Source organism: Streptacidiphilus sp. MAP12-16 (assembly GCF_041262165.1).
In the GTDB taxonomy this organism is placed as follows: domain Bacteria; phylum Actinomycetota; class Actinomycetes; order Streptomycetales; family Streptomycetaceae; genus Streptacidiphilus.
Genome location: NZ_JBGCBY010000022.1, coordinates 1 through 57,203 on the forward strand (window position 1 = coordinate 1; position 57,203 = coordinate 57,203).

Consider the following 57,203-nt stretch of genomic DNA (forward strand, 5'->3'; position numbering starts at 1 on the left):
GGCCTGGTCTCCGACCGCGCCGCCGAGAGGTGATCACCCACCGGACAACACGCCAGGCCAGCACGCCCGAGTCTCAATCGAGCACCACGCCGTTACCGGTAGAGGCGGGCGCAGATGGTCGCGGGCTCTGGCGATCATCGTGTTCCGAGCGATGGGAGGGCGGGCTGCATGCACCAGCCAACAGCACCACGAGCAGGACCGCCCCGGATTCGCGGCCTCTACCGAAGAGTCGACTCAAGGCTCCCCCAAGGTGAACTGTCCCCGCACAGCTGACCAGTTGCATCCTCCCACGGTCGGCGCCAACTGGCCGGGTCGGAAGCGTGGCGAATGGAGCCCACTGCACAGGAGGCCAAGGTCCGCGACTTTGGTCTGGTGAAACCAGGCCGGAGGAGCTCGTCGATGTCCTCCGGGGAAGTGGCGACCACGTCGGGCCGACCCCGGATACCGGGGGTGGCAACGGGGAAGTTCACGGCACAGGCCGATCGATCCCCGGAGGCGGGGCGCCTGGGGCGGGCCTAGCTTGAAAGCATGAACGATCAGTCCTCAACCGACGAATTGCGGGTCCTACGGGTCGTAGTCGAGTTCTTCCGCCGCGAAGGGCGCGGGTACTACCCGAACGTGGGGGACATAGCCCAGGCAACCGGAAGGTCGAATGAGGAAGTTGCGCGTCTCATCACCTCCCTGGAGGCCCAAAATCTGATCACTGCGCACCACCTGAAGCCGGGCAGATACATGATCACTGGGGTGACCCCAGAAGGTCTGGAGTCCGTGAACTCCTGACCCGCTCACCTGCGACCGGTCGGCGGGCCTGGGCGGCGATGGCGGTGGGGGTGATGCCGTTGGGTTCCAGGAGGTGGCGATGGGCTCCGGTGCCGGTCGCGACCAGGGTGACGTCACGGCCCCGGCGCAGGTCTGCGCCCCGGCCGATGCGCAGCGGCGGCAGATCGGGAAGCGGCGGCAGAGCGGGCGAGGTCGGCAACACGTCTGCCAGGTCGGGTGTGGCGCCGCGACCGAGCCGCAGTACACCGGGCCCGGCAGGTCGACGTCACCGGCGCCGCCGTGATCGGCTCGCTGCTCGGCGGCGCCATCGGCCTGCGGGCCACGCCCGTGATGGGCGACCTCGGCACACTCCTCACCCTGTGCTGCTTCATCGGCTCCCCCATTTCGCGGCTGCGGGATCTCCGCCGTGGAGCCGGGGGTCCGGGTCAGCGTGCCGCGGTGACCACGACGGTGACGGTGAAAGTCGCCTGGGCTGGGGTGCAGGCCATGGCCTCGCCGCAGCTGGTGCGGGACGAGGTGAGCCGGGCGGTCCCGGCTGTGCGGGCGACGAAGCGCGCGGTGACGGTGCCGCAGCCGCTGCCCGGGTGGCAGCCGGGTCCGCTCCCCGTGGCCGTCATGGGTCTCCCGACAGGCGAGAGGACGTTCGGCGCTGAGCTGATCGGCGGGGCCCAGTAGGTGCTGTTGAGCACCAGTCTGACCGTGTCGCCCACAGGGATGCTGACGGTGGTGCCGGTGGCGTGCTCGGTCAGGGTCAGCGTGGAGTACGGGCTCGGCGCGGGGCCGGTGGCTGGGCTGGTTGCGGCGGCGCTGGTGGGCGCGACCCCGGTGGATGTGGCTGGGCTCGCTGTGGCTGTGTTGGGCGTGGCTGTGCCGGCCGTGGTGTTGCCCGATGCGACGCCGGTGGCCGCCTGCGACGCGGGCGTGCCCTGCGCCCGGGCCGCGGTGGACGAGCAGGCCGCGAGCGACAGCAGTCCGGCCAGACCCAGAGCGCCGACGGCGGTGGCCATGCCGGCGGGGCGGCGGGAGGCGCGGGGGTGCGGCACCCCGGTCGTGCTGTGCGAGGTCATGCTCATCACTATCCTCCGGCGGCCAGGTCTCGTTGCCCGTATCCGGACCCGAGCCGATGGAACATCGGACCGGACAGGGAATCGCGAACGTATCCTCCTGCGAATGCGGAACTGGGCTTCGAGGGCGGAAAGCAATGCCAAATGCCGAGTTACTGACGATATCTGTCGAAGTGTAACCACGTCGCGTGGTGCCGGCTGTTGACGGTGGCGCTGCGTCCGTTTCGGTGACGCGAAATCCGAATGTCACGATTCGACCAATCCGCTGACATGGCCTCAACACAGCAGGTGACATGGAGACACCAACCGTCGAGGACGGGCCCTCCACACTCAAGGAGTCCCATGCGACGCACTCCCGCCACCCCGCGCGCACGTCGCGCAGGAACCGCGCGGATCCTGGCCGCAGCTCTGACCGCCGGGGCCACCGCCCTGGCCCTGGGCGCGGCCGTCACCCCATCCACCGTCGCGGCCGCCCCGGCGCCCGCCTCGATCAGGGCGAACGTCCACCCCGCGATAGCCGGGCCGCGCCTGGCGCGGACGCTCAGCGCGCCGATCTCCACGACCCAGTGCGTGGCGAAGTACGGGATCCACTGCTACTCCCCGGTCCAGTACCGGGCCGCCTACAACCTCAACTCGCTCTATTCGCACGGGATCACCGGGCGGGGGCGGACGATCGTGATCGTCGACTCCTACGGTTCCCCCACGATCCAGAACGACCTGCAGGTGTTTGACAAGCAGTGGGGCCTGCCCGACACCAAGGTCGACGTGGTGAAGTGGGGCAACGTTCCGCCCTTCAACCCGGGCAACCCGGACATGAGCGGCTGGGCCGGGGAGACCACCCTGGACGTGGAGTACGCCCACTCCATAGCCCCCGGCGCGAAGATCGTCCTGGTCGAGACCGCGGTCTCGGAGACCGAGGGCACGACCGGGCTTCCGGAGATGATGGACGCCGAGCGGGCCCTGATCAACCACGGTGTCGGAGACGTCATCTCGCAGAGCTTCGGCGCGACCGAGAACACCTTCCCCGGGTTTGACCAGGGGAACTACTCCTCGCTCACCAACCTGCGTTACGCCTTCCAGGACGCCGCCCGGCACGGCGTCACCGTCCTCGCGGCCTCCGGCGACAACGGCGCCACCGACGCCGAGACGAACGGCTCCGCCCTGTATCCGTACAAGGTCAACTCCTGGCCCTCCTCCGACCCATTGGTCACCTCGGTCGGCGGCAGCCAGTTGCTGCTGGACGACCAGGGCAAGCGGCTGGCCCCCGACGTGGTCTGGAACGACGGCTACGGCGCGGGCGGCGGCGGGGTCTCGGCCGTCTTCCCGCGGCCCTGGTACCAGGGCGGCGTACGCGGTGTGGTGGGTGCGCAGCGTGGAACGCCCGACATCAGCATGAGTGCGGCGGTGGACGGCGCGGCCTGGACCTACTCGTCCTACGACCCCAACCGGACCGGATGGGGTCTGGTCGGTGGTACGAGTGAGGCCACCCCGATCTTCTCCGGCGTGGTCGCGCTGGCCGACCAGGTGGCCGGGCACCGGCTCGGTCTGATCAACCCGGCCCTGTACGGACTGTCCCACCTGCCCTCGCGGTTCAGCGGCATCGTGGACATCAAGACCGGCGACAACTCCTTCGGTGGCGTCACCGGCTACTCCGCCGGGTCCGGCTACGACCTGGCCTCCGGGCTCGGTACGGTCGACGGCGCGGCGTTCGTCAGGGCGCTCGCCTACGCCGGCTGACGCACCCTCACAGCACGGGGCCACACGGCGCAGTACGGCACGGGTTCCCCGCTCCGCAGGTCGGGAGCGGGGAACCCGTCGTGCGTCCCGGTCCCGGCTTCAGCCGGTGGCGATCGCCGGGTCGCTGGTGCTGGGGCGGCCGGTCTCGACATGGCCGGCCAGGCGGCGCAGGAAGGCGCCGTCCCGGTCGGACACCACGCTCAGGTCGTACCAGCCGTGGTTGTCCTCGACGTGCGCCACGTGGGTGAGCTGCGCACCGGGGCGGAGCAGGTGCGTGACCGGGTGCTTCGCGTCGTAGGCGTCGGTGATGGTGAAACGGACGGACGTGCTGCCGTGGTTGCTGAGCACCAGCCGGACCTCCTCGCTGGTCCGGTCGTGGCGTGCGGCCACCTCGGCGCCGGCGCTGCCGACGGTCCCGCGGAACTGTCGCAGGAAGCCGTTCGGCCCGTACGCGGTGAAGTCGTAGGCGCCCCGGCTGTCCGAGCCGGCGGACCAGCTGCCGGACAGCTGCCGTCCCGCCTCGACGGTGTAGGTCCAGGGTCCGGCCGGGTGCGTCGAGGACGTCACGTAGAAGTTGGCGCCGACCCTGGCGTGGCTGGCGAAGTCGATCGTCAGGCTGCCGGCTGCGGTGTCGGTGCGGGCGTCGGCGGAGAGGTCGTAGGGGAGCGGGCGGGCCGGGCGAAGTCCGGGCTCCTGCTTGGGCAGCGCGGGGTTCGCCGGCGGGGTCGGCACGAAGTCGGGGTGCCGGTCGCGGTCGGGCGGGAAGTAGCCGGTGACGCCCGGCAGCGCCGGGACCTTGGGGTCGCTCCTGGAGAAGTCGAACGCGGCGGTCAGGTCGCCGGTGACGGCGCGGCGCCAGGGCGAGATGTTGGGCTCGTGGACGCCGAAGCGCTTCTCGATGAACTGGATGATCGAGGTGTGGTCGAAGACCTGGGAGCAGGTGTAGCCGCCCTTGCTCCAGGGCGACACGACGATCATGGGGACGCGCTGCCCCAGACCGTAGGGGCCTGCGGCGAACCCGCTGGAGGCCGGCGGGTTGAGGATCTCGCCGGTGACGTCCACGGTCGACCCGCCCTGGGCGGGCGAGGACGGTGCGAAGGGCGGAACGACGTGGTCGAAGAAGCCGTCGTTCTCGTCGTAGGTGATGAGCAGTGCGGTCCTGCTCCACACCTCGGGGTTCGCCGTCAGCGCGTCCAGGACCTGGGAGATGTACCAGGCGCCGTAGTTGACGGGCCAGTTGGGGTGCTCGGTGAACGCCTCGGGGGCGACGATCCAGGAGACCTGGGGGAGCTCGCCGGCCAGCACGTCGGCCTTGAGGATGTCGAAGTATCCCTGGCCGGCCTTGTTGTCGGTGCCGGTGCGGGCCTTGTCGTAGAGCGGGTCGCCGGGCTTGGCGTTGCGGTAGTTGTCGAAGTACAGAAGCGAGTTGTCGCCGTAGTTGCCGATGTAGGCGTCGTTGGTCCAGCCCCAGGAGCCGTTGGCGTCGAGGCCGTCGCCGACGTCCTGGTAGATCTTCCAGGACACCTTCGCCTGCTCCAGGCGCTCCGGGTAGGTGGTCCAGGAGTAGCCGGCCTCGGCGTTGGTGATGACCGGGCCGCCGCCGGTGCCGTCGTTGCCGGTGTAACCGGTCCACATGTAGTAGCGGTTGGGGTCCGTGGGCCCGATCAGCGAGCAGTGGTACGCGTCGCAGATGGTGAAGGTGTCGGCCAGGGCGTAGTGGAACGGTATGTCGTCGCGGGTGAGGTAGGCCATCGTGGTGCTGGACTTGGCCGGTACCCACTTGTCGTACGTGCCCTGGTTCCATGCGGCGTGGCTGCTGTTCCAGTCGTGCGGGAGGTCCTCGATGAACTGCAGGCCGAGGTTGTTCGCCTCCGGCCGGAACGGCAGCACGTCCTTGGCGCCGTCGGACTGGTACCAGACCGGCTTGCCGTTGGGGAGGACCACGGGGCGCGGGTCGCCGAAGCCGCGCACACCCCGCAGGGTCCCGAAGTAGTGGTCGAACGACCGGTTCTCCTGCATGAGGACGACGATGTGGTCCACGTCCCGCAGGCTGCCGGTACGGCGGTTCGCCGGGATCTCCGCGGCGCGGGCGATGCTGGTCGACAGTGCGGACATGGCGGCTGTGCCGCCGGCAAGTTGCATGAACCGTCGACGGTTGATGGCGCTCATGACAGGCATGTCTCCTGAGTCGTCAGGGTGGAGCGGGGTGCGCGGGACAGTGTCGTCAGCCGAGGGGGAACGTGCTGCGGCGGCCAGGGAAAGCGGCGGAGAAGCCTGCGCCAACCTTGGGGGCCGCCTGCTTCTCCTTGCGTGTCGTTCCCGCCTCGGCGGCCGTCTGGGCCGCTGGATCCACGAGGGAGGAGTGGTTGGGCGCTGACGGGTGATCGGCGTGGTGCTCAGGCCGATGAACCATCAGTTCTTCGGCGACGTCATCGAGTTCGTCGCGGTGGGCACGGCGGTGCGCGGCGCGCACCGACGCACGTGCCGCAAACCGGACGGCTGGTGCTGGGCACCTGCGTCTACCAAGTCGCCCACCAGAGCCTGCGTCAGACCCTGTCCCAATGACCCTACCGCTGAGCGGCTGACCCGGGGACAGGACTCCCCGGGCTCGGGCACACTGTGCGGTGCGCGTCGGGTGCCGACGACGGTCAGGACGATGTCCACCTGGGGGAATGCCGTGTTCTGGTTCGGGCTGCTGCTGTGCACCCTGGTGGGGGTGGAGATCGGCGGGACGGTCGCGGGAGGGCTGCACCTGGTGGACCCCGGCGCCGCCGGGGTGGGGCTCTTCGTGGTCGGGATCAACCTGATCCCGTGGACCGCGATCGCCGGCTTCGCGCTGCTGTTCGGCAGCGGGCGGAAGGCTGCCGGGATCGCAGAGGTGCGGACGATGCACCCTGCGCTCGCCAGGATCGAGTCCTCGCGGGCGGTCGGCGAGGGCCCGGACTTCGCGGTCCGGCTCGACCTGACGGTGGCTCCGGACGGTCGCCCCGGCTACCGGGTCTGGTCCACCACCACGGTCAACCTGATGGACATGGACGACTACCGGGCCGGGCGGATCGTCGTGGTGGACCATGATCCCGAGCAGCCCTGGCGAGTCCAGGTCCGTAAGCGCCCCACCAGCGAGTGGGCCGCCCGGGCGGCCCTGGCGAAGATCGACTCCGCTCCGGTGGAGACGATGGAGGTCGAGCCGAAGAAGGTCGCCACGGCTCGCCGGCGACGTGCCCGACCCGGCCTGCTGGCCATGGACGTAGGGCTGCTGCTCTCGGTGCTGCTGTTCTGGAGCCAGTTCAGCAGCGCCTTCTAGGGCCGGTCCGGCTACCCGGCCGGGACCGGCTTCAGCGGCCGATGCCCGCGAGCAGGGTGCGGGCCAGGGCGGTGGCGAAGGCGTCGGCAGGCTCGGGAGCCTCGCCGAGGAAGTGGCGCAGGAAGGCGCGCTGGAAGCAGGCACCAAGGAGTAGCGCGGCGGCGGCGTCCGGGTTGGCGTCGGGGTGGATCCGGCCGTGGGCGCGCTCCGTGCGCAGGTAGGCGGCCAGCTCGCGGAGCGGCTGGTGCGGGCCCGCGCCCATCGGGCGCAGCCCGTCGCGGTGGCGCCGGAGCAGCGCCGGATCGGCGAACAGCGAGGCGCCGATCGGCGTGCTGGCGTCGTAGAACAGTGCCGCGCTGCGGGCGATCTCGGTCAGGCACTCCTCGATACCCCGGTCGCCCGGGTCCGCCATCAAATCGCGGAGCAGCGGGCCCAGCGCGGGCAGGCGCTCCTGCAGGACGGCGACGAACAGCTCCTCCTTGCTGGAGAAGTGCTTGTAGAGGGCGGCCTCCGAGCAGCCCGCGGCGCGGGCGATCTCCTTGGTCGTCGCCCGCACCAGCCCGATGCTGCCCATCAGCTCCTCGGCGGCGTCGAGGATCCGCGTACGGGTGGGGGCGGCGGGACTGGACGGCGTCACATTGGTCCGATCGGTCGGCGTCAGGGCTTGACGCAAGGGTAAGTGAATACTCACTCTAGTAGGTGAGTGAACACTTACCCACCAAGGGAGACGCCATGGAACTCACCGTTCTCGGAGCCACGGGCGGGATCGGCGGGCAGATCGTCCGCCAGGCTCTGGAGGCCGGGCACACGGTCACCGCTGTGGTGCGCGACCCGTCCCGGCTGCAGGTCGAACATCCCGCGCTACAGGTCGTCACCGCCGACGTCACCGATGCCGAGGCGCTGGCTCCCGCCGTCGCCGGAAGGGACGCGGTGCTGTCCGGTCTCGGCCCGCGCGGCCGCAAGCTCGCCGGCGTCGCCACCGCCGGAACCCGGGCGGTTCTGAAGGCCATGGACGCGGGGGAGGTGCGCCGGCTGCTCGTGGTGAGCGCGGCCCCGCTGGGCGAGATTCCGGAGGGTGAGAACCTGCTCATGCGCGCCGTCGCCACCCCGATGATCCGGGTGCTGCTCCGTGACGTGTACGCGGATCTGGCAGGTATGGAGGAGAGCATGCGCCGCAGCGCCACCGAGTGGACCTCGGTGCGCCCGCCCCGGCTCACCGACAAGCCGCTCACCGGCGAGTACCGCAGGGCCGTCGGCGGCATCGTGCCCCGCGGCTGGTCCATCTCCCGCGCCGACGTCGCCCACGCCATGCTCGCGATGATCGACGACCCGGCGACGCTGAAGCAGACAGTAGGGCTCGCCTACTAACGACCTGGGGAGCGACGCGGCAAGCGGAGGTGCCGGGCGGTGGGCGCCCGAGCCCTGTCGCTCCCCACGTAAGCCAGCGGGTACACAGCAAGGGGCCCCACCGTACGGATACGGTGGGGCCCCTTGGCGCGCTTACGCGGGCGACGCTGTCGCGTCGGAGTCGCGTCAGACCGGGCGGATGTTCTCCGCCTGCGGGCCCTTGGGGCCCTGCGTGACGTCGAACTCGACCTTCTGGCCCTCAAGGAGCTCGCGGAAGCCCTGCGCGTTGATGTTCGAGTAGTGGGCGAAGACGTCAGCGCCGCCGCCGTCCTGCTCGATGAAGCCGAAACCCTTTTCGGCGTTGAACCACTTCACGGTGCCACTAGCCATGTCAATCTCCTTCAGGGGCTGAGATCGGGACCCGCACTGTGCGGGAACCCGAGTCGCCGCGATGATCGCCCCGCTCCGGACAAAGACCGGAAAAACAAAAGTGCGCCTGGGGTTACAACCCGGCAGGCGCACACAACGTTCATGGGAACCAAAACTGCAACAACACCCAAGCTAGCACACGCCGCGCCGGACGAGCTGTTCTTTCCGTCCGGGTCAGCCTGTGCGAGGCTGGCCGTACGGACGTCTCCCGTCCCTCTCCGCACTTCTCCCCGACTGCGAGGCACGATGCGCTTCACCATCGCCGGCTGCTCCTTCTACCTGCAGGCGAGCGAGGTAGTGGCCCTCATGAAGGACGTCAAGGCCGAGCCCGTCACTGGGGAGTCCGTCCGCATCGGGCGCCGTACCTACCCGATCAAGCAAGTCGGGGCCATCATCACCAAGCAGGACCGTCGCGACTTCTCCGCCGCCGACGTCATCCGTGCGATGCAGAACCTCGGCTTCACCTGCAACCCGGCTCCCGCGCCCGCTGCGCCGGAGTCCGCGCCGGTGCTGGAGGCGACGGACGCCGAGATCTGGCCCGCCACCACGCCCGAGCAGCAGTAGCCCGAGCAGCAGTAACTCGAGCAGCAGTCAGGGCGCGACGTCAGGTCGGAAGCGCGTCCAGGTAGACCCACGCGCCCCGCTCGCGGACGAACCGGCTGTTCTCGTGCAGCGCGTCCTGCCTTCCGTCCTCGCTGTAGTGCGCCCGGAACTCGACCGTCCCCTCGGGGTGGAACGGGCCGCCCTCGGTCGCGCCGAGGATCTCCAGGCGCAGCCACCGCTGGGCCGGGTCGAGGTCGAGCCGGGACGGCCGGGTGCTCGAGTGCCAGGTTCGCAGCAGGTAGCCGGCGTCGCGGACGGCGAAGGCGCTGAACCTGGAACGCATCAGCAGCTCAGCGGTCGGCGGCGTCGGCGAGGCGGCAGTTCCGCGAAGGAAGGTGCCGCGGTGGAAGGCGCCGCAGCATTCGCCGTAGGGCTTTCCGAGACCGCAGGGGCACGGGCTGTCGGAGCGGGGGCTGTCGGGGCGGGGACCGGGGGAGGTCGCCGCCCTGCGCGGACCCGTCTTGCGTCTGGACATCCTCTGATTGTGCCCGTTCAGGTGAAGCGGGTGAGCCTGCGCCGCCGGGCCTTCTTCCAGACGGCGGGCAGTTCCCGGTCGGCCTGGGCAATGGCGGCGCGTTCGCCCGCGTAGAGGACGCCGTAGCCGAAGCCGGGCTCGCCCGCCGAGTGCGCGGCGGCTGCCAGACCGGGCAGCTCCTGGCAGGCGAGCAGCGCGTCCTGGCGGGTGCCGAGCAGCTGCTGCACCGCCTTCATCCGCACTGCCAGGCGCGTGGCCGGCTTGCCCGCGGACGGAGCCGCGCCTTCTGCCGCGTACCTGGCCCGCTTGGCCGCCTTGCGGGCGCCGTGCAACGCCTGGTCCCGCGGCGGTCCGGCAGGGGCGGCCACTGCCTCGGCGAGGCGGCGGGCGACGCGACGTTGCTCGCGCCGCGCCGTGCGTTCGAACGCGGGGACGGCCTCACGGCGGGCCCGGGGGTGGGTCGGCCGGGCCGCCAGCGCCTCGGCTGCGTCCAGCAGGGCGAAGTAGCGCTCGCCGTCGAGGGTGGCGACGGCCCGCTTCCAGGACGACCGGTACTGCGCCGTCGCCCAGGCGTCCACGCGCTCCCGTACCGGCCCCGGGCACTCCTCGGCGGGCAGCCGCCCGATCTCCGCGCCGAGCCGGGCGCCCAGCACCTCGCGGTCGCGGGCCTCGCCCAGAACCGCGCCGAGCCAGCGCAGTTCCTCGGCGACGGCGTCGACGGAGTCACCGCTCAGCAGCCGCCGGTGGACCTTCAGTGTGCTCCGCAGCCGCCGCACCGCGACGCGCATCTGGTGGACTGCGTCCGGCTCGTCCGTCCGCACGGCGGGGTCGAGCGCGAGCAGATCCCCGGACTGCTCGCGCAGCAGCGCGGTGACGGCCGCCCCGATGGAGCCCGGGGGCGCGTCGGCCGAAGCTCCGGCCCTGCCCGCGCTCTTGCCGGCAGCCTTCCCCCCGCCTTTCGCCGCTGCCTTCCCCGCCTCCGCCGCGGGCTTTCCCGCGTCGAGCGCGCGGGCCAGTTTGGACGGGCTGGCGGAGCGCCGCAGCCCGGCCCGGCGCAGCAACTGCTCCACGGCGTCCAGCAGCTCCGGGCGGCCCTCGACGAGTTCGGCCTCGACCTCGGTCCAGGCCGACGCGCCCGCCCCGCTGTCCCTGCCGCCCGGGCCCGTGCCGAGGACCTGGGCGGACACCGCGTCCTGGGCGACCTCGGCCAGGGACCGCCGCTTGCCGTCCAGCAGCAGCGTCCGGCGGCGGTGGGTGCGCAGATGGACCAGCGGAGCGAGTTCCTCACCGCGCGTGTACGCCCTGGTGCGCAGCTTCAGTTCGCGCGGCACCTTCCCCGGCGCGCCGGCGCTCAGCGGAAGCTGTAGCTCGCGGCGCTCGTCGGGCCCGACCGGGAGTTTGAGGTGCCAGCCGGAGTCGTGGCCCCCGGTCCGGCGGCGCAGGGTGACGCCGTGGGCGAGCAGCCGCAGGTCGGCTGTGTCGTAGTAGACGGCGTCCAGTTCTTCGGTGTCCGCCGTGGAGACCTCGGCGACGCCGGGCAGCCCGTCGAGGGCCGGGAGGTCGGTCCCGGTCAGCCCGTCGAACTTGCGTTCCTTCTCCACGTGGATAGTCCTCATGAGGCATCTCCTGCCCAGGTGTGCGCACACCATGCCGTGTGTACCGGTTCCGTATCGACGGAAGATCACCGCGTTGGTGCAGTTTCAGCATGCCGCGAGTGGAGGAGAAGAACACCATGAACAAACTCGCGGAACGCCTGGAGGTACGGCGGGGCCTCCGTTACGGCCCGAGCGGGCAGCTGCTCGACGTGTACCGGCCCGCCGGGCCGCCGGACGAGCTGCTGCCCACCGTGCTGCTGTGGCACGGCCGCCCCGCCGACAACCGGGCCGTTCTGGCCTCGCTGGCCCGCTCGGCCGCCGGACGCGGCCTGCTCGTCCTGGTCCCCGACTGGCGCACGGACGCGCCGGACGGCGGCTGGACGCAGCTGCGCGAATCGCTCGCGTACGCGCGCACCCGGGGCGCCCACCACGGTGGTGACACCGGCCGCTTCGTCCTGGCCGGCTGGTCGCTGGGCGGGCGCGCGGCGCTGGCGACCGCGCTGCGGCCGTCCGCGGCGAGCGACGACGGCTGGCGTCCGTCGGCGGTGGTGGGACTCGGCAGCAACTACCGCTCCTCGGACGAGCTGATGCACCCGACGGTGATGGAGGACCTGGCCTGCTCCGTCGCCTCGCCGATCCCGGTCCGGCTGCACCACGGCACCGCCGACGCGGTCGTCGACGTCGCGCGCTCGCGGGAGTTCGCGATGGCGCTGAGGCGGCGCGGCTGGCCGGTGACGCTGACCGAGTCCGACTCGGACCACGCCGGTGTGGTCATGGCCGAGTACGACCGGGGGCTCCGGCGCTGCCGCGGCGCGACGGCGGAACACGCGCTGCGGGCAGGCGAGGTGACGGTCGGTCTGCTCGCCGAGGCGGCGGGACTCTCCGACTGATCCCGATCACCCCGGCGCGCCCGCGGCCTCCGCCGGCGGCCGGCCCCCGGCGTCGGGCGTTGCCGCGCCGCCGCCGGGCCGCCGCCGGTGGCCGAAGCGCAGGTAGAGCGAGGGGACCACGAACAGCGTCAGCAGCGTGGAGCTGACCAGGCCGCCGAGGATCACCACCGCGAGCGGGTACTCGATCTCGTGGCCCGGCTGGTTGCCGAGCGCCACCAGCGGGACCAGGGCGAGGCCGGTCGCCAGCGAGGTCATCAGGATCGGCGCGAGCCGCTCGCCCGCGCCCCTGACGACCAGGGCGGGGCCGAAGGTCTCGCCCTCGTACTCCTCCAGGTGCTGGCAGTGGTTGACCAGCAGGATGCCGTTGCGGGCGGCGATGCCGAAGACCGTGAAGAAGCCGACCAGGGCCCCGATGGTGACGACGCCGCCGCCGATCCAGATCGCGATCAGGCCGCCGACCAGGGCCATCGGCAGGGTGAGGAACACGAAGACGGCCAGCCGCCAGGAGCCGAAGGCGAGTTGCAGCAGGAGCAGTATCGCGACGGCGGCGAGCGCGGCCGTGGTGAGCAGGCTGTCCTGCGCGCTCTGCCGCTCCTGGTACTCGCCCAGCAGCGAGTAGTGCGAGCCCTGCGGGACGCTCAGGCCCTGCAGGTTGTGCTTGATGTCCCGGACCACGTCGGACAGGTCGCGCCCCTGCACGTTGGTGCCGACGTCGATGTAGCGGGAGTTGTCCTCACGGGTGATCAGGTACGGGTCGGGCCCGAGAGTCACGCCGGCCAGGTCGCCCAGCCTTACGGTGCCACCGCCCGGGGTGTCGAGGCGCATGTCGCTGATGGCCGTGGGGTTGGCCCGCGCGGCGGGGACGCTCCACACGTAGACCCCGTACACCTCGTTGCTCTTGAAGACGTTGCCCATCTCCTGCCCGGCCACCATCGCCGCCGCCTGGCGGCGGACGTCACCCGGTTTCAGGCCGTACTTGGCCGCCTTGGCCAGGTCCACCTGGACCTGGATCTGCGGGGTGTCCACGGAGAGGTCGACATGTGGGTCGATGACGCCGGGGACGGACTGGATCCGGGCCAGGACGGCGTCGGCGGTGCCGCGCATCCGGGACAGGTCCTGGCCGTAGACGCGGACCGTGACGGCCTGTTTGGAGCCGGAGAGGACCTCCTCGATGCGCTCGTTCAGGTAGGTCTCCACGTCGCGGTAGAGGCCGGGGTAGCTGTTCACGACGGTGCGGACGGCGGCCACGGTCCGGTCGTAGTCCACCGTGGGCGAGATGCTGATCCAGACCTCGGCGGCGTTGATGCCGACGACCTCCTCGCCCTGCTTGGCGCGACCGATGTGCGCACCGAAGTCGGTGACGCCGGGGATGGCCCGCAGCTCGCTGTCGAGCTGCGTGGTGGTGCGGACCACCTCGGCGTCCGAGGTGCCGGGGATGGCATCCCAGTGGATCAGCAGGTCGCGCTGCTTGAAGGTGGGGAAGAGGGACTGGCCGAGCTGGGGGGCGACCAGGGCGCCCAGTATCACCACTACGCCGAAGACGGCGTAGGCCGCGCGCGGCCTGGCGACGATGCGGGTGAGCCCCGCGCCGTACCAGCGCTTCAGAACCGCCACCAGCGGCGACTGCAGGCGCTTCAGCGGTGCCCGCCTCAGCATGATCAGGGTCAGCGCCGGGGTGACCGTCAGGGCCACCGCCATCGAGGCCACGATGGCGAGGGTGTAGGCGAGGGCGAGGGGTCGGAAGAACGCGGCGGTGAGGCCGTGCAACAGGAACACCGGCACGGCGGCGGCGACGATGATGAGCGTCGCGTAGACGATCGGGCTGCGCACCTCGAGCGAGGCGTTGAGGATGATCCGGGCCGTGGAGCTCTCCGTGGCCGACGCCGGGTCCGCCTGCCGGGCCGCGCGCAGCCGCCGCAGGATGTTCTCGACGTCGATGATGGCGTCGTCCACGACCGCGCCCAGGGCGATGATCAGCCCGGCCAGGACCATGGTGTTGAGGGTCGCCCCGACCGCGCGCAGCACCAGCAGCGCGGCCGTCAGCGACAGCGGGATGCTGATCAGGCTGATCAGGGCGACCCGCCACTCGAACAGGAACAGCACCAGGATCACCACCACCAGCAGGAAGCCCAGCAGTAGCGCGTCGGCGAGGTTGTGCAGGGAATCCTGGATGAAGTTGGCCGGGCGGAAGATGTGGGTGTCGAACTGGATGCCGGGCAGGCCGGGTTGGAGTTCCCTGAGGATCTGCTCGACGCGGTCGGTCACCTGGAGGGTGTTGCCCCAGGGCAGCTTCTCCACGACCAGCAGCAGTCCGGGTTTCCCGTTGATGACGGCGTCGCCGATGATCGGCGTGTAGTCCTGCACCACCTGGCCCACGCTGCCGAGCGGGACCTGCTTGCCCTGGGCGGCCGGGTCCTCCAGCGGGACCTTGGCCAGGTCGGCGGGGGTCTGGATGGACAGCTGGTGGGCGACCTGGAGCCGGCCCGACGGGGTGTCCAGGAAGCCGCCCGCTCCGACGACGGAGCCTGTGGAGAACTGCAGGGCGCCGGAGTCGAGGGCGTCGGAGGTGGTGCGTTCGACGTCGTCCAGGGTGGTGTGACTGGCCGCCAGTTTCGCCGGGTCCACCTGGACCTGGAAGGTCGGCTGGCGCTCGTTCCAGATGGAGACGTCGGCGACCCCGTCCACGCGCAGCAGTCGGGCCTTGACGTTCCAGTAGGCCAGCTGCGAGAGCTGCGAGACCGAGTACCTGTCGGAGGTCATGCCGATCTGCAGCACCCGGCCCGTCGCCGAGACCGGCGGGAGCATCACTGGCGGGCTGGCCCACTTGGGCAGCGTCGGCCGGACCGTGGCCAGCCGCTCCTGCACGAGCTGGCGGGCGTGCAGCAGGTCGGTGCCGGGCTTGAAGATCATCACGATCGAGGAGAGCTGGGGCACGGAGGTGGAGCGGAGCGTGTCCAGACCCGCCATACCGTTCATCGCCAGTTCCAGTGGGACCGTGACCAGGTTCTCCACGTCGGACGTGGACAGGCCCAGGCTCTCGGTCTGGATCTGCACCTGCGGCGGTGCGAACTCGGGGAAGACGTCCAGCGGGGTCTGCGGGACGGTGGTGATCCCGATCGTCACTATCGCGACGGCCGCGGCGACCACCAGGAACCGGAAGCGGAGGCTCCAGGAGACGATCGCGCGCATGGCGGTGACGCGTTCGTTCCGAGGACTCTGCGGGTCGGCCATGGTCACTCCTCTCCCACTCCGTACTCGACGCCCAGCAGTTCGGGCGCGGCGACGTCCACCACGGGGGTGCCGGGCGGGGGCCCCGAGCGCAGCAGGACGGTGTCGCCGACGACCCGGTCGACGGTGACGGCCACGCGGGTGTAGGTGCGCGGCGCAGGGACGGTGTACGTCCACGGCCTGCCCTCGGGGTCGTAGATGAGGGCGGTCAGCGGGATCTGGAGCAGCCCCGGCCCTCCGGCCGCGCGGACCGGTGCGGTGGCGATGCCCAGGCGCTGGACGGCGATCGCGGTCAGCAGCACCCGGTGCAGCGAGCTGCCGGGGATCGGCTGCATCGTCGCGGGCTGCACGCTGTGCGCGGAGACGGTCCTCGGACCGCAGGCCGTGAGCGCCGCGAGCGCGGCCAGGGTGGTGAGACCGGCGGACAGGGCGGTGGCGGGCACCAGGAACGGATGACGGCGGCGCATCAGTTCCCTGCCTCCCCGGCCGGTCCGGCCGCCGCTCCCGGCCCCGCTCCCGGTCCCTGGGCATGGGCCCCCTCGGCGGAGTCGCGCCTCGCCCCGGGCAGCCACAACTGCAGCGCGGGCAGCAGGAACAGCGTCACCAGCGTGGTGCTGACCAGCCCGCCGAGGACCACCAGGGCCAGCGGCCGGGCCAGTTCCATCCCCGCGATGTCCCCCCGGAGAGTGAAGGGGACGAGCAGCAGGGCGAGCCCGACGGCGGTCGCCAGCGTGGGCAGGACCGATACCCTCGCGGCCGCCAGGACGGATTCGCGCTGGGTGAGCCCGCCCTCCAACTGCAACACCTGGGTGCGTCGCACCAGCGTCAGGCCGCCGCGTACGGCGACGCCGAGCAGGGCCAGGAAGCCGGCCAGGGCACCCGTGGTCATGTGCGGGCCGTTGACCATCGCCGTCAGCGCGCCGCCGGCGAGCGCCAGCGGGACCGTCAGCAGCAGCATCAGCGCCCGGGTCCAGCTCCGCATGGCCGCCTGGAACAGCAGGAACACCCCGGCGGTGCAGCCCAGTACGTACAGCACCAGCCGCAGGTCGGCGCCCTGCGTCTGCTGCAGGCCGCTGCTGATCTCGGCGTGGTAGCCGAGCGGCAGCTCGACCGTGCGCACGGCGGATCGGACCCGGCTCAGCGTGCCGGACAGGTCCTGGCCGCGGACACCGGCGGTGACGTCGAGGAAGCGCGACGCCTGGTCGTGGTCGATCTCGGCGGCTGCGGGCTGGATGGACACGGTGGCGATGTCCTTGAGCTTGACCTGGTCGCCGCTCGGCGTGTCCAGCAGCAGGTTCTGGAGGTCGTCGAGGTTCTGCCGGACGGCGGGGGTGCTCCACACGGCCACGTCGAAGATCTGCTGCTGCTGGTAGTAGCTGCCGACGGCGATCCCCGCGATCAGCACGGCCGTCGCGCGTCGCACGTCGCCGGGTTTGAGGCCGTGCGCGGCGGCCCTGTCCACGTCGGTGGCGATCTGGATCGAGGGCTCGGTGACGGTCTGCTGGATCGTCGGGTCGCTGACTCCCGGCACTCCCGCGATGGCCTGCCGGATCCGGTCGGCCTGCGCCGCGAGTGCCTGCGGGTCGGTTCCGTAGAGGCGCACCCGCACGGCTCCGTCGCCGTCCGTGGTGTCCGCCCGGCCGGTCTCCAGCGCGAGTTGGGGGTAGGTCAGCAGCGTGTGCCGAACCGTCGGGTACTGGTCGAGTGCCCGGCGAACGGCGGCGGTCGCGCGGCCGTAGTCGGCGCCGGGGGCGAGGGTGATCCAGGTCTGGGCCGAGTCCACGCTGACGACCTGGTCGCCCATCAGCGACTGGCCGACGTCGCTGGCCACGTCCCGGACGCCGGAGATCGCGCGCAGGCTGTCGCCGGCCGCCGTCGCCGTCTGCTCCATCGCCGGCAGCGAGGTACCGGGCGGTGCCTGCCACTGGACCACCAGGTCGCGGTCCTGCGGCACGGGGATCATCCCGTGCGAGCCGCTGAGCTGCGGAACCAGCGTCAGCGCGACCAGGGTCAGCAGGAGGGCCAGCCCGCCCGCGAACGCGGGGCGGAGCAGTCCGGGGGCGACCCGGTCGTACGCCCGCTCGGCCCAGCGGGCGACCGGCAGGCGACGGCGCCGGAAGTGCTCGTAACGCTCGGGCTCGGGGCGCCCGGAGTGCCCGCCGCGCAGCAGCAGGAACGCCAGCGCGGGGGTGACGGTGAGGGCGACGATCGTCGCGGCGAGGAGAGCGAGGAGGTATGCGACCACTATCGGCCGGGCGAGCGAGCCGCCGAGCCCGGGGATCAGCAGCAGCGGCACGGCGGCCAGCAGCACGACCGCGAGGGCGAAGCCGAGCGGGCGGCGGGCCTCGACGAAGGCGTCCGTGAGCAGCTCGGTGAAGGGCACGGCCCGGGACGCGCCGCTGGGCGTGGCACCGTGGAGAGGTGACGGCTCGCCGGATTCGGGGACGGCCTTCCTTCGCTCGACGACCTTCCTCCGCTCCCAGGCCCTCCTGCGGTCTCCGGACCTCCTCCGCTCCCAGGTCCACGCTTCCTGCTTCTGGACGTTCCCGTCTGCGTCGGCCGGCTCGAGCTGTCGCGCACGCAGCGCGGCGACTCCCATCACCGCGTCGTCCACGATCACGCCCAGTGCGGCGAGCAGGCCCGCCAGCGTCAGACCGGTGAAGGTGATCCCCTGCAGGTACAGCAGGTACGCAGCCGCGACCAGCGGCAGTGCCACGGCGACCAGCCCGAGCAGCGCGACCCGCCAGGAGCGCCAGCAGGCCCCGAGCCAGGCGGTGAGCAGCAGCAGGCCCGCCAGCGCCGCCCAGCCGAGGTTGTGCAGGGCCGACTCCACGAAGGTCGCCGGGCGGAACACCGAGGTGTCGACGGTGATCCCGGTCAGTCCGGGCTTGAGGTCGGCCATCGCCGCCTCGACGCCCCTGGCGACGGCGAGGGTGTTCGCTCCCGGCAACTTCTCCACGACCAGCAGGAAGCCGGGGCCGCTGGACAGTATGGCGTCGCCGCGCATCGCCGGATGGTCCTCGACCACGGTGGTGACGTCGCCCAGCTTGACCGGCGGCTTGCTGCCGGTGATGTCCTCCAGCGGGACCTTGGCCAGATCCTCCGGTTTGGTGATCGGCAGGATGTGCTGGACCGAGAGACGCTGGTTGGGAGTGTCGATGAAGCCGTCGGCGCCGGGCGAGGACGCCTCGACGAAGGTGAGCGGGGAGGTCCACATCGCGTCGCCGGTGGTGTTGATGACCTGGGACAGGGTGACGCCCCTGGCGTGCAGCTTCGCCGGGTCGACCAGGACCTGCAGCTGCTGGTCGCGCTGCCCCCAGATGGTGACGTTGGCGACGCCGGGAACGGCCAGCAGCCGTGGCCGGATCCGCCAGCGGGCCAGCGTGGACAGGTCGATCAGCGAGGTCGTCCGCGAGGAGAGGCCGACCATCATGGTTCGGCTCTCCGACGACTGCGGCTGGATCATCACCGGCGGCGTGCCGACGTTGACCACGGCCGGGCCCTGCGCGACGCGTTCGGTGACCAGCTGCCGCGCCTTGTAGATGTCCGTGCCGGGTTTGAAGGTCAGCTCGATGGACGAGAGCCCGGGCACCGACTGCGAGCGCAGGTGGTCCAGGAAGGCCAGCCCGTTGAACTCGTCCTCCAGCGGAACGGTGACCAGCTGCTCGACCTCGTTGACGGACAGGCCGAGGGCCTCGGTCTGCACCTGGACCTGGGGCGGCAGGAACTCCGGCAGGGTGTCCACGGCGGCGTGCCGCAGGGAACCGAACCCGACCGCCAGCAGCACGATCGCGGCGGCCACGAGCGCAGCCGCCAACCGCAGACTTGAACCGATGATCCAGCGCATGGCTTTACCCCCCGACAATCCGTCCTCCCCGGACGGCCGCGCACCGCCCTGGAGATGTCCCCCACACGAGGGATACTCACACCCAGTACTTACAATTCAGGCACATGTTGTCATCGGATCGTCACCAGGCGTGGCATTGATCGTCTCGTGTCGCGGAGGCGGCCTGCCGCGAACTGTGCCGCCTGTGGCAGGGTTGAGCTGCTCGTACTCCGTCCGGGCTCGGAGCCCGTCCAGGCTCGTGGCCATCTCAGGAACCAGATCGAGGACCCGCGCCGTCATGACCGACCGCCGACCGTACGTTCTCCTCAGCGTCGCCGCCTCCGTCGACGGGCACATCGACGACAGCACCTCCGAGCGGCTACTGCTGTCCACGCCGGAGGACTTCGACCGGGTCGACCAGCTCCGGGCCGACAGCGACGCGGTGCTCGTCGGCGCCGGCACGCTGCGCCGCGACAATCCGCGACTGCTCGTCAACTCGCCCGAGCGGCGCGCCCAGCGGCAGGCGAAGGGCTTTCCCGCGTACCCGCTGAAGGTCGCGCTGACCGGGAGCGGGGACCTGGACCCCGGACTGCGTTTCTGGCACCACGGCGACGGCAAGGTCGTCTACGCGCCCTCCGCCGCGGTCCCGCAGATCCGGGCCCGGCTCGGCGTGCTCGCCGACGTCGTCGGCACCGGCGCGCGGCTGGATCCGGGGGCGGTGCTGGACGACCTCGGCGAACGAGGGGTGCGGCGACTGATGGTCGAGGGCGGGGGAGCGATGCACACCCTGTTCCTGACGGCCGGTCTGGTGGACGAGATCCAGCTCGCCGTGGCCCCGTTCTTCGTCGGCGAGGACTCCGCGCCGCGCTTCGTCCGGGCGGGGCACTTCCCCCAGGACGCGCTGCACCGGATGACCCTCGCCGAGACCCGCGCCATCGGCGACATCGCGCTGCTGCGCTACCTCGTCGCGCGGCCCCCGCTCACCGCCGCCGACCGCCGCTGGCTGGCTTTCGCGATCCAGGAGTCCCGGCTGTGCCCGCCGTCCAGCACCGCCTACTCGGTGGGCGCCGTGATCGTCGCCGAGGACGGCACGGAGATCGCCCGCGGGCACTCCCGGGAGTCCGACCCGCAGGTGCACGCGGAGGAGGCCGCCCTGGCCAAACTCGCCCCGGACGACCCCCGGCTGCGCGGCGCGACGCTCTACACCACGTTGGAACCCTGCAGCCGACGGGCCTCCCGCCCGGTGCCCTGCGCCCAGCTCGTCCTCGCGTCCGGCATCCGCCGCGTCGTTCTCGCCTGGCGCGAGCCTGCTCTCTTCGTCGCCGACTGCCAGGGCGTCGAACTACTGGAACAGGCCGGCATCAGCGTCCTCGAATGCCCCGAACTCGCCGCTGAGGCCCGCGAGGTGAACGCCCACCTCGCCTGAGGCGGCTGCGCCCGAGCCCTGTCGCTCCCCAGGCTGTCAGCCGGTGACGGTCACGTCGACGGTGTAGGAGCGCTGGTCGGGGGCGCAGGCGCGGGCCTCGCCGCAACTGGTGCGGGCGGCGCTGAGCTTCGCGGTGCCGGCGGCGGCGGCGTGCAGAACGACCTGAACGGTGCCGCAACCCCCGCCAGGGGGACAGGTGTGCCCCGGGCTGACCTGGGGCGAGCCGGAGGCTGCGAGTACGCCGGGGGCACTGCTGGCGAATCCCGACCAGTAGGTGCTGCCCAGGGTCAGCACCACCGTCGAGCCGACCGGGACCGACACCGCGGTGCGGTTGGCGTGCTCGTCGAGGTGGAGGGTGGCGGGTGTGGGCGCGCTCGCGCTCACGCCGGTGCTGGTCTGCGAGGCGCAGGCGGCGGTGGTCGCCGCGGAGAGGAGCCCGCAGAGGAGCAGGAGCGCCGCGGGTCGAGTGCGGTGGATTGCCATCGAGAGGATTTCCCTTCCGGTCGATCGTGCCGATGGGACGGATCCGCCCCGGAAGTGGTTCCCTCCCGGGGTGGAGCCTGGCGGATCGGATCGGTCGGACTCGTGCTACTCCGGCGTATTGACCATGGAGGCGGCGGCGTAGACCAGGTAGTCCCAGAGCTGCCGCTCGTGGTCCTCGTTCAGCTCCAGTTCGCGCACCGCCGCCCGCATGTGGCCCAGCCACGCGTCGTGCGCGGCGCGGTCCACCGTGAACGGGGCGTGCCGCATCCGCAGCCGGGGATGGCCGCGCTCGTCGCTGTAGGTGCGCGGGCCACCCCAGTACTGCATCAGGAACAGCGTCAGCCGCTCCTCGGCGGGGCCGAGGTCCTCCTCCGGGTACATCGGCCGCAGCACCGGATCGCCGGCGACACCCTGGTAGAAGGAGTGCACCAGGCGTCGGAACGTCGGCTCGCCGCCGACCTGCTCGAAGAAGGTCTCGGTCTGGAGGGTGCCTCGCCTGATCTGGTCCACCCGACCATGGTCTCAGACGCGGACCGCCCGCTACGCGTCGTCCCAGCGAAAGAGTCGTACCGAGGCCAGCGAGAGCACGGCGGTGAACAGCAGCAGGCCGCCGATCGTGGGCAGCGCGGCCCCCCAGCCCTTCCCCCGGGTCAGCACGTCCTCCATCGCCACCGACAGGTGGTGCAGTGGTAGCACCGTCGAGACCCCCTTCAACCAGCCGGGGGCGTTGTCCAGCGGGAAGAACGAGCCGGACAGAAACGCCATCGGCAGCACGATCAGCTGCGCCGCCGCGGTCGCCGTCTGCTCCGTCTTCGCCCAGGAGCCGACCAGCAGCCCGATCGACATGAACGCCAGCGACCCCGACAGCACCAGCGGCACCGCGATCCACCACTCGCCGGTGAGCTTCAACCCGTAGTAGGGGAGGGTCGCCACCCCCAGGAACACCGCCGACTGCACCAGCGCCACCAGCAGGGTCACCACAACCGGGGCCGCCACCACGGCGGGCAGCCGCACCGGGGCCAGCCGCAGCCTGCGCAGGATGAACTTCCTGCGCCACGCCACCAGCGTCAGCGCCGCGGTGAAGGTGCCGGAGGTCGCGATGGCCCAGCCCAGCAGTCCGGGGGTGAGGTACTGGATCGGCTTGGTCGACAGGTCCTCGACCTGCGCGGTCTGCAGCGTGAACGCCGGCGGCCGGCCGCCGGCCGCCTGGTTGGCGGCCTGGTTCGCCTGTTGGACGATGCCGTTGAGCACGCCCTGGACGGTCGCCGCCCGGGTCGCGTCGGCGGCGGAGTAGTGCAGCACCAGCTGACCGCCGCCGGACTGGCTGACCGAGCCGTCGTCGGTGCCGTCCTTCACCTTGCGCAGCGCGTCCGCCTGGTCGTCGTCCCTGATCAGGGTCAACACCTGGCCGAGCTGCGCACGCTGATCGGCCGTCATCGAGTCGAACAGCACCACCGGACCGGACTGCAGCAGCTTGATGTGCGGCGCGGAGGCCCCCTTGAACAGCGAGCCGAAGAGGAGCAGGAACAGCAGCGGGAACAGCACCGTGAAGAAGACGGCGGCGCGGTCCCGGCTCCAGCCGAGCAGTTGCGCCCTGGCGAGGGAGCGGAAGGCGTTCATTCGCGGTACTCCCGTCCCGTGAGCTGCAGGAACACGTCCTCCAGGGTGGCCCCGCGGACCTCGAGGCCGCGCAGTGCGTCCTGCTCGGCGAGCAGCGTCAGCACCGGCCCTGGCGTGCGGGTGGCGATCGCCAGCGACACGCCGTCGTCCTGGACCTCGGCCTCGGTGCCGGTCGCTGCCAGCAACTCGCGCGCGTGCTCGGCGGTCAGCGCCCCGGACTCCACGGTCAGCCGCGTCGGCGCGTCCAACTCCCGGATCAGGGTGGCCGGTGGGTCGGTCTTCAGGATGCGTCCGTGGTCCATCACCGCGACCCGGTCGCAGAGGATCTCGGCCTCGTCCAGGTAGTGCGTGGTCAGCACGACGGTCCGGCCCTCGGCGTTGATCTCCCGGAGCAGGTCCCAGAGATTGCGGCGGGCCTGCGGGTCGAGGCCGGTGGTCGGCTCGTCCAGGAACAGCAGTTCCGGGTCGTGGACCAGGGCGCAGGCGATGGACAGGCGCTGCGCCTGACCGCCGGACAGCTTCTCCGCGCGGGTGCCTGCGAACTCGGCGAGGCCGACCCGGTCCAGCATCGCCACCGCCTGCGCGCTGCTCACCCCGTACAGGGAACCGAAGGTGACGATCTGTTCGCCGGCGGTCAGCCGCTCGAAGAAGGCGGACGCCTGCAACTGCACACCGATCCGGGGCAGGAGCGCGGGATTGCGCGGCCACGGGCTGAGCCCGAAGATCTCCGCGCTGCCCGCGTCCGGCCGCCGCAGCCCCTCCAGAATCTCCAACGTCGTGGTCTTGCCGGCCCCGTTGGGACCGAGCACCCCGAAGAACTCCCCCGCCTCCACCTCCAGCGACACCCCGTCGACGGCCTGAATCTCCCCGTACCGCTTCCGCAGCCCTTCGGCCGCGATCGCTGCAGTCATGCCCGAGAGGCTAGGGCGGGGGTCCGTCCAGGCACAAGGGTGGGCCGGTGCCCCGGCCGTGGGGGGGACTTACGACCGGGGGGCTCAGCAGCGGGCGCCGCTGTGGGCCGCGGCGAGCGCCAGGTCGAGGTCCTCGAAGAGGTCCTCGACGTCCTCCAGGCCGACCGAGACGCGCAGCAGCGAGGGGTGCGGCCGGGCGTCGGCGGCGACCGGGCGGTGGGTGAGCGAGGCCGGGTGCTGAATGAGGGTGTCGACTCCGCCCAGGGAGACGGCGTGGGTGATCAGCCGGCAGTCCTCGGCGACCCGCGCCGCGGCGTCGTACCCGCCGCGCAGCGAGAAGGCCAGCACGGAGCCCGCGCCCCGCATCTGGCGGCCGACCAGGCCGGCCGGGTCGCAGTCGGGAAGGCCCGGGTAGTAGACCCGCTCTATCTCCGGCCGCCCGCCCAGCCAGGCGGCCAGCTTGGCGGCGCCCACGGCTTGGTGGCGCACCCGGAGCGGCAGCGTCTGCAGGCCGCGGTGCAGCAGGTAGGCGGCGAGCGGGTGCAGGATGCCGCCGGTCACCGCGCGCACCCGGCGCAGCCGCTCGGCCCACTCGGCGCTGGTGGCGACCGCGCCGGCGAGCACGTCGCCGTGGCCGCCGAGGTACTTGGTGGCGCTGTGCAGGATCAGCGTCGCCCCCTGGAGCACCGGCCGCTGCAGCACCGGAGTGGCGAAGGTGTTGTCGACCAGCAGCGGGACCTCGCCGCACTGCGCTGCCAGGGCCTCCAGGTCGACGAGTTCCAGGGTGGGGTTGGCCGGAGTCTCGACGACGACCAGGCCGGTGTCGGGCCGCAGCGCGGCGGCCACCTCGTCGGCCTTCGCCCAGGTCACCTCGGTGCCGAGCAGCCCCGTCGCGAGGATGTGGTCGGTGCCCCCGTACAGCGGCCGCACCGCCACCACATGCCCATGCCCCTCGGCGCGGGCGGCCAGCAGGCAGGCGGTCAGCGCGGCCATGCCGGAGCTGAACGCCACCGCCTGCTCGCAGCCCTCCAGTTCGGCCAGGGCCTCCTCGAAGCGCGCGGTGGTCGGGTTCCAGAGCCGCTGGTAGACGGCGCTGCCGCCCTCCGGCAGCAGGCCGCCGCAGGCCAGTGCCTCATAGCTGTCCCCGCCTGTCCCGACACCGGGGAGGGGGTTGGTCGTGGACAGGTCGATCGGCGGGACGTGCACGCCGAGGGCGCGCAGATCGGCTCGACCGGCGTGGACCGCGCGGGTGTCGGTGCTGGCCATGGGGGGAGGGCCTCCTCGTTGAGGGCTGGGACGTCCCACATCATGAAGAGAGTTCCGCCGAATGGCTACGATGCCGAATATTATTTCGATACAGCCGCATCGATCGCGCTTGTGTTCCACTTCCTGAGTAAGGGCCGACCTCGTGCCGAAGAATCCTCAACCCGAGCTCGCACCCGTCGACCGCGCCATCCTGCGGTTGCTGGTCGCGGACGCCCGGATGCCCAACAACGCCATCGCGGAGGCGGTCGGCATCGCCCCGTCGACCTGCTTGTCACGGATCCGGGCGTTGCGCGAGCGCGGGGTGATCCGGGGCTTCCACGCCGAGGTCGATCCGGCCTCGGTGGGCCTCGGGATCCAGGCGATGATCGCGGTGCGGTTGCACGCCCACACCAAGGAGCAGATCAGGAGCTTCAGCGGAGGGATCCCCCGGCTGCCGGGCGTCGTCGCGGCCTACCACCTCGCGGGCGCGGACGACTACCTGCTACACGTCGCCGTGGCCGACACGGACGCGCTGCGCGACTTCGTGCTGGACCATCTGACCGCCCATCCGGCGGTCGCCCACACCGAGACCAGCCTGATCTTCGGTCACCTCCGGGGCGCCGCCCCCGCCACCGGCGCCCCGTGAGGCTCAGGCGCGGTGGACGGTGATCGTGGTCCAGGCGCCGACGTGGATGCGGTCGCCGTCCTTCAGCGGGAACGGGGTGTTGGCGGGGAGAGAGTCGGGAGCGCCGTTGAGCGTGGTGCCGTTGGTGGAGTCCTGGTCGATGACGACCCAGCCCCCGTCCGGCTGCTCCTGCAGCAGCGCATGCTGGTGCGAGGCGCCCGGGTCCTCGGGAGCCGTCGACAGGTCGATCTCCGGAACGGTGCCGCGCTGGTTGCTGCGACGCCCGATCCGGAGCTGCCCGCGCCCCGTCATCGGCACCCGGCGCTCCTGCGAGTACGGCGGGAAGTACAGGCCTGCGGCGTCCGGGCCGCTGCGGGCCATCATGTCGTTGAAGTAGTCGCGGTCGGCGGCGACCACGGCGACCCAGGTGCCGCGGCTGGACGACGGGGGCTGCTCCTGCTGGACCTCCGCCGGGGGCTGGAGCATGAAATCGGTGTTGAAGCCGCCGCTGGTGTCACCGGTGGAGTACTGGACCCCGCCGTAGGTGCCCGCGGGGACGCCGTACGGGGGCGAGGCCGAGGGCGGCGCGGGCTGCTGCTGGGGCGGCCGCTGCTGCGGGTAGCCGTAGTCCGGAGCGGGCGCCGGGCCGGGAGCCGGGTAGCCCTGGGCGGGTTGCTCGTAGCCCCGGTAGGGCGACTGCCCCGGCGCCTGGGACGCCGGGGGCGCCTGGGATGCCGGCGGACCCTGGTAGGCAGGGGGCGGCGGAGGCACCGAGGGGCGGACCCGGCGCGAGGGCGAGGCGAGGTCGTAGTCGTAACCGCACTCCTCGCAGTAGCGCCCGGTCTGCGGGGTGCTGCAGATCGGGCACATCTCCAGCCCGGTCGTGCTCGGTGAGGCGGACGAGGCAGGCGGGGCCGACGAGGCCGGTGCGGCCCCCCACTGCTGCTGGTGCTGCTGCGGAGCCTGCTGACCCGGGCCGGTCATGAGCGCACCGCAGTAGTCGCAGTAGTCGGTGGTCGGCGAATCGTGGCCGTTCGGGCAGATCGGCATGAGGAGCCCCCCTCTGGCTCGTGGGTGCAGCGCCCGGCCGGCCGGCCTGCGGCTCCTGCTGGACGCTACGTCTGGTGGTGCTTTCCGTACTTTTCTACGGATTTCCTACGGAGTCTTCTTGACGCGCACGGTCTTCGTCGATCGTGTCTCAAGCGTCATCGAGTCGGCCTCGCTGACGTTCTTACGGAATCGAACGGTACCTTCCTTGGCGTCGACCACGTCCACCACCTTCGCCAGCAGCCGGAAGGTGTCCTCATTGCCCGATTCGTGCGCCAGCTGGACGGCCTTGCCGAGCTTGGACGTGGCGTTGTCGACATCCCCGCGGCGGTGCGCCTCCATACCCTCCTGGATCGCGTTCGCCAGGTCCGCCTGGCCGGTGTAGTGCGCGACCTGGGGGCTGATCTTGGTGGATGCGGCGATGTCGTCCGTCCACACGGCCTTGACCAGGCCCTGCGACAGCACCTCGCTGGTCCCGTCGGGCTGCGGTACCACCAGGCTGATCCGGCCGGCCAGCATCTCGCTGCCCACCGACGCCGCGGGCACCTCGATGCACACGTGGTAGTCGCGGCTCTCGTCGCCCCAGGCGCCGGTGGGGTAGTCCCCGGCGCGCGGCCCCGACTCCTTGCGGCGGTCCGTCAGGTCGGTGACGGCGGGGGCGACCTGCTTCACGAACTTCACGGTCGCGTTGGCCGGCGTCCAGACCCGCAGCGCCACGTCCGCGACCTCCTTGCCCATGGCGTTCTCCATCATGGAGCGGAAGTCCTCGGCGAGCTCCGACGGGTCGGCCGCGATGTCCACGGTGCCGAGCAGCGCGGAGGAGATCCGGCGCAGCTCCTGGATCTCCCAGTCGGTGCCGACGCCCCGGCAGTCCGCGGTGAAGTGGCCCTGCACCCGGTCCAGGGTGCGCTGCAGGTCGGCCGGCTTCTCGTGCTCGTTGCGGCCGTCGGTGAGCAGGATGCCGTGCCGGATCGAGATGTCCCGGCGGGACAGGAACAGCTGGTCGGCCTTGCTGAGCCAGGTGCCGATGGCGGTGCCGCCGCCGGGGGTGAGCCGGCGCAGCGACTGCTTTGCCTCCTCGCGGCTGCCCGCGTGCGACACGGCGAGCTGCCCGCCGCCGGGGTAGACCTCCTTGGCCTCGTGGGTTCCCGCGATCACGGCGAAGGCCACGCCGTCGCGCACGGCGTCGATCGCGACGGCGGTCGCCTCGCGAGCGGCGCGGATCTTCGCCGGCGGGTAGTCCATGGACCCCGAGCAGTCGATCATGATGACGACGGCCGCGTCCGGGCCGTCGTTGACGCCGCCCAGCTGGGCACTCGTGCCCCCGCTGGTTCCGCCGCCGGTCGCGGTGACCGTGACGATCGCGTTGACCTCGCGGGCGCCTTCCGCCAGGTACTCGTTCTGGAAGATGTCGACGGCGAACTGGGGCAGGTTGGACTTGGTGAGCCTGGCCATGTGTCAGCTCTCCCGCTTCTCTCCCGCGCCCATGACGGGAAGCGAGAGCTCGGTCGGTGTGTAAGGGGCGGGGGTCGATGCGGTGGTGACGGGGAGGCAGGGCAGGACAGCCACGGTGATGTTGTCGTGCCCGCCGCGCTCGCAGGCCAGCCTGACCAGCTCCTGCGCCGCCTCCAGCGGCCGGGTACGGGCGTCCGCCGGAACGACCGCGGCGAGGTCGGCCGCGGCCTCCCAGTAGTTCCACAGGCCGTCCGTGCAGATCAGCACGACGCCTGGGACGGGGGGCGAGAACACGACGGTGTGCGGCTCGACCTCGATGGCGTCCGCCCCCAGCCAGCCGGTGATGGCGTGGGCGCGGGGGTCCGCGTAGGCCTCGGCCTCCTCCATCAGGTGCGCCTCGACCATCCGGGCCGCCCAGGAGTCGTCCACGGTGAGCCGTTCGGAGCCGGGCCGCTCGTCCGGGAACCAGTAGGCGCGGCTGTCGCCGACCCAGCCGATGGTCACCTCGCCCTCGACGGCGACGGCACTGACGATGGTGCAGGCGGGGGAGTTGCGACTGGGCTCCAACGGTCCCTCGGACGCCAGCTCCTCGACCCGCTGCGCGGCCGCCATGATCGCCTCGTGGGTCGCCGACTTGGGGTCGGCCCCGGATTCCAGGGACTCCAGCAGGTGCTCGCTCGCCGTGTCGGCGGCCGCCTGTGACGCCTCGTCGGGACGGGTCGCCGAGGACACGCCGTCGCAGACCACCGCGACCACGGCGGGGGAACCGCCGGGGCGTGAGGTGGCGGCGACCGCGAACGCGTCCTCGTTGCGGTGGTGCCGGTGGCCCCGGTCGCTGACCCCGGTGACGCCCGCGAGAGCGCGCTCCTGATGGTCCCTCGGACGCGGCTGCGCCCGCCCGCAGACCTCGCAGTAGCCGTCCACGTCGATCCGCTGGGCCCCGCAGCCGACGCAGACCGGCCCAGTGCCGGGGGCGACCGCGGTCACGACTGGAACGGGTTCAGTAGGGTCGTGGTCCGGCTCGCCCTCGGGCTCGCTGACCAGCAGCCGGGCCGGTGCGGCCAGCAGGAAGTCGCCGGTCGCCCCCGGGGGCGTGGCCGCCGGCGCGGAGGCCGCGGCGGGTTGGCCGGACGGCTGCGCGGCGTCCTGCCCGAGCACGCCCGCGCGCGGGTCAGCCGCGGCCGGCTGCGACGGGATCCCGGCCCCGGGCGGTGGAGGAGGTTGCAGCGGAGGCCCGGGCGGCAGCGGCGGCACACCGGGTTGCCGCGCCGCGCCGGACGACTCGCCGACGCCGCCGGGCAACCCGCCGGCAGGCGCATCCGCGCCTGCGGCGAGCCCGGGTGCCCCTGCCCCTGCCGCCGGCAATCCGCGCTCCCCGCCGCCGGCCGTCCGGGGGACGCTCAGGTCGATGCCGCACTCCTCGCAGAAGCGGTCGCTCTCACCCACCGGTTGTGCGCAGTTCGGGCAGGAAAGGGTCAACTGGTCCATGCGCGTTTACACCCACGTCCTGGGCCGGGTGCGGTTGGCCCGCTCCACCCACTCGATCCGCTTCTCCGGCTGCTCCGCGAGACGCGCCAGTACCCGGTACGACTGCTCAAGCGCGAAGCGCAGTTCCCGCTCCTGCGCCGGGTGTCCGAGCAGCAGCACCGGCCCTGCCCCCGCCTGGCCGTCGGGCCGGCCCGCCAGCACCCAGCCCAGGGCCTTGCCGAGCACCTCGACGGAGAGCTCCTCGCGCCTGCGGGCGTCCAGGCCGAGACCTGTGAGCTGTGTGGAGCAGGCGTCCAGGTCGGCGCGCAGCGGCTCGGCGGGCGACCGCTCGCGCAGCCGCGCCCGAACCGCCGCGACCCGCGCCGCCACGTAGTGGTTGGAGGTCTCGGGGACGGAGTCCAGCGCGTGCACCGCGCCCACCCGGTCGCCCGAGGCGAGCCGTACCCGGGCCAGGCCGAACGCGGCGCTGACGTACGCCCGGTCGGTGGTCCACACCAGCCGGTAGAACTCGGCGGCGTCCTCGCGCTCGCCCAGCGCCTCGGCGCAGATGCCCAGCGCCAGCTTCGGCGCGGCCTCGCCGGGGAACGCGTCGTAGATGGCGTCGAAGGCGTCGGCCGCGGCCCTCGCCGCGGCGAGCGGTTCGGCGCCGCCCGGGGTACCGGAGGCGACCAGCGAGGCCAGGCCCCGGTACCAGACGACGCGCCAGTCGTCGGGGTGGTCGGTGGAGAGGCCGGCCAGGGCGGCGTCGACCGCGGCCAGGTCGGCCAGCTCGATCAGCGCCCGCAGCTCGCGCAGCCGCAGCTCGACCGAGTTGACCGGCGCGGAGCGCAGTGCGGCGATGACGTCCGCGGGTCCGGTGGCCATCAGCGCGGCCAGGAAACCCGCGTTGGGGTCCGCGGTGTCGATCCGGGGCACCGGCAGGGCAAGCGCCGCCGGACGCGGGTCCAGCGGCAGGACCTGCGGCGCGGCCTGGGCCAGGGCGGTCGGCGAGATCGCCGGGACGCCGGAGAGGGTCGCGGGGTGGCCGGTGGCCGCCACCGCGAGCGCTGCCGCCGGCGTCGCCACGGGCGCGGAGCGGGGTACGGCGACGGGCGCGCCAACGGGCGCGCCAACGGGCGCCGCCTGGACGGGTATCGCCACCCGCAGCGCGGCCGGGGGCCTGGCCGGTGCCGCCTTCCGCCCGCGCTTGGCCGCGGTCTCGCGGCCGGGCGCGTCGAAGCCCGCCGGGCCGACCAGTTCCGTGTCCACGACCCGCAGTTCGGGGCCGAACAGGGTGGACAGCGCCGGGCGCGGACGTTCGTCCTGCAGCGCCAGGATCTCCCGGAGCACACCGGTGAGCTGCTCCGCCATCTCCTGGGCGGAGGAGAAGCGCTTGTCCGGGTCCGGGTCGGTGGCCCGCACCAGCAGCCGGTAGAAGGACTCGTACTGGGCGAAGACCTCGACGTCCTCGGGGCCCGGCAGGGTGTCCCGGTAGACCGTCGAGTAGCCCTGGAAGTCGAAGGTCAGCACGGCCAGCGAGCGGGCCACGGTGTAGAGGTCGGACGCGGGGGAGACGCCGTCGGTGGCGATCTCGGGCGCCTGGTAGCCGACGGTGCCGTAGATCGCGCCGTCATCGTCCTGGCGGCGCACCGCACCCATGTCGATGATCTTCAGCTGGTCCTCGGACTGGATCACGTTGTCCAGCTTGAAGTCGCAGTAGATCAGGCCCCGGCTGTGCAGGTACCCGAGCGCGGGCAGCGCCTCCAGGGCGTACGCGATGGCTTGCTCCACCGGCAGCGGAGTACGCCGCCCGTCGGCGGTGCGGCGGGCGTCGGCGAGGTCCTTGAGGGACTTGCCGCCGACGTACTCCATCACGATGTAGCCGTCGATGGAGCCCTTGCGCAGGTCGGGGTGCTCGACGAAGTTGATGATGCGGACGATGTTGGGGTGGTCCACCTCGGCCAGGTATCGGCGCTCGGCGATGGCGACCGCCAGGGCCTCCTCGTCGCCGGTGTCCAGCAGGCCCTTGAGTACGACCCACTTGTCGTTGACCCGGCGGTCGATGCCGAGGTAGATCCAGCCCAGGCCGCCGTGCGCGAGGCAGCCGACGACCTCGTACTGGCCGCCGACGAGGTCACCGGCGAACAGCTTCGGCGTGAACGAGTACTCGGTCCCGCACTTGGTGCAGAAGCCCTCTGGGCGGCCGACGTTGCCGTTGCGGGAACGACCGACCGGGGACTCGCACTTGCTGCAGAAGCGCTTGCGCTCCGGCACCTCGGGGTTCACCAGGACCATGCTGCGCGGATCGGGGCGCGGCACCGGAGGGACCGTCACCAGACCGGCGCCGAGCGCGCCGCGGCTGGACTGCGAGGTGCTGCTGCGGGTGCTGCGCACGGACACGGACGAGCGCGAGGAGCCGCTGCGGGCGGAGCGCGACCGTCCCGACAGCGAGCGGGAGGAGCCCCGCGAGGTGCTGGTGGAGCTGCGCGAGCTGTACGTCGACGGCGTCGTCCCCTGCGCGGGCACCGCGGCCCGGGCGGCCACCGGGAGCGGTGCGAGGCCGCACTCGTTGCAGTAGCCGTCGGCGTCGATCACCCCGCCGGTGCAGTCGGGCCGGGTGCACGGCGATCCCGGACCGGCCTGCGCCGGAGCCGGCACGGCCGCTGCCGCGGGTGTCACCGTCACCGGAAGGGGAGCGAGGCCGCACTCGTCGCAGTAGCCGTCGGCGTCGATCACCCCGCCGGTGCAGTCGGGCCGCGTGCACGGTGTGCCTGTCGTCGACGTCATCCCCGCCATCCCCCTGTCGAATCTGTTTCCCACACCATGGTCAACCCCCGTACGGGCGGCCGTCCACCGGCCCGCCCGCCTGCCCCTCAGGGCCGCCCGATCCGTTGCCGCTGCCCTGCCCCGCAGCCGGGCGAAGCGCCTGCTGGTAGCGCTGGACCGCGTACTCGGCGGCGCGCAGATCGCAGGGTGCGCTCCACAGCATCCGCCGGGCCTGGTCGTAACGCTCGATCAGTTCCGGGTCCTCGGCGACGCCGAGGCGTGCCGCCATCGCCTTGTACGCGTCCAGCCGCCCGCGCAGCTCGGCTCGTATCGCGAGCGGCGCGGTCACCGAGGTCAACGACTCGCGGGCGCGTTGGAGTTCGCGCTGCGCGGCGCCCTCAAGGGTGTCGAGCAGCGGGCCGAGCCGGTGCCACTGGCCGTGCCGCCGCAGCTGGTCGGCCTGGGCCAGCCGTTCGCGCATGGCACTGGCCGGTCCCGGCACGGCCGGGACCTCGGTCGCCGCGATCTTCGCCAGCACCTCGCCGCGCGCCCGCCTGGCCTCCGCCAGGGTGGCGTCCGCCCGGGCGAGGGTCTCGCCGACGCCCTCCAGGCGTTCGTCCGCGTCGTCCCGCAGCCGCAGCAGGTCCTCCAGCTCGAGCCGGATGTCGTCCACGGCGCGGGCGGCGCGGTCATAGCGGCTGGTGTCCACGCTGCCGGCCACGTTCGACCCGCGTGCGCCCTCGCCCCGTGCGCCCTCGTTGAGGGAGGCTCCCGGGCGGGGCGTCCAGAACGCCAGCGGGTCGGCGACGACCTCGCCGCGAAGCGCGGCCAGCTCCTTCGCCATCTCCTCCAGAGCGTCCCCGGCCGGGTGCTCCCCGACGTGCACGCCGACCGAGCGCGCCAGCGCCCGTACCCGTCCGAGCTCCGCTGTGAGCAGGTCTATCCGGGCGGGCAGCGCCGACCAGACCGCGTCGGCGGCCGAGGCCACCTCGATGATCCGGCTGTACCAGGTGTTCATCCGGTCGACCAGCTCGGTCAGGCTGACCTGCTCGCTCAGCCGGGCGCCGCCGGTGAGGGTGGGGCCGCCCTGCGGCAGCTGCCCGGCCGAGACGGTGACGCCCCGTCCGCGCAGCAGCTCGGTCAGCTCGTAGAGCTCGGCCTGCCCGGGGCGGGCCCGGCGGGAGCGAACGGCGCGGGCGGCGGCCAGCGCCTCCGAGTAGGTGTCGAACATCGACCAGAGCAGTCCCTGCCCCGGTTCGGCCTGCGACCAGCGCTCCCGGGTGCGACCGGCCAGCTCGGCGCCCTCGAGCAGGCGGCGGCCCGGGTGGTCCTGCAGCGCGAGCAGCGACGACTCTACGGCGTCCCGCTCCGCGCCGAGGCGCGTCAGGGTACGGTCCACCTCCTCCCGGGTCATCACCGGACCGTTCGGTCCCGACAGCGCCATCCGTCCGCCATTCCTGTTCGTTCTTCGCCCGATCGCACTGCTCGTCATGGTCGTAGGGCTCGTCGTGCTCGTCGTGCTCGTGCTAGCCGTCAGACTGTCAGATCGCTCCTAGCCCGCGTAGTGCACCCTCGGTGCTCCGGGGGACTTGCCCAGCGGCTTGAGCCACAGGTTGTACTCGGTGTCCCACTGGTTGGCGAGGAAGTCCTGCAGCACCGCGTTGACGCGGCGCACCAGGTCGCTCGCGCCGAGCTTCATCGCCACGCCGTACAGCTCCTGGTCCAGGGTCCCGCCGACCAGGTGGATCGTCGGGTCCTGCGCGACCTGTCCGGCGCCCAGCGCGTTGTCCGTGATCGTCGCGTCCACGTTGCCCAACTGCATCTGGACCAGGCAGTCCAGCTGGTTGGCCACCGGTACCACGGTCGCCCCGTGACTGGTCTGCTTGAGCAGGTCGGCCGCGGTGGAACCGGTCGCCGCGCAGACCCGCTTTCCCTTGAGGCTGTCGTCGAAACCGGTGATCGGCGAGGACTTGGGCGCCACGACCTCCTGTCCCGCCACGAAGTACGGGGAGGAGAAGGACACCTGCAGCAAGCGGGCGCAGGTGATCGTCATGGTCCGCACCACGACGTCCACCTGGTCGTTCTTGAGCGCCGAGATCCGGTTGGCGGTCGGCACGGCCAGGAACTCCACGGCGTTGGAGTCACCCAGGATGGACTTGGCGAGCGCGTGCACCAGGTCGATGTCAAACCCCTGCAGGTTTCCGGTCGCCGGGTCGCGGAAGCCCCACAGGTAGCTGTTGGTGTCGATGCCGGCGATCAGCTTCCCGCGCTGCTTGATCCGCTGCACGCCCGGGCCCGAGTCGGACGTGCTCGGCTGCAGGCTCGCCCCGGTGTCGCAGGTGGTCGCTGCCGGAGCGAGGTCCGGCGCGCTCGCCGTGGTGGCCCGCAGCGTCGGCGGCTCGGCCGCCGAGCTCCCCGGCAGGGCCACCGTTGCCAGCAGCAGCGCTGCTGCCGCCAGCACCACCGCGCGAGTCTTCTTGCCGCTCATAACCGTCCGTCCCCTCACCGGTACTCCGCCACGCGGCGGTTGATTCCCAACAGGGCCCCTGCCGCCGCCAGCGCGGCGAGCACGCCCGCGCCCTCCGCCAGCAGCGCGGTGTCCCCGCGCCCGGCGTCGGCCAGCGAGTGGAAGTTCGCCCGCTCGCGGCTTATGGCCGTGTTCAGGCTGTCGTCGAGCTGAGTGAAGGCAGCGCTGGTGGTCTGCGTCGAGGTCGCCCCCGCCACGCCGATGGTGTCGTTCACCGCGGTTGTGTAGTCACCGTGGTCGTTCGCGGACTTCGCCGTGTCGTGGCGCTGCTGCCAGGTCGTGAACGCCGCCGCGGCGACCCGGATCGGATTCTGCGCCGTGGGGTCGGAGGCGGTCATCCCGTTCGCGTCCGACAGGTAGCCGTTCTTGCCCGCGAGTTGGGCGCTGACCTTGGCCCAGGCGGTCTCGTAGGTGTCGGTCGAGCCACGTGCCACCAGGTTGAGGTTCTCCGCGCCCCGGCACTGCAGGGCCGTGATTCGTGCCTCGTTCAGCACCTGCAGCGGAGCCGCCCCGCGGGTGTTGCTCGCGTTCAGGTCGGAGGCGGCGATGCTCTGCGCTGCGGTCAGCCAGATCACGGCGACCGCGGTGGCGGCGGTCGCGACCACCATTCCGACGTTGAACACCCGGTTGGTCCGCCGGAACAGGCGTATCTGCGCCCAGACCAACGCGCCCAGCGTCACCAGGCCCAGGCCGATCGCCGCCCACGGCAGCGCCTCGGCGTTCGCGTAGTCCTGGTGCAGCCGGGCCGTCTCGGCCGCGTAGAGGGTCTGGGCCTCGGGCAGCATCACGTTCTGCAACTGCCCGGAGGCGTAGCGCAGGTAGGCCCCGCCCAGCGGCAGCCCCTGCCGGTCGTCCGCCCGCGCCGTGTCGACCAGGCCGGTGTAGACCGGGAGTTGCGAGTTGAGCTGCTGGATCTGCTGCTGCCCGGGGTCGGACGCGGAGGTGCTCGCGGCAGCCTGGGCCAGCAACGTGGACGCCGTCTGTATGTCGTTGTTGTACTGCTTCCGCACGGCGTCGGTCTCGTTGCCCGCCTGCAGGAAGCCGGTGGCCGCCGTGGTGTCGGCGTCCGCCAGCGAGTGGAAGATCTGCGCGGCGTCGTCGCTCAGCGGCTGGCTGTGGGTGACCACGCTGGACGCGGCGTTGGAGCTCTGCACGACCTGGGTGACCGTCAGCGCGCCGAACAGTACGGCGAGCAGGGCGAGCACGGATCCGAGCGTCCACAGCCGTCGCGGCGGCGTGCTGCGCAGGCGCGCCGAGGGGCGCCTCGGCGCGGGCGCGTCGGCGCCCGGCCGGGGGGGCAGTGCGACCGCACTCCCGGCCACGGTCCCGCCCGCAGCCCCGCCGGCTCCGCCCACACCGCTGCCCACGCCGTAGTTCTGTCCCGGCGTCGTCATCAGTCGCGCCCCCTTCCCCCGTCGTGCCCCCGATGCCGCCGACAGGCGGTCTGCGGCCCGTCCAAGTCCTTCGGGAGCAGTATGGCCAACGCCTGTGACATCCACACGATACTTGCGTGGATCTTGAGCTTTCGTCGCCCAGCTGTGACGCAGCGCCCGGGGCGGAAGCCGCTACGGTCACCAGCTCGGCCGGATCGGCCCCTTCGGAGCGAGCCTGGCGAGGTCGGCGACCAGCGCGTGGAAGCGGGCCGGGCCGAGGGCGGCGATCCACGGCTGGACGGTGTCGGCGGCGGCCGCGTCCGCCGCGCGGGTGCAGGCCCAGCCGCGTTCAGTCAGCACGACCAGGCGGGCCCGGGCGTCGGTGGGATGGGGACGGCGTTCCACGTAGCCCTTCCGTACCAGCTCGTCGACCAGCTGGCTCGCCGCTTGCTTGGTGACGCCCAGGTGCTCGGCGAGCTCGCCGATGGTGGCGCCGTCCGGCGCGAGGCGGACGAAGGCGTAGCCGTGGGCGGGGCGGACGTCGTCGAATCCGCGCGCGGCGCCCCCGGCCTGGATGCCCGCGACGAGTTCGCCGGAGAGCGCGAGGAGCAGCGCGGGCAGGGCCCGCGCGTCTGCGGAGGTGTCCATGGGGTCCATGGGTCCAGTGTTCCATGAAAGACAAGGGGCTTGACTATAAATGGACAAGCTGCTTGACTATCGGGCAGTAGTCAAGCAGCTTGTCCATTTATGGAGGTCGTCATGCCGTTCGTCCGCAGCGCCCAGGCCGCCGTCCACGAGATCCACAACGTCCGCTTCACGGCCTACGCCAACCCCGGCTCCGGCAGCAAGGAAGTCTGCGCCTGGCACGCCGAGGTTCCCGCCGGAACCGCGGGCGTGCCGCACACCATCAACCGCGAGGAGGTGCTCTACCTCCTCAGCGGCACCCTGCGCCTCAGCATCGACGGCGAGGTCGCCGAACTGGTCGCGGGCGACGTCGCGATCGCCCCGCCGGGAGCCCTGCTCGGTGTCGACAACCTCGGCGGCGAGCCCGCGACCATGTGGGTCTGCACCAGCGTCGGCCTGGAGGCGACTCTCGCCGACGGCAGCAGGATCACTCCGCCGTGGGCCAACTGACGCCGGTTGGGAGCGGCGCATGCGAAGCGGCCCGGCGGGTGGACTCCACCGCCGGGCCGCTTCCGGCTGCGTGCGACCGCCCCCTCAGACGGTGCGCCCAGCCCGTCTGAGTGCATAGGTGGCGCGCAGCCGCTCCTGCGCGCCCGGCGCGCCGCCGAGGCCGGCCGCGGCCAGGTGGTCCAGGCCCAGCAGCGCCGCGCCCACCACCGGCGGGGTGGTCACGATCCGCGGCATCGCATACGGGGCGTCCGCCGCCAGCCGCGCGTTCACGCCGTCCAGCAGCAGCGGCTGCCGCGAGGCCAGCACCCCGCCGCCCAGCACCACGTCCGCCGGGGAGTCCAGCAGGTCCAGGCGGCGCAGCGCGACCACCGCGAGCCTGACGATCTCGTCCGCCTGACGGTCGACCAGCTCCAGCGCCGTCGTGTCCCCGGCCTCGGCGGTGGCGAACAGCACCGGTACCAGCTCGTGCAGCCGGTCCTCGGCGATGGCACCGAGGTGCACCGCCTCGGCCACCGCGCCCACCGAGGGCAGGCCGAAGTGCGCTGCGGCGGCGGAGGCGAGCGCGGTGTGCGGACCGCGCCCGTCCTCCGCCCGGGCGGCGGCCCACATGACCTCGTTGGCCAGGCCGCCGCCACCCCCCCAGTCCCCGGTGATCATGCCGAGGGCGGGGAAGCGTGCGGTGCGTCCGTCCGGCAGCAGGCCGACGCAGTTGATACCCGCGCCGCAGACCACGGCGACCCCGCGCGGGGCGTCCGTGCCGGCCCGGAGCAGTGCGAACGTGTCGTTGGCGACGACCGCGGTCCTGGCCCAGCCGTGGGCGGCGATGGCCTCCTGCAGGCGCTGCTCCTCGATCGGCAGGTCGGCGTTCGCCAGGCAGGCCGAGACATGACTGACCAGCGGGCCGCGATCCGCCGTGAGGTCGAATCCGGCCTCGGCCGCGGCCCTGGCCACCAGCGGTGCGAGGGCTGCCACGGCGGCGTCCGCGCCGCTGAGGTGGGGGACGAAGCCGCCGCCGCGGGCGGTGCCGAGCACCTGTCCCTCGGCGCTGACCAGGGCCACATCGGTCTTGCTGTTCCCCGCGTCGATGGCGAGGACACCCAGCACCAGCTCCGGTCCGACGGCCCCGAGGCTGCCGGAGCCGATCGGGTTGCCGAGGGTGGCGCTCGGCGCCGTGCCCGGCGCTCTGCCGGAAGCCGGGTCAGGCGCGGTGCCCTTCGCAGTGTCCATGGCCGTGCTGTCGTGTTTGTGCGTCACTGCGCATCCGCTCTCGCTGCCGGGACCCCGTTCACTGATCGTCGTCACGCCCAGGCCAGATGCTCGTGGTTGTGCGCGATCAGACGGTCCGTCAGCTGGTCCGCGAGGTCGATCTGGCCGACCAGCGGATGGGCCAGGAGGGCCTGGAACACCCGGTCCCGGCCACCGCGCAGCGCGGCGTCCAGAGCGAGCTGCTCGTACGCCGTCACATGGGAGATCAGCCCGGCGTACAGCGGCTCGACGGGCGGGACCGGCAGCGGCTTCGCACCGGTCGCGTCCACCACGGCGGGCACCTCGATGACGGCGTCGTCGGGGAGGAACGGCAGGGTGCCGCTGTTGCTGACATTGACCACCTGGATCGCGCCTGCCGCCGACCCGGTGCCCAGCAGCGAGGCGACCAGGTTCACCGCGGCCTCGGAGTAGAACGCCCCGCCGCGCTTGGCCAGCAGGGCCGGCTTCTCGTCCAGGGCCGGGTCGCCGTACATCTCCAGCAGCTGCCGTTCGATGGCGGCGACCTCGGACGCCCGCGAGCCCTTGACCCTGAGCTCCTCGACGACCCGGTCGTGCTCGTAGAAGTAGCGCAGGTAGTAGGAGGGGACCACGCCCAACTGCCGTACCAGCGACAGCGGTAGCTCCAGGTCCGCAGCGATGGCCGGGCCGAAGTTCTCGATCAGCTCGGGCAGCACGTCCCGGCCGTCGAGCCGGACGCCGCGCTCCCAGGTGAGGTGGTTCAGCCCGACGTGGTCCAGCTGGATCCGCTCCGGGACGACGCCGAGCAGCCCGGCGAACTTGCGCTGGAAGCCGATGGCGACGTTACAGAGCCCGACGGCCTTGTGGCCTGCGGTCTGCAGGGCGCGGGTGACGATGCCGACCGGGTTGGTGAAGTCGACGATCCAGGCGTCGGGGTTGGCCCGGCGGACCCGCTCGGCGATGTCCAGGACGACCGGGACGGTGCGCAGCGCCTTGGCGAGACCGCCGGCGCCGGTGGTCTCCTGGCCGACGCAGCCGCACTCCAGCGGCCAGGTCTCGTCCTGGTTCCGGGCGGCCTGACCGCCGACGCGCAGCTGCAGCAGCACCGCGTCGGCGTTCTGGACGGCGGAGTCCAGGTCGGAGCTGGTGCTGATGGTGCCGGGGTGGCCCTGCTTGGCGAAGATCCGGCGGGCCAGCCCGCCGACCAGGTCAAGGCGGTCGGCGGCGGGGTCGACCAGGACCAGCTCGCCGATCGGCAGGGTGTCCCTGAGGCGGGCGAAACCGTCGATCAGCTCGGGGGTGTAGGTCGATCCGCCGCCGACGACGACAAGCTTCAGGGCATGTGGTGTGGTGGTGCGGCTCATCAGCCCTTGACCCCTGTCAGTGTCACGCCTTCGATGAAGGCCTTCTGTGCGAAGAAGAAGATGATGATGACGGGTGCCATCACCAGCAGCGTGGCGGCCATGGTGAGGTTCCAGTCGGTGTGGTGCGCACCGTGGAAGGACTGCAGGCCGTAGGACACGGTCCAGGCCGCCGGGTTGGACGCGGTGTAGATCTGCGGTCCGAAGAAGTCGTTCCAGCAGTAGAAGAACTGGAACAGCGCTACCGCCGAGATGGCCGGCTTGACCATGGGCAGCACCACGCGCAGCAGGGTGCGGAGTTCGCCGCAGCCGTCCACCTTGGCCGCGTCGAGGTACTCCTTGGGAATGGTCAGCAGGAACTGGCGGAGCAGGAAGATGGAGTAGGCGTCGCCGAAGGCCATCGGGATGATCAGCGGCCACAGGGTGCCGGTGAGGTGCAGCTGGTTGGTCCACACCAGGTACATCGGCACGATCACGACCTGCGGCGGCAGCATCATCATCGAGATGACCGCCATCAGCGCGAAGCGGCGTCCGGGGAAGCGGAACTTGGCCAGGGCGTAGGCCACCGGGACGGAGGACACCACGGTGAGCACGGTGCCGATGACGGCGTACTCCAGGCTGTTCTTCCACCAGGTGGTGAAGCCCGGGACGTGGAACACCCTGGTGTAGTTGCTCCAGACCCACTGGTGCGGCCAGAGGTCGGTGCTCAGCGCCTGGTTGTCCGTCATCACCGAGGTGAGGAAGAGGAAGACGAACGGGAGGATGAAGAACAGCGCGGCGGCGATGCCCAGCGAGTGCACCGCGATCCAGTTCAGTCGCCGGTTGCGGGCGGCCCTTCTGGACTCGGCGGAGCGGGGGCTCCGGGCGCGGGCGGTACTCGACGTCACCGGGAGCTCCGTGGAGGAGAGAGTATTGCTCATGGGATCAACAGCCTTCTTTCCGGTTCGCCGGTCCTAGTCATCGCCCATGAGGCCGGAGCGCCGGCGCATCAGCAGGGAGGTGAAGGCCATGGCGATCACGAAGAGGATGATGGAGACCACGCAGGCCGAGCCGATGTCGTCGTTGTTCTGGAAGCCCAGGTTGTAGATCAGTTGGGGCAGGGTCCAGGTCGAGTTGTCGGGGTAGCCGGGGATGTAGTTCTGACCCGAGCCGCTGATCACTCCGCTGGCGACCTGACCGGCGACGATCGCCTGGGTGTAGTACTGCAGCATGTTGATGACGCCGGTGACGACGGCGAACATGATGATCGGCTGGATGTTCGGCAGGGTGACGTAGCGGAACCGCTGGAACGGGCCGGCGCCGTCCAGCGAGGCGGCCTCGTACTGCTCCGTGGGCACGTCGAGCAGCGACGCCATGAAGATGACCATCAGGTCGCCGATGCCCCAGAGGCCCAGCAGCACCAGCGAAGGCTTCGACCAGCTGGGGTCGGTGAACCAGCCGGGCTGGGGCAGCCCCAGGGTGTGCAGGATCTGGTTGACCGGTCCGGTGCCGGGGTTGAGCAGGAACGCGAAGCCGATGGTGGCGGCGACCGGCGGGGCCAGGTACGGCAGGTAGAAGGCGGTGCGGAAGAAGCCCGAACCGGTCTTGATCTTGGTGATCAGCATGCCGATGCCGAGGCCGAAGACGGTCCGCAGGGTCACCATCGCCACGACCAGCCACAGCGTGTTGCGCACGGCGGGCCAGAAGTACGGGAACTCCGTGAACACGTAGCGCCAGTTCTTGATCCCCACGAAGTTCGGCGGGTTGTACCCGTCGTAGTGCATGAAGGAGAAGTAGAGCGTGGAGACCAGCGGGTAGAGGAAGAAGACCGCGAAGCCGATCAGCCAGGGCGAGAGGAAGGCCAGCGCGACCCGCAGCTCCCGCCGGCGTCGCAGCCGCAGCGCCCTCGGCACCGGCAGCCTGCTCGGTTGCCTGCTCTTGGATCGACCGGTCTTCTTCGTCCTGGCCGGCTTCAGGCCGACGTCGGCCGCACTGCTCATCTCGTTCACCGCCGCGTGGGAGGGGTCAGTCAGGTCTGGTGGGGCGGGCCCGGCCGGGGGCGCCAAGCGGTTGCGGGCGCTCCCGGCCGAGGACCTGGGGTTCCGCTACTTCGCCTGGGCCATGGCGTTGTTGACGGTGGTGTCGGTGGCCTTGAGCCCCGCCGTGAGGTCGGTCTGCTTGCCGGACTGGAAGGCCAGGCCGAACTGCTGGAACGTGGTGACGTAGCCGTCACCGTCGGCGGTCGCCGGCTGGGTGTTGGAGTTCGGGTTGTTGGCCACGTCGAGGAAGGTCTTGAAGGTGGCCGGCAGCTTCAGGTTCGGCGACTGCAGCGCGGCGAAGGTGCTGGGCACGTTGTCGATCGCGTTCGCGAAGCTGACCACGGCGTCCGTGTTGGTGGTCATGTACTTCACGAACTCCCAGGCAGCGGACTGCTGCTGGCTGTTGCGGTTGATGCCGATGACGGTGCCGGTCTGGTAGCCGCGGCCGTAGTTGGCGACCTGGTCGTCCGGCACCGGGAACGGCGCGGTGGCCCACTGGAACTTCACCGCGTCCTGGGTGAGGTTGGCGATCCGCCACTCACCGTCCATCTGCATCGCGACCTTGCCCTTGTCGAACGCGTTGGAGGTGAACTCGTCGCCGTAGGTGGTGCGCAGCTTCTCCAGGTGGGCGTAGCCGCCGAGCTTGTCGACCAGGCCCTTGTTCCAGGCCATCATGGCCGCGAAGGAGGGGTCGCCGGCCAGGTTGGACTTGTTGCTCGCGTCGAAGTACTTCGGGCCCCACTGGGCGGCCAGGTAGCCGGTGTTCTGCTCGTAGTAGTCGTACAGCGGCACGTAGCCGATCTGCTGCGAGCCGTCGCCCTTGGTCAGCTTGACCGCGTCCGCGGCCAGCTCGGAGAGGGTCTTCGGCGGGCTGCTGATGCCCGCCGCCGCGAACATGTCCTTGTTGTAGTACAGCCCGTAGGCGTCGCCGAGGAACGGCAGGGTGCACTGCTTGCCGTTGTACTGGGTGTAGTCGAGCATCGCCTTGGGGAAGGTCTTGCCCGCGTCTATGCCGTCCTTCGTCAGCATCGGGCCCAGGTCGATGAAGGAGCCGGTGCCGCAGAACTTGCCCACGTCGGTGGTGCTGAAGTCGGAGATCACGTCCGGGGCCGCCGCGCCGGTGGCGCGCATGCCCTGGGTGATGGTGTCGGCGGAGACGTTGGAGACGGCCTTCACATGGATGTTGGGGTGGGCCTTCTCGAAGCCGGCGATGTTGTCGTTGATCGCCTTCAGCTCGTTGGGCTGGCTCCAGCCGTGCCAGAAGGTGATGGTGACCGGCTTGTCCGCACTGCCCACGGTTCCCTGGGAGCCGCTGTTGGCGCTGCCGGTGCAGGCGGCGGCGGTCAGCGCGAGGGCGGCGGTACAGGCGAGCGTCGCAGTGGCGCGAACGAGGCGCGGGTTGCGGATTCTCCGGGAGGGAGAGGTCGTCACGGGATTCCTCCGGTGCGGTAGTGAGGACGAGCCGGGCGCGGCGGGGCGGGTGTCGTGCTTCGGGGTGTGCTGATCCACGGCTCCGGCGCGGGGCGCCGGTCCGGGGAGGTATGGGGTTGTGGTGCGGTTCTGGCTCAGCAGGTGGACTCGGCGGGTGGACTGAGCGAGTGGACTCAGTGGGTGGAGAAGACGCTCTCCCTGGCGGTGGCCAGCGCCGCCTGCAGGGCGCCGACGACCACCGGTGAGCCTTCGACGGTGCTGATGAGCAGGCGCGGCCGGGGCACGGCAAGCCCGGTCAGTTCCTCCTGGACGAGGGCGCGCAACGGCTCGCCGCCCGCCTGGGGGATGTCGCCGCTGAGCAGGACCAGCTCCGGGTCGACCACCGCGACAATCGCGGCGAGCCCGGTCGCGAGCCGTCGCGCCAGCGCGGTCAGGACGGCGTCGTCGCCCCGTCCAGCTGCCTCGACAGCCCTGGTCACGGCCTCGGGCGCGGTCCTCGCGCCGATACCGTGCTCCTTGGCCAGAGCCAGCACGGCGGGGGCGCCGGCCAGCTCCTGGAACCCGCCGGAGTTCTCCCGGCGGACGTTGCGTACCAGCGGGGCCCCGGGCAGCGGCATGTAGCCGACCTCGCCCGCGCCCCCGGTGTGGCCCCGGTGCAGCTTCCCGGCGAGCACGATGGCCGCGCCGATGCCGTCCTCGACCCAGAGCAGGACGAAGTTGTCCACGCCGCGGGCCTGGCCGACGCGCTGCTCGGCGATCGCCGCCAGATTCACGTCGTTCTCCAGGGCCACCGGGACGCCGAGCCCCTCGGTCAGCTCCTCCAGCAGCCGGGGCGAGTGCCAGCCCGGCAGGTGGGGGGCGTAGCGGAGCTTGCCGGAGTTGGAGTCCATGGCGCCCGGAGTGCCGATCACGACCTGGCGCAGGACCCTCCGGTCGAGACCGGCGGCGTTGGCGGCGGCGTCCACGGCCTCGCGGACCCGCTCGACGGTCCCCGTGGCCTGGCGGCCGGGGGTGGCGTGCCGGTACTCGGCGACGACCTGGCCGGTGATGTCCGCGATGGCGACGCGGATCCGGGCCGGGTTGACGTCGAGTCCGGCGACGAAGGCGGCTTCGGGGTTGATCTCGTACAGCTGTGCACCGGGACCGGGGCGGCCGGCGGTGGTGCCCACGGGAACCACCAGACCGGCGCTCTCCAGCCGCGCCAGCAGTTGCGACGCCGTCGGCTTGGACAGGCCGGTGAGCCCGCCGAGCTGGCTGCGGGACAGCGGGCCCTGCTCCAGCAGCAGCTCCAGCGCGGCCCGGTCGTTGATGGCGCGCAGGAGGCTGGGGGTGCCAGGCTGTGCGGGATTTCCGTTGCCTGCGGCGGTCATCGCCCTCAACTCCTCACGCCGGACTCTCGATGTCGGGGGATATCATCCAGCAGTCCCGCATCTGAACTAATAGGAAACTTTCCTAACGGTGAGCAGGAACGTACGGCCTCGGGGAAGAGGCTGTCAATGGCCTGTCGGCGCTCGGCGGAGTCGGCAACCGAAGCGTTACCTCCCGGGAACGAGGCCGCCCCCGCCCGGGGATCCGGGCAGGGGCGGCTGTGGGTGTTCTGGGGGCAGTTTTTCGGGAGGCGGAGGCCTACTTGTTCATCCCGTGGTCCTGCTCGTGATCGGGCTGCGGCAGTTGCTGCGCTAGCGGTATCGGCGCGGCCGAACGCGACTGCGCCGACATGGGGTCACCCAGCGCCGAGGGGGCGGCGACGTCGACCGACGCTGTGGAGTCCGCCGTCCGGGCCGCGGGCAGGGCCGCTACCGGGCCGATCCTGACGCCGCCCTCGTCCAGCACCGCCTTGATCCGCCGCCGCAGCTCGCGGGCGACCGGCAGCGCCTTGCCGGGCATGGTCTTCGCGGCGACCTGCACCACCACCGAGTCCACGCCCAGCGAGTCCACGCCGAGCACCTTCACCGGCTCCCAGAGCAGCTCGCTCCACGGCTCGTCCTTGGCCATCTCCTCGGCCGCGCCGAGGATCAGCTCCTCCACCAGCGCCAGGTTCTCGTGGTAGCCCACCGGGATCTCCACGGTGGCCGTCGACCAGCCCTGGCTCATGTTGGCGATCCGCTTCACCTCGCCGTTGCGGATGTACCAGATCTCGCCGCTCGCCCCGCGCAGCTTGGTCACCCGCAGGCCGACCTCCAGCACCGTGCCCGAGGCCACTCCGGTGTCGATCTGGTCGCCGACGCCGTACTGGTCCTCAAGGATCATGAAGACGCCGGAGAGGAAGTCGGTGACCAGGTTGCGCGCGCCGAAGCCGATGGCCACCCCCGCCACACCGGCGCTGGCGAGCAGCGGCGCGAGGTTGATGCCCAGCACCGAGAGCGCGGTCAGCGCTGCCGTGCCCATGACCATGAACGAGGCGACGCTGCGCAGCACCGAGCCCATCGCCTGGGAGCGCTGCTTGCGCCGCTCGGCGTTCTCGAGCAGGCCCGCGATCAGCGCCGGCTGGTGGTGGTCCCCGCGGCCGTGGGCCATCCGGGTCACCATCTTGCTGATCATGGTGCGGATCACGGCGCGCACCACCAGTGCGATCGCCATGATGAAGAGGATCTTCACCGTGCCGGTGACCCAGGCTTCCCAGTGGCTGCTCAGGTAACCGACGGCCTGACCTGCACTGTTCGTGGCCGCGGTCAGCGACGGGCTGGGGGTGGGAGTCTGCGTAGCCATCAGCACACCCTACCGAGACCTGATGCCGTCTCGGACGCACCGAGCCCCAAGCGCGCCGCATCCGAGGGTCGCTCAGGTGTACGAAGAACCCTCGCCCGTCAGGCCGGAAGTGCAACAGCGGAAGATCCGGGGCAATAAGGATGTGGGGCAGGACACACCGGCCCTGTTCTCCTGGATTGCTGGCGCAGCGGGGAAGCCTGCGGCGACACTGTGAGGAGATCGCCAAGCGATTCATGTGTGACCGGCACGAAGTCCACCCGGACTGCGTGCTCGTCCCGGCGCGAGCCACGCGCCGTCGGCGTATAGGGAGGCCTTCGTGCCGCATGTCCTGGTCCTCAACGCATCGTACGAGCCACTCGGTGTCGTATCGATGCGCCGCGCCCTCGTTCTCGTCCTCGACAAGAAGGCAGTCAGCCTTGAGGACTCCGGGGTACTCATGCACAGCGCAACCAGCGCCCTCGCGGCGCCGTCCGTCGTCCGACTGACCCGTTTCGTGCGGGTCCCTTTTCGTGGTCCCGTTCCGCTGACCCGCCGCGCGCTGTTCGCTCGCGACGGGGGCCGGTGCGTGTACTGCGGTGGCGTCGCAACCAGCGTCGACCACGTGGTGCCGCGCAGCCGGGGCGGCCAGCACCAGTGGGACAACGTCGTGGCGGCCTGCCGCCGCTGCAACCACGTCAAGGCCGACCGCCACCTCGCAGACCTCGGCTGGCGCATGAAGCGCCCGCCCGCCCCACCGACCGGCCTGGCCTGGCGGATCATCGGGACCGGCCACCGCGACCCCCGCTGGCGCCCCTACCTGGAGCCCTACGGCTCCCGGGAGGAGGTCTCCCACGTCGCCCCCGACGTCCCTCCAAGGGAGGCCCCGGCCGAACAGCTCTCCGCCTAGGTCGCCCTAGGATGCTCGGCCCGGGCCCAGCACGCGGCAGCGAACATCGCCCTCCGACCCGCCCCAGCGGGAACCGGGGGGTGCTGTCGTTTCCGGCGGCGTTCCGGCGGCGTTCCGGCGCTCACCTGACCAGGCCAGGCGGGGGAGTGGTCGCCGAGGCCGGCGGCGGGGACGAGGCGCCGGGTGCGGCCGTGCCGGTGGGCGCGGGCGTCGCCGAGGGGATGCCGGTCGGCCCGGGTGCCGGTGTGGTGACCGGCGAGCCGCCCGCGGGCGGGGGAGTGCTCGTCGTGCCGGGGGAACCCGCCGTGCCCGCTGGTCCAGCGACGGCGTAGAGCTCGACGCCGAACAGCGAGTAGCCGAAGCGGGTCGCCCGTTGGACGCCCTGTATCCGGACGAAGCGCACGTTCGTCGCGCTGAAGTGCACGGTCTCGTCGCCGCCCTGGCCGTTCAGCACCGTCGTCGCCGTGGTCCAGCTCACGCCGTCCGCCGAGGTCTCGATGCGGTACTGCGCCGCGTACGCGTCCTGCCAGTGCAGCACCGCCTCGCCGAGCGTCGCGGGCTGGGCCAGCTGAAGCTGCACCCAGGCGTCGTCCTTCGCCGGCGAGGACCAGCGGGTCGCCGGGTCGCCGTCGTTGATGTTCGACGCCGGGAAGGCGGAGGTCTCGTCGCCCGAGGAGGTCGCCGTCGCGGCCGGCGCCAGGTCCGGACCCGCCGTGCGTGGATAGACGTGCACCTGCACCGTCTGGCTGACGGCGTGACCGCTGGCGGTGAAGCTGATCGGCACGATGTACGACCCGGGGACGGTCCCAGCCGCCGCCGTGAAGCTCAGCGGCACCGCGAGCCGGCCACCGCGAGGGAGGGTCACCGCGCCGGGCGTCGTGATCGCCAACCTCTTGAGCCCGGGCGGCAGTTCTGCCTTCAGCGTGCCGGACGCGCCGGTCACCCCGAGCGCCTGCAGCACCCCGGACAGTGTGGTCGGCGCGCCGCCGATCTCGACGTCCAGCTCCTGCCGGGGCAGTTGCAGCGCGGCCACCGGAGCGTCCGCGTACCAGGGCACGACCTGGTAGACCACAGGCGGTGGGCCGCCCGCCGCCCAGACCAGCCGGATCTGGTCCACCGGGACCTTCGCGTCGGTGGGCAGCTCGGTGTAGCCGTCCCGCAGCGCCCCGAGCCTCACCCAGCCCTTCCCGGCCTGGAACACCTCCACCCAGCCCGCCGAGGGAACGGTCGGGTCGGTGAGCACCACCACGCGGTTCAGCGGGCGCGCCGCGCCCAGCGCCACCGTCAGCGCGTCGCCCGCCTGCGGCGGGGCGACCGCCCGGTAGGCGGTGTTGAGGTCGCCGTCGGTCACGTTGGAGGCGGGAAAGCCCGGCTGTCCGACCGGGCCGCCGCTGACGGTCGCGCTGGTCGCGCTCGGAGCGGTGACGGTGAACTCGCGCACCGCCACCGCGCTGGTCTGGGTCGCGGTCGCGCGCAGCCGCAGATAGCGGGCGACGGTGCCTGCCGGGAGCATCGCGTCGACGGTCTTCTGGCCGTGGTACGCCGCGATCCGGTGCCAGCCGCCGTCGCCCGTCGAGTACTCGAGCACGGCGTCATGAAGGTAGTCGTCGGCGGCGGTGGGCGAGTCCGGGCCCGCCCCCATCTCCACCCTGACCTCGCCCACGGGCTGCGCGCTGCCCAGGTCCAGACCCACGCTGTCGTCGACCTGCGGCGGCGCGCCGCTCCAGTAGAACGTGCTCTCGGCACCGTCGACCATCAGCGAGGGGTCGTGGTCCTGGGCGGTGGTCATGGTCGTGGTCGGAGTGACCGGGGTGTCGCCGATACCGGCCCAGCTGTTCGACGCGGCGAGTGCGCGCTTGAGGAACCCGTCGAGCACGCCCGCACCGACGCTCACCTGCGACTGGGCCAACTGCTGGACCAGCCCGCGCAGCCGCACCCGGTCGTTCCAGGCCGCCGCACTCGAGCCCGCGCGCTGCGCCGTGAGCATGTCCACGGCCGCCTGACCGGCCTGACCGTAGGCCGAGAGCTGCGCCAGCCAGGAGGCGTCCTCGCCGCTCAGCGCCCCGCCGTCGGCCGCGGGCAGCGCGGCCGAGGCGAGCGTGGTGGGTGCCTGCGCCATGGTGGTGAACGCGGCGCGCAGCGCGGCGGCGGCGTCGGGCCGTCCGAGGGTCGACCAGAAGTCGGCGATGAGCGGACGCAGGTACGCGGACTCCGGCTGGCCGCTCGCTCCGGACTGCGCCGACTGTCCGGACTGCGGCGTCGACTGCCCCGATTGCGCTGACTGCCCCGATTGATCCGACTGCCCCGACTGTGCGCTCTGCCCCGACTGTGCGCCCTGCGCCGGGGAGGCGCTGTTCCCCGCCAGCGCCGCGAGCGCCGCCGCCGCCTCGGGCTGCCCGGACGCCAGGTTACGGGTGGCGGCCTGCCAGGATGCCTGCGGATCGTACGCGTTCGGATTCCACGCGAAGTCGGCCGAGGTGAACAGCGGGATCCGGGAAGCGATCGGCTGCTGCATGGCGTTGACGACCAGTGCCGCGGAGCCGGTCGCCACGGTCGCGTCCCGGCCCTGGTAGGGGCCGAGATAGAGGCGGCCCGGGGCGGAGTCGTTCACCGCGGAGTTGTCCTGGGTGACCAGGGGATGCCCGAACGCCTGCTCCGCGGCGGTCACCTGAGCCGCCGTGATGGCGGAGGGCTGCACGCCGACGCCGGTCCAGGCGACCTGCACGGAAGGGGACAGTGCCTTCGCCAGCGCCGTGCGGTACGGAGTCGCTCCGTCCTGGTAGTACTCGGTGGGCAGCAGCGTCAGCGGGGCCGCGCCGGGGTGCGTGTCGAGAAAGCGACTGATGACCATGTCGACCAGGTCGCTCTGGGCCCGGGCCATCGCGGCAGGCCCCTTTCCGTACTTGCGGAAGTCGGCCATGCAGTGCCAGTGCGCGAAGCTGCTGTCCTGGAACTGCAGCTGGAAGGAGCGCACGCCCAGGCCCCACAGCGACTCCAGCTTGGCGACCAGCGCGTCCTGGTCCTTCAGTGAGGTGAAGCAGACGGACCCGCCGAGCGTCAGGGCGTATCCAAGCGTCACATGGTTGAGCGCCGCTTCCTGGGCCAGGGCCCGCAGCTGCGCCTGCTGGTCGGCGGGGTACTGGTCACGCCAGCGGGAGCTGCGGTAGGGGTCATCGCCCGGGGCGTAGAGGAAGTAGTTCTGCTTGGTGCGACCGAGGAAGTCCACCTCGGAGAGGGTCTGCTGAGCGGTCCACGGTGTGCCGTAGAAACCTTCCTCGGTTCCGCGCACCGCGGTCGTCGGCCAGTCCGTCACCCGTACGCCCGGCAGTACTCCGCCGTGCGGCCCGCCGACGACCAGCTGCCGCAGCGACTGCGCGGCGTTGAACGTGCCGTCCGCGTCCACCCCGGCGAGCACCACCGCACCGGAGGATCCGCCGGTCACCGGAATCCGACCGGCCGCGAGGACGTAGCCGCCCGCGGGCAACCCGGCCGGGCTGAGCGGAGGTTCCGTCCCCCCGGCGGCGGCCAGCCCGCGCAGCGCGCGGTCCGCCGCACCTCCCGCGCCCTCGGCCAGCCCGCCGACGTAGACGGTGAGCCCGCCCGGCGCGGCCGTCGGCTCCACCGGTGACACGTCGACCTGCTGCGCACCGGCTGCCCTCAGCGCCTCGCGCACGGCCAGGACGGCTCCGGCGTCGGCCTTCGGCGCGGTGACCAGGGTCACCAGCGCGGGTACGGTCACGTCCTGCCCGTACCCCTCCTCGGTCTGAGGGCGGGGAAAGATCTGAGGCAGGGTCACCTTGCCCGCCGCCGCGCCGGTCCCGCCCGCCGCTCCCGTCGCCTTGGCGGTTGCGGCGGCGCCCGGTTTGCCCGTCGCCCCGGCCGTGGCCTGCCCCTGCCGGGGCGCGGCCGCCCACGCTCCCTGCGTCCCGGTCACCATCCCGCCGACCACCGCCGCTACCGTCAGCGCCGCGCTGGCGCGAAGCGCCGCCCCACGGCGGTGCGTACGCGCGGCCGACAGGCGTACCCGCGCGAGCAGCGGTTCGGTGCCCTTGAACTCGGCGATCAGCCGGTCCGCCGTCTCCGGCGCCAGCCGTCGCACGGTACGGGCAGCCGTGCGGCGCGCGCTGAGCGCGGGGCCGGAGTAGATCACTGAATGCAGTGCGGAGCGGTGCTCCAACTGCCGTCGAAGGCCGCTGCCGACGGTGGCGGGGAGGGAAGGCCGGTGGTCCACGCGGTCTCCTGGTGCCTGTGATCAGTCAAAAGATGAGCCGAGGCGCTAAGACCATCAGAGAGGCGTGTTCACTGTCAACGAGCCGGTATGCACAGGGCGTTATGTCCGATGAGTCCAGGTATCGCCGATGTGTTCCGCGGCGCCCGATCGGCCACGGTGCTCCCCTCCGCAGTCGGTCCGGGCTACCCGCGACCACCCCATCGGGCGGTGTCGGCACACTCCACCCGGGGGTAGGAGGAACGGCGGCGGGGGCAACTCGGCCTGTTCGACCGCGAAACCGTCGAACCGTGTGCGAACGTCGATCCCGTCGAACAGAGCGACCGTGCGACCGTCCCGCTATCCACGTTGCGTCGAAGCGCCGAGGAGCCCCTGTGGCCACTGCTTCCCATCCGTCCGCCGGCCCCTCCATGTCGCCGGAGGGACAGGCACCGCCGCCCGTGCTGGTCGAACTCGCCCGGGCCTACGGCGTCGACACCGTCTTCGAGGCCCATGACGGGCCCGTCGCGATCCGCGCCGACACTTTGGTAGCGGTGCTCGCGGCCCTCGACATCGACGCCTCCACCCCGCAGAGCGCCGCCGACGCGCTCGACAGGTTGCACCACCGCACGGCCGCCCGCCTCCTCCCGCGCTGCGTCGTCACCCGCGCCGGGCAGAGCCGCGACCTGACCGTCCCGGCCGAGGCGGAGGTCTGGATCGAACTCGAGGCGGCGCCCGCGCGCACGGCGGACCACGGGCGCACGCGGGACCACGGGCGCACGCGGGACTACGGGCGCACGGCAGACCACGGGCGCAGTCTCGACCACTCCCGCACGCTGGACCGCGGGCGCATCCCGGCCGACCTGCCGACGGGGCGGCACACCCTCTGCGCCCGCCTCGGCGACCGCGCCTCCGCCGTCCCGCTCGTGGTCGCCCCGGCCCGCCTCGCGGACGTGCCGTCCCGAAGCTGGGGCTTCCTGGCCCAGCTCTACTCGGTCCTCTCCCAGCGCTCCTGGGGCATGGGCGACCTCGCCGACCTCGGCGACCTCGCGCAATGGGCAGGCCACACCCACGGCGCCGGGTTCGTCCAGGTCAACCCGCTCCACGCAGGCCTCCCGGCGACACCGGGCCACGCCAGCGACCCCTCCCCCTACCGGCCCTCCTCCCGCCGCTTCGCCGACCCTGTCCACCTCCGCGTCGAGGCCGTCCCCGAGTACCCGTACCTGGACCCCGCCGACCGCGACCGGGTCGTCGCCCTCGCCCAGCGCGGTGCCGCCCTGCGCGACGCCGTGCTGCTCAACGACGGACTGATCGACCGCGACGCCACCTGGGCGCTCAAGCACGAGGCGCTGACGATCCTTCATGCCGTACCGCGCAGCCCCGGCCGCGAGGCCGCCTACCGCGCCTTCGTCCGCCGCGAGGGCCGGACCCTGGACGCCTACGCCACCTGGTGCGCCCTCGCCGAGGTCCACGGCACCGCCTGGCGCTCCTGGCCGGCCGGGCTGCGCGACCCCGGCAGCGCCGCCGTCCGCCGCGCCGCCGCCGAGCTCGCCGTCCGGGTCGACTTCCACCGCTGGCTGTCCTGGCTGGTCGACGAGCAACTCGCCGGCGCCCAGTCCGCCGCGCGCGACGCGGGCATGACGGTTGGCCTGATCCACGACCTCGCCGTCGGCTGCCACCCCGAGGGCGCCGACGCCTGGGCCCTGCAGAACGTCCTCGCCACCGGGATCTCCGTCGGCGCCCCGCCGGATGCCTTCAACGCCCACGGCCAGGACTGGGGCCTGCCGCCCTGGCGTCCCGACGCCCTCGCCGACGCCGGGTACGCCCCGTACGCCGGGCTGCTCCGCGGCGTCGTCCGGCACGCGGGCGCGCTGCGCATCGACCACGTCATGGGCCTGTTCCGGCTCTGGTGGGTGCCCGAGGGCCGCCCGCCCACGGAGGGCACCTACGTCCGCTACGACCACGAGGCGATGCTCGGCGTCCTGGCCCTGGAGGCGGACCGGGCCGGGGCGGTCGTCATCGGCGAGGACCTGGGCACCGTCGAGGCGGGCGTGCGCGAGGAACTCGCCGACCGCGGCATCCTCGGCACCTCCGTGCTGTGGTTTGAACGCGACTACAGCGACGACGCGAAGGGGACGCCGCTGCCGCCCGACCGCTGGCGCGAGCAGTGCCTCGCCACCCTCACCACCCACGACCTGCCCAGCACTGCCGCTCGCCTCAGCGGCGAGTACGTCGAACTGCGCGACCGGCTCGGCCTGCTCGCCCGTCCGCTGGCCGAGGAGCAGGCCGAGGCTCAGGCGGACTGCGAGGAGTGGCTGGGCGAACTCGCCCGCGAGGGACTGCTGTCGGTGTCGCCGTACGGGGAGGGTCCGGCCGCGGACCTCGCCGGGCCGGTCGAGGGGGACGATCGGCCCGAGGTCCTCCCCGAGGCCGTCGCCGCCCTGCACCGCTACCTGCTCCGCACCCCGGCCAGACTCGTCGGAGTCTGGCTGCCCGACACGCTGGGGGACCCCCGGCCGCAGAACCTCCCGGGCACCTCCAGCGAATACCCCAACTGGCGCCTCCCGGTCGCGGACGCCGAAGGCAGACCGGTCGGCCTGGAACAGCTGACGCAGTCCCCGCGCACGGCGGCCCTGGCGGCGGTGATGAACGAGCCGGACGACGGGACGGCCCCCGCCGCCCCGTCGAGGTGACGGAGCGGCAGGGGCCGAAAGCGAGACAGACCGGTCGGTCTGGACGTCAGCGCGTCGCTGCCGCCCGGTCGGCCGCCTGGGCGCGCAGCGCCCGCTCCACGCCCGAGCGGGACTCGACGACCATCCGGCGCAGCGCCGGGGCCGGTTCGGCCTCGGCCAGCCAGGCGTCCGTCGCGTCCAACGTCGCCTGCTCGACCTGGATCGAGGGGTAGAGGCCGACGATGATCTGCTGGCCCATCTCGTGCGACCGCTGCTCGAAGATGCCCTTGACCGCGGCGAAGTACTTCGCGGTATAGGGGGCCAGGAGCTCCCGCTGGTCCGTCTGGACGAAGCCGGAGACGACCGCCTCCTGGACGGTGTTGGTCAGCGTCTCCGCCTCCACGACCGAGGCCCAGGCATCGGCCTTGGCCTGCTCGGTCGGACGGGCGGCGAGGCAGGCCGCGGCGTGCTGCTGGCCCGCGGCGGTGTTGTCGCGTACCAGCTCGGCCTCCACGGCGGCCGCGTCGGCGCGACCGGTCGCGGCGAGCCGCTCCAGCAGCGTCCAGCGCAACTCGTCGTCGATGGCGAGCCCCTCGATGGTGACGCTGCCGTCGAGCAGCCCCGCCAGCACGGAGAGGTGCTCGTCGGTGCGGGCCACGGAGGCGAACGCCCGTGCCCACGCCAGTTGGTGGTCGCCGCCGGGCGCGGCGGCCCGCAGCAGCTCCAGCGCCGCGTCGGCGTACCGGGCGAGGCCCTCGCCCCGCCACGCCGGATCGGCGTACATGTCGAGCGCCGCCTTCAGCTGGCGCTGCAGCGACTGGACCACGCCGATGTCGGACTCGCGTCCGATGCCGCTGAGCACCAGCGCCAGGTAGTCGCGGGCGGCCATCTCGCCGTCGCGGGTCATGTCCCAGGCGGAGGCCCAGCAGAGGGCGCGCGGCAGCGAGTCGGTGAAGTCGGCGATGTGCGCGGTGACGTTCGCCAGCGACTCGGAGTCCAGGCGGACCTTGGCGTACGACAGGTCGTCGTCGTTGAGCAGCACGACCGCCGGGCGCTTGCGACCCGCCTGCACCGGCATCGACGTCAGTTCGCCGTCGACGTCCAGCTCGATCCGCTCCCTGCGCACCAGCGCGCCGCTCTCGTCCAGGTCGTACATGCCGACCGCGATGCGGTGCGGGCGCAGCACAGCCGCGCCCTTGGCGCCGGCGGGCAGCGCGGGAGCCTCCTGGCGGATGGCGAGTGAGGTCATCACACCGTCGGCGTCCACCTCGATCTCCGGCCGCAGGACGTTGATCCCGGCCGTCTCCAGCCATGCCTTCGACCACGCCTTGAGGTCACGGCCGGAGGTCTCCTCCAGCGCGCCCAGCAGGTCGGACAGGCGGCTGTTGCCCCACGCGTGGCGCTTCATGTACGCCTGCACGCCGGCGAAGAACGCGTCCTGGCCGACGTACGCCACCAGCTGCTTCAGCACCGAAGCGCCCTTGGCGTAGGTGATGCCGTCGAAGTTGACCTGCACGTCCTCCAGGTCGTTGATCTCCGCCATGATCGGGTGCGTCGAGGGCAGCTGGTCCTGCCGGTACGCCCAGGTCTTCATGGAGTTGGCGAAGGTCGTCCACGCCTGCGGCCAGCGGCTGCCGGGCGCGTCGGCCTGGCAGAGGATGCTGGTGAAGGTGGCGAACGACTCGTTCAGCCAGAGGTCGTTCCACCACTCCATGGTGACCAGGTCGCCGAACCACATGTGCGCCAGCTCGTGCAGGATCGTCTCGGCGCGGCCCTCGTACGCGGCGTCCGTCACCTTCGACCGGAACACGTACTGGTCCCGGATGGTCACCGCGCCGGCGTTCTCCATCGCGCCCGCGTTGAACTCGGGGACGAAGAGCTGGTCGTACTTGCTGAAGGGGTAGCGGGTGTCGAACTTCTCCTGGAAGTAGTCGAAGCCCTGCTTGGTGACCTCGAAGATCGCCTCGGCGTCCAGGTACTGCGCAAGCGAGGGGCGGCAGTAGATGCCGAGCGGCACCCGCTGCTCGCCGTCCGGCCCGACGTACTCGTCGGACACGCCGACGTACGGGCCCGCGATCAGCGCGGTGATGTAGCTGGAGATCCGCGGCGTCGCCGCGAAGCGGTGCAGCTCGGTTCCCTCGGCCTCGCCCTTCTCCGGCTCGGGCGAGATCTCGTTGCTGATCACCTTCCACCCGGTGGGGGCGGTGACGGTGAACCGGAACGTCCCCTTGAGGTCCGGCTGCTCGAACGACGCGAACACCCGCCGGGCGTCCGGGACCTCGAACTGGGTGTAGAGGTACGTCTGCTGGTCGACCGGGTCGACAAAGCGGTGCAGGCCCTCACCGGTGTTGGTATAGGCGCAGTCCGCGACCACGCGCAGCTCGTTCTCGGCCGCCAGCGAGGGCAGTTCGATCCGGCTGTCGGCGAAGACGGCGGCGGCGTCGAGCGCGGTGCCGTTGAGGACGACCTCGTGCACGGTCGGGGCGACCAAGTCGATGAAGCTGGACGCGCCTGGAGAGGAGGCCGTGAAGCGGACCACGGTAGTGGACCGGAACGTACCCCCCTCGCGGGCGGTGCTCAGGTCGAGCTCGATGTCGTACGCGTCCACGTGGAGGAGCTCAGCCCGGGTACGGGCCTCCTCACGGGTCAGGTTGGTGCCAGGCACGCTGCGTGACTCCTTCGTCGGGTTCTCTCAGCGGTGATCAGCGGTGATCAGCGGTGATCGCTCTGCTCGCTATCTCGGCATCCTCCCACGTCGGACGACTGCACGAGGCGGCTACCGACGAGGCGCGGGCGGCCTCCGTCGAAGGTGGGCACCGGCGGCCTATCGTCGTGTTCATGCACACGCTCGTCAGTACCCCCGCGGGGGACGCCCGGATCACCTCCTACCCGGTTGCGGGCAGGTCCGGGCCCGCCAAGGCGCTGCTCGCCCTGGGCCACGGCGCGGGCGGCGGCATCGAGGTCCCCGACCTGCAGGCACTCGCCGCTGCCCTGCCGCCGCTCGGGATCGAGGTCGCCCTGGTCGAGCAGCCCTGGCGGGTGGCCGGAAAGCGCATCGCGCCCGCTCCGAAGACGCTCGACGTGGGCTGGCTGCCGGTCGCGGCGCGGCTGCGCGAATCGGGCGCGCCGCTGGTCGTCGGCGGACGCAGCGCCGGCGCGCGGGTGGCCTGCCGCACGGCGGCGGAGACCGGCGCGGTCGGCGTCCTCGCGCTGGCGTTCCCGCTGCACCCACCGGGCAAGCCGGAGCGCAGCCGCGCCGACGAGCTCCTCGCCTGCCCGGTGCCGACCCTCGTCGTCCAGGGCGCCACCGACCCCTTCGGCAGCGGCGCGGAGTTCCC

43 protein-coding genes (1 of these 43 running past the window's edge) are annotated in these 57,203 nt (G+C 72.0%); 11 read left to right on the forward strand and 32 right to left on the reverse strand.

Annotation, left to right across the window (positions count from 1 at the left end; all coding sequences use genetic code 11):
- Positions 1-736: 736 nt before the first annotated feature.
- A complete protein-coding gene (locus ABIA33_RS26130) occupies positions 737-982 on the reverse strand; it encodes a hypothetical protein (RefSeq protein ID WP_370084950.1) in 246 nt (81 codons plus the stop codon).
- A 223-nt stretch (positions 983-1,205) separates the two neighbouring features.
- The gene (locus tag ABIA33_RS26135) at positions 1,206-1,847 is read right to left on the reverse strand and encodes a hypothetical protein (protein WP_370084951.1); all 642 of its coding nucleotides are present in this window, start codon (positions 1,845-1,847) and stop codon (positions 1,206-1,208) included.
- A gap of 339 nt (positions 1,848-2,186) precedes the next feature.
- Between ABIA33_RS26135 and ABIA33_RS26140 the strand changes: the two genes are divergently transcribed.
- Positions 2,187-3,581, forward strand: coding sequence for a S8 family serine peptidase (locus tag ABIA33_RS26140; protein WP_370084952.1), 1,395 nt, complete (start codon positions 2,187-2,189; stop codon positions 3,579-3,581).
- Positions 3,582-3,680: 99 nt separating this feature from the next.
- Here ABIA33_RS26140 and ABIA33_RS26145 read toward each other — a convergent pair whose 3' ends face one another.
- The gene (locus ABIA33_RS26145; protein WP_370084953.1) at positions 3,681-5,750 is read right to left on the reverse strand and encodes a phosphocholine-specific phospholipase C; all 2,070 of its coding nucleotides are present in this window, start codon (positions 5,748-5,750) and stop codon (positions 3,681-3,683) included.
- A gap of 487 nt (positions 5,751-6,237) precedes the next feature.
- Between ABIA33_RS26145 and ABIA33_RS26150 the strand changes: the two genes are divergently transcribed.
- Positions 6,238-6,885, forward strand: coding sequence for a hypothetical protein (locus ABIA33_RS26150; protein ID WP_370084954.1), 648 nt, complete (start codon positions 6,238-6,240; stop codon positions 6,883-6,885).
- A gap of 31 nt (positions 6,886-6,916) precedes the next feature.
- Here the strand turns inward: ABIA33_RS26150 and ABIA33_RS26155 are convergent, their stop codons facing one another.
- On the reverse strand, positions 6,917-7,558 hold the full coding sequence (locus ABIA33_RS26155; protein ID WP_370084955.1) for a TetR/AcrR family transcriptional regulator: 642 nt from the start codon (positions 7,556-7,558) through the stop codon (positions 6,917-6,919).
- A 59-nt stretch (positions 7,559-7,617) separates the two neighbouring features.
- Here ABIA33_RS26155 and ABIA33_RS26160 point away from each other — a divergent pair, with 59 nt between their 5' ends.
- Entirely contained in the window at positions 7,618-8,253 is a 636-nt protein-coding gene (locus ABIA33_RS26160; RefSeq protein ID WP_370084957.1) for an NAD(P)-dependent oxidoreductase, read from the forward strand.
- A gap of 165 nt (positions 8,254-8,418) precedes the next feature.
- Here ABIA33_RS26160 and ABIA33_RS26165 read toward each other — a convergent pair whose 3' ends face one another.
- Positions 8,419-8,622, reverse strand: a complete 204-nt coding sequence (locus ABIA33_RS26165) for a cold-shock protein (protein WP_134005013.1) — start codon at positions 8,620-8,622, stop codon at positions 8,419-8,421.
- 285 nt (positions 8,623-8,907) lie between these two features.
- Here ABIA33_RS26165 and ABIA33_RS26170 point away from each other — a divergent pair, with 285 nt between their 5' ends.
- Positions 8,908-9,225: an SCO5918 family protein gene (locus ABIA33_RS26170; protein ID WP_370084960.1), complete on the forward strand. Its 318-nt coding sequence runs from the start codon at positions 8,908-8,910 to the stop codon at positions 9,223-9,225.
- A gap of 40 nt (positions 9,226-9,265) precedes the next feature.
- On the opposite strand, the gene ABIA33_RS26175 is transcribed toward ABIA33_RS26170, so the two are convergent.
- Together ABIA33_RS26175 and ABIA33_RS26180 are read right to left on the reverse strand one after the other, a co-directional pair.
- Positions 9,266-9,739 carry a YchJ family metal-binding protein gene (locus tag ABIA33_RS26175; protein WP_370084961.1) on the reverse strand — a complete coding sequence of 158 codons (474 nt, stop codon included), beginning with the start codon at positions 9,737-9,739 and terminating at the stop codon, positions 9,266-9,268.
- A 17-nt stretch (positions 9,740-9,756) separates the two neighbouring features.
- Entirely contained in the window at positions 9,757-11,355 is a 1,599-nt protein-coding gene (locus ABIA33_RS26180) for a CHAD domain-containing protein (RefSeq protein ID WP_370084963.1), read from the reverse strand.
- 116 nt (positions 11,356-11,471) lie between these two features.
- Between ABIA33_RS26180 and ABIA33_RS26185 the strand changes: the two genes are divergently transcribed.
- A complete protein-coding gene (locus tag ABIA33_RS26185) occupies positions 11,472-12,224 on the forward strand; it encodes an alpha/beta hydrolase (RefSeq protein WP_370084964.1) in 753 nt (250 codons plus the stop codon).
- A gap of 6 nt (positions 12,225-12,230) precedes the next feature.
- On the opposite strand, the gene ABIA33_RS26190 is transcribed toward ABIA33_RS26185, so the two are convergent.
- Genes ABIA33_RS26190 through ABIA33_RS26200 form a run of 3 tightly spaced genes read right to left on the reverse strand, consistent with a single transcriptional unit; the run spans position 12,231 to position 19,299 of the window.
- Positions 12,231-15,455 carry an efflux RND transporter permease subunit gene (locus tag ABIA33_RS26190; RefSeq protein ID WP_370084965.1) on the reverse strand — a complete coding sequence of 1,075 codons (3,225 nt, stop codon included), beginning with the start codon at positions 15,453-15,455 and terminating at the stop codon, positions 12,231-12,233.
- Between the two features lie 2 nt (positions 15,456-15,457).
- Complete coding sequence (locus ABIA33_RS26195) at positions 15,458-15,919, reverse strand: hypothetical protein (protein WP_370084967.1); 462 nt, start codon at positions 15,917-15,919, stop codon at positions 15,458-15,460.
- The gene (locus tag ABIA33_RS26200; RefSeq protein WP_370084968.1) at positions 15,919-19,299 is read right to left on the reverse strand and encodes an efflux RND transporter permease subunit; all 3,381 of its coding nucleotides are present in this window, start codon (positions 19,297-19,299) and stop codon (positions 15,919-15,921) included. Before ABIA33_RS26200 ends, ABIA33_RS26195 begins: the two co-directional genes overlap by 1 nt.
- Before the next feature lie 277 nt (positions 19,300-19,576).
- On the opposite strand from ABIA33_RS26200, the gene ABIA33_RS26205 reads away from it, so the two are divergent.
- Positions 19,577-20,704, forward strand: a complete 1,128-nt coding sequence (locus ABIA33_RS26205; RefSeq protein ID WP_370084970.1) for a dihydrofolate reductase family protein — start codon at positions 19,577-19,579, stop codon at positions 20,702-20,704.
- A gap of 36 nt (positions 20,705-20,740) precedes the next feature.
- Here the strand turns inward: ABIA33_RS26205 and ABIA33_RS26210 are convergent, their stop codons facing one another.
- From ABIA33_RS26210 to ABIA33_RS26230, 5 genes are all read right to left on the reverse strand, one after another.
- Positions 20,741-21,187, reverse strand: coding sequence for a hypothetical protein (locus ABIA33_RS26210; RefSeq protein ID WP_370084971.1), 447 nt, complete (start codon positions 21,185-21,187; stop codon positions 20,741-20,743).
- A 105-nt stretch (positions 21,188-21,292) separates the two neighbouring features.
- Positions 21,293-21,697 carry a globin gene (locus tag ABIA33_RS26215; protein WP_370084972.1) on the reverse strand — a complete coding sequence of 135 codons (405 nt, stop codon included), beginning with the start codon at positions 21,695-21,697 and terminating at the stop codon, positions 21,293-21,295.
- A gap of 30 nt (positions 21,698-21,727) precedes the next feature.
- Positions 21,728-22,807, reverse strand: a complete 1,080-nt coding sequence (locus ABIA33_RS26220; protein ID WP_370084973.1) for an ABC transporter permease — start codon at positions 22,805-22,807, stop codon at positions 21,728-21,730.
- Complete coding sequence (locus tag ABIA33_RS26225; protein ID WP_370084974.1) at positions 22,804-23,718, reverse strand: ABC transporter ATP-binding protein; 915 nt, start codon at positions 23,716-23,718, stop codon at positions 22,804-22,806. Before ABIA33_RS26225 ends, ABIA33_RS26220 begins: the two co-directional genes overlap by 4 nt.
- Positions 23,719-23,802: 84 nt before the next feature.
- On the reverse strand, positions 23,803-24,984 hold the full coding sequence (locus ABIA33_RS26230; RefSeq protein ID WP_370084975.1) for a PLP-dependent aspartate aminotransferase family protein: 1,182 nt from the start codon (positions 24,982-24,984) through the stop codon (positions 23,803-23,805).
- A gap of 142 nt (positions 24,985-25,126) precedes the next feature.
- Between ABIA33_RS26230 and ABIA33_RS26235 the strand changes: the two genes are divergently transcribed.
- Complete coding sequence (locus ABIA33_RS26235) at positions 25,127-25,609, forward strand: Lrp/AsnC family transcriptional regulator (RefSeq protein WP_370084976.1); 483 nt, start codon at positions 25,127-25,129, stop codon at positions 25,607-25,609.
- A 3-nt stretch (positions 25,610-25,612) separates the two neighbouring features.
- Here ABIA33_RS26235 and ABIA33_RS26240 read toward each other — a convergent pair whose 3' ends face one another.
- The 8 genes from ABIA33_RS26240 to ABIA33_RS26275 all read right to left on the reverse strand — a co-directional run bounded on the left by ABIA33_RS26240 (position 25,613) and on the right by ABIA33_RS26275 (position 36,880).
- A complete protein-coding gene (locus tag ABIA33_RS26240) occupies positions 25,613-26,638 on the reverse strand; it encodes an FHA domain-containing protein (RefSeq protein ID WP_370084977.1) in 1,026 nt (341 codons plus the stop codon).
- Between the two features lie 105 nt (positions 26,639-26,743).
- Complete coding sequence (locus ABIA33_RS26245; protein ID WP_370084978.1) at positions 26,744-28,090, reverse strand: VWA domain-containing protein; 1,347 nt, start codon at positions 28,088-28,090, stop codon at positions 26,744-26,746.
- A gap of 3 nt (positions 28,091-28,093) precedes the next feature.
- Entirely contained in the window at positions 28,094-29,578 is a 1,485-nt protein-coding gene (locus ABIA33_RS26250; RefSeq protein ID WP_370084979.1) for a PP2C family serine/threonine-protein phosphatase, read from the reverse strand.
- Positions 29,579-29,584: 6 nt separating this feature from the next.
- Entirely contained in the window at positions 29,585-32,344 is a 2,760-nt protein-coding gene (locus ABIA33_RS26255) for a tetratricopeptide repeat protein (RefSeq protein ID WP_370084980.1), read from the reverse strand.
- A 40-nt stretch (positions 32,345-32,384) separates the two neighbouring features.
- Positions 32,385-33,737, reverse strand: coding sequence for a hypothetical protein (locus ABIA33_RS26260; protein ID WP_370084981.1), 1,353 nt, complete (start codon positions 33,735-33,737; stop codon positions 32,385-32,387).
- A gap of 138 nt (positions 33,738-33,875) precedes the next feature.
- A complete protein-coding gene (locus ABIA33_RS26265) occupies positions 33,876-34,811 on the reverse strand; it encodes a glutamate ABC transporter substrate-binding protein (RefSeq protein WP_370084982.1) in 936 nt (311 codons plus the stop codon).
- A 14-nt stretch (positions 34,812-34,825) separates the two neighbouring features.
- Entirely contained in the window at positions 34,826-36,244 is a 1,419-nt protein-coding gene (locus ABIA33_RS26270; protein ID WP_370084983.1) for a hypothetical protein, read from the reverse strand.
- A 177-nt stretch (positions 36,245-36,421) separates the two neighbouring features.
- On the reverse strand, positions 36,422-36,880 hold the full coding sequence (locus ABIA33_RS26275; RefSeq protein ID WP_370084984.1) for a MarR family winged helix-turn-helix transcriptional regulator: 459 nt from the start codon (positions 36,878-36,880) through the stop codon (positions 36,422-36,424).
- 102 nt (positions 36,881-36,982) lie between these two features.
- Here ABIA33_RS26275 and ABIA33_RS26280 point away from each other — a divergent pair, with 102 nt between their 5' ends.
- Positions 36,983-37,357 (forward strand): cupin domain-containing protein, encoded by a 375-nt coding sequence (locus tag ABIA33_RS26280; RefSeq protein WP_370084985.1) that lies wholly within the window; start codon positions 36,983-36,985, stop codon positions 37,355-37,357.
- 84 nt (positions 37,358-37,441) lie between these two features.
- Here the strand turns inward: ABIA33_RS26280 and ABIA33_RS26285 are convergent, their stop codons facing one another.
- From ABIA33_RS26285 to ABIA33_RS26315, 7 genes are all read right to left on the reverse strand, one after another.
- Positions 37,442-38,584: an N-acetylglucosamine kinase gene (locus ABIA33_RS26285; protein WP_370084986.1), complete on the reverse strand. Its 1,143-nt coding sequence runs from the start codon at positions 38,582-38,584 to the stop codon at positions 37,442-37,444.
- 71 nt (positions 38,585-38,655) lie between these two features.
- Entirely contained in the window at positions 38,656-39,918 is a 1,263-nt protein-coding gene (locus ABIA33_RS26290) for a 6-phospho-beta-glucosidase (RefSeq protein ID WP_370085092.1), read from the reverse strand.
- A gap of 26 nt (positions 39,919-39,944) precedes the next feature.
- Positions 39,945-40,862, reverse strand: a complete 918-nt coding sequence (locus tag ABIA33_RS26295) for a carbohydrate ABC transporter permease (protein WP_370084987.1) — start codon at positions 40,860-40,862, stop codon at positions 39,945-39,947.
- Positions 40,863-40,895: 33 nt separating this feature from the next.
- Positions 40,896-41,921: a carbohydrate ABC transporter permease gene (locus tag ABIA33_RS26300; protein WP_370084988.1), complete on the reverse strand. Its 1,026-nt coding sequence runs from the start codon at positions 41,919-41,921 to the stop codon at positions 40,896-40,898.
- 105 nt (positions 41,922-42,026) lie between these two features.
- Positions 42,027-43,391: an extracellular solute-binding protein gene (locus ABIA33_RS26305; RefSeq protein WP_370084989.1), complete on the reverse strand. Its 1,365-nt coding sequence runs from the start codon at positions 43,389-43,391 to the stop codon at positions 42,027-42,029.
- A 173-nt stretch (positions 43,392-43,564) separates the two neighbouring features.
- On the reverse strand, positions 43,565-44,761 hold the full coding sequence (locus ABIA33_RS26310; protein WP_370084990.1) for an ROK family transcriptional regulator: 1,197 nt from the start codon (positions 44,759-44,761) through the stop codon (positions 43,565-43,567).
- A 256-nt stretch (positions 44,762-45,017) separates the two neighbouring features.
- The gene (locus tag ABIA33_RS26315) at positions 45,018-46,100 is read right to left on the reverse strand and encodes a mechanosensitive ion channel family protein (protein WP_370084991.1); all 1,083 of its coding nucleotides are present in this window, start codon (positions 46,098-46,100) and stop codon (positions 45,018-45,020) included.
- A gap of 316 nt (positions 46,101-46,416) precedes the next feature.
- On the opposite strand from ABIA33_RS26315, the gene ABIA33_RS26320 reads away from it, so the two are divergent.
- Positions 46,417-46,986 carry an HNH endonuclease gene (locus ABIA33_RS26320; RefSeq protein WP_370084993.1) on the forward strand — a complete coding sequence of 190 codons (570 nt, stop codon included), beginning with the start codon at positions 46,417-46,419 and terminating at the stop codon, positions 46,984-46,986.
- A 121-nt stretch (positions 46,987-47,107) separates the two neighbouring features.
- Here ABIA33_RS26320 and ABIA33_RS26325 read toward each other — a convergent pair whose 3' ends face one another.
- Positions 47,108-51,217: a beta-N-acetylglucosaminidase domain-containing protein gene (locus ABIA33_RS26325; protein WP_370084994.1), complete on the reverse strand. Its 4,110-nt coding sequence runs from the start codon at positions 51,215-51,217 to the stop codon at positions 47,108-47,110.
- 407 nt (positions 51,218-51,624) lie between these two features.
- On the opposite strand from ABIA33_RS26325, the gene malQ reads away from it, so the two are divergent.
- On the forward strand, positions 51,625-53,886 hold the full coding sequence (gene malQ, locus ABIA33_RS26330; RefSeq protein WP_370085094.1) for a 4-alpha-glucanotransferase: 2,262 nt from the start codon (positions 51,625-51,627) through the stop codon (positions 53,884-53,886).
- A gap of 46 nt (positions 53,887-53,932) precedes the next feature.
- On the opposite strand, the gene pepN is transcribed toward malQ, so the two are convergent.
- Complete coding sequence (gene pepN, locus ABIA33_RS26335) at positions 53,933-56,530, reverse strand: aminopeptidase N (RefSeq protein ID WP_370084995.1); 2,598 nt, start codon at positions 56,528-56,530, stop codon at positions 53,933-53,935.
- A gap of 173 nt (positions 56,531-56,703) precedes the next feature.
- On the opposite strand from pepN, the gene ABIA33_RS26340 reads away from it, so the two are divergent.
- Positions 56,704-57,203, forward strand: the 5' portion of a protein-coding gene (locus ABIA33_RS26340) for an alpha/beta family hydrolase (protein WP_370084996.1). It continues 145 nt past the right edge of the window; 500 of the gene's 645 nt are visible here — the first part of the coding sequence; it begins with the start codon at positions 56,704-56,706; its stop codon lies off the right edge, out of view.

Excerpts from the sequence above, each read along its gene's own strand:
- ABIA33_RS26280 (WP_370084985.1), top strand. The coding sequence starts at position 36,983 with ATGCCGTTCGTCCGCAGCGCCCAGGCCGCCGTCCACGAGATCCACAAC.
- ABIA33_RS26165 (WP_134005013.1), bottom strand. The coding sequence starts at position 8,622 with ATGGCTAGTGGCACCGTGAAGTGGTTCAACGCCGAAAAGGGTTTCGGC.
- ABIA33_RS26240 (WP_370084977.1), bottom strand. The coding sequence starts at position 26,638 with ATGCCGATCTGCCCGAACGGCCACGATTCGCCGACCACCGACTACTGC.
- ABIA33_RS26245 (WP_370084978.1), bottom strand. The coding sequence starts at position 28,090 with ATGGCCAGGCTCACCAAGTCCAACCTGCCCCAGTTCGCCGTCGACATC.
- ABIA33_RS26260 (WP_370084981.1), bottom strand. The coding sequence starts at position 33,737 with ATGACCCGGGAGGAGGTGGACCGTACCCTGACGCGCCTCGGCGCGGAG.
- ABIA33_RS26145 (WP_370084953.1), bottom strand. The coding sequence starts at position 5,750 with ATGAGCGCCATCAACCGTCGACGGTTCATGCAACTTGCCGGCGGCACA.
- ABIA33_RS26285 (WP_370084986.1), bottom strand. The coding sequence starts at position 38,584 with ATGGACACTGCGAAGGGCACCGCGCCTGACCCGGCTTCCGGCAGAGCG.
- ABIA33_RS26185 (WP_370084964.1), top strand. The coding sequence starts at position 11,472 with ATGAACAAACTCGCGGAACGCCTGGAGGTACGGCGGGGCCTCCGTTAC.
- ABIA33_RS26205 (WP_370084970.1), top strand. The coding sequence starts at position 19,577 with ATGACCGACCGCCGACCGTACGTTCTCCTCAGCGTCGCCGCCTCCGTC.
- ABIA33_RS26175 (WP_370084961.1), bottom strand. The coding sequence starts at position 9,739 with ATGTCCAGACGCAAGACGGGTCCGCGCAGGGCGGCGACCTCCCCCGGT.
- ABIA33_RS26170 (WP_370084960.1), top strand. The coding sequence starts at position 8,908 with ATGCGCTTCACCATCGCCGGCTGCTCCTTCTACCTGCAGGCGAGCGAG.
- ABIA33_RS26270 (WP_370084983.1), bottom strand. The coding sequence starts at position 36,244 with ATGACGACGCCGGGACAGAACTACGGCGTGGGCAGCGGTGTGGGCGGA.
- ABIA33_RS26310 (WP_370084990.1), bottom strand. The coding sequence starts at position 44,761 with ATGACCGCCGCAGGCAACGGAAATCCCGCACAGCCTGGCACCCCCAGC.
- malQ (WP_370085094.1), top strand. The coding sequence starts at position 51,625 with ATGTCGCCGGAGGGACAGGCACCGCCGCCCGTGCTGGTCGAACTCGCC.
- ABIA33_RS26140 (WP_370084952.1), top strand. The coding sequence starts at position 2,187 with ATGCGACGCACTCCCGCCACCCCGCGCGCACGTCGCGCAGGAACCGCG.
- ABIA33_RS26190 (WP_370084965.1), bottom strand. The coding sequence starts at position 15,455 with ATGGCCGACCCGCAGAGTCCTCGGAACGAACGCGTCACCGCCATGCGC.
- ABIA33_RS26200 (WP_370084968.1), bottom strand. The coding sequence starts at position 19,299 with ATGCGCTGGATCATCGGTTCAAGTCTGCGGTTGGCGGCTGCGCTCGTG.
- ABIA33_RS26220 (WP_370084973.1), bottom strand. The coding sequence starts at position 22,807 with ATGAACGCCTTCCGCTCCCTCGCCAGGGCGCAACTGCTCGGCTGGAGC.
- ABIA33_RS26230 (WP_370084975.1), bottom strand. The coding sequence starts at position 24,984 with ATGGCCAGCACCGACACCCGCGCGGTCCACGCCGGTCGAGCCGATCTG.
- ABIA33_RS26275 (WP_370084984.1), bottom strand. The coding sequence starts at position 36,880 with ATGGACCCCATGGACACCTCCGCAGACGCGCGGGCCCTGCCCGCGCTG.
- ABIA33_RS26315 (WP_370084991.1), bottom strand. The coding sequence starts at position 46,100 with ATGGCTACGCAGACTCCCACCCCCAGCCCGTCGCTGACCGCGGCCACG.
- ABIA33_RS26135 (WP_370084951.1), bottom strand. The coding sequence starts at position 1,847 with ATGACCTCGCACAGCACGACCGGGGTGCCGCACCCCCGCGCCTCCCGC.
- ABIA33_RS26295 (WP_370084987.1), bottom strand. The coding sequence starts at position 40,862 with ATGAGCAATACTCTCTCCTCCACGGAGCTCCCGGTGACGTCGAGTACC.
- ABIA33_RS26195 (WP_370084967.1), bottom strand. The coding sequence starts at position 15,919 with ATGCGCCGCCGTCATCCGTTCCTGGTGCCCGCCACCGCCCTGTCCGCC.
- ABIA33_RS26265 (WP_370084982.1), bottom strand. The coding sequence starts at position 34,811 with ATGAGCGGCAAGAAGACTCGCGCGGTGGTGCTGGCGGCAGCAGCGCTG.
- ABIA33_RS26160 (WP_370084957.1), top strand. The coding sequence starts at position 7,618 with ATGGAACTCACCGTTCTCGGAGCCACGGGCGGGATCGGCGGGCAGATC.
- ABIA33_RS26225 (WP_370084974.1), bottom strand. The coding sequence starts at position 23,718 with ATGACTGCAGCGATCGCGGCCGAAGGGCTGCGGAAGCGGTACGGGGAG.
- ABIA33_RS26180 (WP_370084963.1), bottom strand. The coding sequence starts at position 11,355 with ATGAGGACTATCCACGTGGAGAAGGAACGCAAGTTCGACGGGCTGACC.
- ABIA33_RS26250 (WP_370084979.1), bottom strand. The coding sequence starts at position 29,578 with ATGGACCAGTTGACCCTTTCCTGCCCGAACTGCGCACAACCGGTGGGT.
- ABIA33_RS26150 (WP_370084954.1), top strand. The coding sequence starts at position 6,238 with ATGTCCACCTGGGGGAATGCCGTGTTCTGGTTCGGGCTGCTGCTGTGC.
- ABIA33_RS26300 (WP_370084988.1), bottom strand. The coding sequence starts at position 41,921 with ATGAGCAGTGCGGCCGACGTCGGCCTGAAGCCGGCCAGGACGAAGAAG.
- ABIA33_RS26210 (WP_370084971.1), bottom strand. The coding sequence starts at position 21,187 with ATGGCAATCCACCGCACTCGACCCGCGGCGCTCCTGCTCCTCTGCGGG.
- ABIA33_RS26255 (WP_370084980.1), bottom strand. The coding sequence starts at position 32,344 with ATGACGTCGACGACAGGCACACCGTGCACGCGGCCCGACTGCACCGGC.